This window comes from Salmonella sp. FC25216 (assembly GCF_057751355.1).
Genome location: NZ_JBDGON010000005.1, coordinates 230,687 through 288,357, shown reverse-complemented (window position 1 = coordinate 288,357; position 57,671 = coordinate 230,687). Strand labels below are relative to the sequence as shown.

The following is a 57,671-nucleotide window of genomic DNA, read 5'->3' as shown; positions in this document are numbered from 1 at the left end:
ATGAGTTCCCGGAGATGAACTCTCTGCCTCAGGAGGTACGTGACGTCACCGCTCGCCTGAGTGCCGACTACTTAATTCATGATTTGCAGACCGGCCACTTCGTGACGGTTCTGCGCTTTGTTTCGCCGCTGATGGCTCGCCTTGGCGTACCGGAGAGGCGTTTTTATCAACTGCTGGCAGCAGTGTTGAGTGATTACATGCAGGAACATCCACAAATGTCAGCGCGCTTTGCGCTTTTCTCACTCTTCAAGCCACAAATCATCCGCGTGGTGCTGAACCCGGTAAAACTGACCTGGCCTGACCAGGATGGCGGCAGCCGCATGTTGCCGAATTACCTTGAGGATCTGCAAAACCCGCTGTGGCTGGCAACCAGGGACTGAATCATGACAAACACTGTAGATTTTATTGGCGTAGGTATCGGCCCGTTCAACCTGAGCATCGCGGCACTGTCTCATCAGGCCGAAGGATTCAGTAGCCGCTTCCTTGACAGCCGCCCGAATTTTGCCTGGCATCCCGGCATGCTGGTGCCGGACTGCCATATGCAGACTATGTTTCTGAAAGATCTGGTTAGCGCGGTGGCACCCACCAGCCCGTACAGCTTTGTTAACTATCTGGTGCAGCGCAAAAAATTCTACCGCTTCCTGACCACCGAGCTGCGTACCGTATCCCGCGATGAGTTTTCCGACTACCTCCGCTGGGCCGCCGAGGGTATGAACAATCTGCATTTCAATCATACCGTTGAAAGTATTGATTTCGACGAGACACGCCAACTGTTTGTAGTGCAGAGCAGTCAGGGTGAAAGCTATGCCCGCAACATCTGTCTGGGCATTGGTAAGCAACCGCACCTGCCGCCTTGCGTAAAAGCGGCGACGCAAACCTGCTTCCACGCCAGTGAAATGATCCTGCGCCAGCCAGACCTCGGTGGCAAGCGGGTCACCGTGGTTGGCGGCGGGCAAAGCGGCGCCGACCTGTTCCTCAATGCGCTGCGCGGAGAATGGGGCGACGTTGCAGAGATCAATTGGGTTTCGCGCCGCAATAACTTTAACGCGCTGGATGAGGCGGCATTCGCCAACGAATACTTTACGCCTGAGTACGTTTCAGGCTTCGTCGGTCTGAATGAAAGCGTGCGCCAGAAGATGCTCGACGAGCAGAAAATGACTTCCGATGGCATCACGGCTGACTCGCTACTAACCATCTATCGCGAGTTGTATCACCGCTTCGAGGTGCTGGGGCAATCGCGTAACGCCCATCTGCTGCCAAGCCGTTCGGTCACCGAGCTGAAAAGTCGCGACCAGAGCTGGCAACTGCTGCTAGAGCATCATCTGGATAACGGCTATGACACCCTGGTAAGCGACGTGGTGATTTTCGCGACCGGTTACCGTCCCGCGCTGCCGCAGATACTTTCACCGCTGATGCCGCGAATCGCCATGCGCGATGAGTGCAATTTCAAAGTACGCGACGACTTCACTCTGGAGTGGAACGGCCCGAAAGAGAACAACATCTTCGCAGTCAACGCCAGTATGCAAACCCACGGCATTGCCGAACCACAGCTCAGCCTGATGGCCTGGCGCTCCGCCCGTATTCTTAATCGCGCGCTGGGGCGTGATTTATTCGATCTCAGTACGCCGCCCGCTCTGATTCAGTGGCGCAGCGGCAGCCGGGAAAAACCGCAGCCGGAAGCGGCTTCTTTAACTCGCTACACAGCATCTTTGGGCTGATATTTTTCGCCCGTATGAAGGAATAATGATGATAAGCAAAAAATATACGCTTTGGGCTCTTAACCCGCTGCTTCTCGCCATGATGGCGCCAGCAGTCGCCCAACAAACCGATGATGATACGCTCGTGGTATCTACCAACCGCAGCAATCGCACCGTAGCGGAGATGGCGCAAACCACCTGGGTTATCGAAAACGCCGAACTGGAGCAACAGATCCAGGGCGGTAAAGAGTTGAAAGACGCGCTGGCTCAGCTGATCCCAGGCCTTGATGTCAGCAGCCAGAGCCGAACCAACTACGGTATGAACGTGCGGGGCCGTCCACTGGTTGTACTGGTTGACGGCGTGCGTCTCAACTCCTCACGTACCGACAGCCGACAACTGGACTCTATCGATCCTTTCAATATTGACCATATTGAAGTGATCTCCGGCGCGACGGCCCTGTATGGTGGCGGTAGTACCGGTGGTCTGATCAACATCGTGACCAAAAAAGGTCAGCCAGAAACCCAGATGGAGTTTGAGGCTGGCACCAAAAGCGGCTTTAACAGCAGTAAAGATCACGATGAGCGCATTGCCAGCGCTATCTCCGGTGGCAACGACCATATCTCCGGGCGCGTTTCAGTAGCGTACCAGAAGTTTGGCGGCTGGTTTGACGGTAACGGCGATGCCACCCTGCTCGATAACACCCAGACCGGCCTACAGTACTCCGATCGCCTGGACATCATGGGCACTGGTACACTGAACATTGATGATACCCAGCAGCTTCAACTGATCACACAGTACTATAAAAGCCAGGGCGACGACGATTACGGGCTGAATCTTGGGAAAGATTTCTCAGCTATTAGCGGGGCCAGCACGCCATACGTCAATAAGGGGCTGAATTCCGACCGTATTCCCGGCACCGAGCGTCATCTGATCAGCCTGCAATACTCTAACAGCGATTTCTTGGGCCAGGAGCTGGTCGGCCAGGTTTACTACCGCGATGAGTCGCTGCTGTTCTACCCTTTCCCAACCGTAAATGCTAATAAACAGGTGACGGCTTTCTCTTCGTCACAACAGAACACCGACCAGTACGGCATGAAACTGACTCTGAACAGCAAACCGCTGGACGGCTGGCAAATCACCTACGGGCTGGATGCCGACCACGAGCGCTTTACCTCCAACCAAATGTTCTTCGATCTGGCCCAGGCAAGCGCTTCCGGGGGCCTGAATAACCAAAAGATATACACCACCGGACGCTATCCATCGTATGACATTACCAACCTGGCGGCCTTCCTGCAATCGAGCTATGACATCAATGATATTTTTACCCTCAGCGGCGGCGTACGCTATCAATACACTGAGAACAAGGTTGATGATTTCATCGGCTATGCGCAGCAACAGCAGATTGCCGCCGGGAAGGTAACATCCGCCGACGCCATTCCGGGCGGCTCGGTCGATTACGACAACGTCCTGTTCAACGCTGGTCTGCTGATGCACATCACTGAACGCCAGCAGGCATGGCTTAACTTCTCCCAGGGCGTAGAGCTGCCGGACCCTGGTAAATACTATGGTCGCGGCACCTATGGCGCAGCGGTGAACGGCCATCTGCCCCTGACCAACAGCGTGAACGTTGATGACAGCAAGCTGGAAGGCGTGAAGGTCGATTCTTATGAGCTGGGCTGGCGCTTTACCGGCGACAACCTGCGCACCCAAATCGCAGCCTACTACTCGATTTCCGATAAGAGCGTGGTGGCGAATAAAGATCTGACCATCAGTGTGGTAGATGACAAACGCCGCATTTACGGCGTGGAAGGCGCGGTGGATTATCTGATTCCAGATACCAACTGGAGTACCGGTGCGAACTTCAACGTGCTGAAAACCGAGTCGAAAGTGAACGGTAGCTGGCAGAAATATGACGTGAAGGTGGCAAGCCCATCGAAAGCGACAGCCTACATTGGCTGGGCGCCGGATCCGTGGAGCCTGCGCGTACAGAGCACCACTTCATTCGATGTGAGCGATGCAAAAGGCTACAGCATTGATGGCTATACCACCGTCGATTTGCTCGGCAGCTATCAGCTTCCGGTGGGTAAACTCAGCTTCAGCGTTGAGAACCTCTTCGACCGTGACTACACCACCGTCTGGGGGCAGCGCGCGCCGATGTACTACAGCCCGGGTTACGGCCCCGCTTCCTTGTATGACTATAAAGGCCGCGGCCGCACCTTCGGTCTGAATTACTCAGTTCTGTTTTAAACCACTCTCCTTGTCCGGCACATGCCGGACAAGGAGAAGAAATATTTGGAGAATCAGATAGGCGGCAGATATTTGAATTCCCGTAAGTGCGTCAGGTTGGGCTCTAATAATTGTTCATGCTGTCAGCATCAATGCGACAGAGTCTATTTAATTATTCGGAAATTTTTCTATACACTCAACGGGGCGACTTGTCATGGTAACATCTGCGCCTATTCTTTCTAAAGGAATACGACAAGCAGTTATAATAAACTCTCGTAACGGATCGTAGGGCATGGAGTCAACTTCAGCAGTAAATCCTTGTTTTTGAATGCGTTGCACCAGTAATTTTGTTTCATCTATATTTTTGGGGTTAGGATCAACTTCAATTGAATAAAGTTTTTTATATCCTTTACTCTTTATATCCTTCAAGGCATTATCAAGAGATGATTGAGAATTAACCCTGGTGGTAAAATAAACTGATTTTTGATGATCGTTTAGCCAGTTAGCGTCATTTTGGCTACCGGATTCTATCAATGTACGCTGAGCAAGATCTAATTTATTAATATTATCAATTAACTTCTCATTTGGTGTTGTTTTTGTGTTAAACATAAAACAGAATTCTTTATTTTTATCCATAGCAACATAGTCATCTATTCTGTAAACACCAAGTGTTGGATCTTTTTTCCTGTATTCATTAAGTTGCTCAGAGTTTATTTTACTCAATAAGAAGAATGTACCATTTGATCTTTGACTATCATTATGCGCCACAACCCAAGTGTGGTCTGATAATGTACGCACTGACATTTTCAAAAACCTTATCGTCTTTTCTTTATCACTTTTAACAATAGTATTGTACTTACTGATTGCAGTTACCTGTCCAGGACAAGTATTAAAAGCACTATTCGTAGGCTTACAAACTTCAAATGCTCTAAAGTTGAATGCTTTTCCATCGAATACGCCTTTATCAGTGGCCCCCATTTCATGGGCAATAATCCTACCGCATTGCGCTAACGGGAGTTTATATTGAGTTTTATGACTACAGCCAGATAACAAAGACCATATTATGCAGAAAAGTACAAACATAATATATTTTTTTCTTAATGGTATTTTTTTTATCATCATTAACCCCTTCTTGATTGTGGTGAGAATTGATCTTGCCCACCCTCTCCTGTCAGCTTTTGTCTCTAAGTTAACATTACCCGCTGGCTCCTGAATTCCCCTGGTGACAGGTATCCCAGGGTATTGTGCAGGTGGTTTTCATTGTAGTGGGATGAGGGACAATAGAACGAAAACGTACACTAAGGAGATAATTTATTGTTTAATTAAAATTTAGTGTGCCCAACTCTCCCTTCGAGCATCCTCCAGCAGTATGAACGTAGGGTATGCCAATTTATTGATATGCTTGTACATTAGTGGAGACAATCGGATGATATCCTCATCCATGGTTTATTCCCCCCATTACTGAGCATCAAGCTCAATCCATTATTTTCGCGCAATACTATGCCCGTCAGCATAGAGAAACACTGTATCTCCCTGTCGCTGAATCAGTGAAATATCAAAGACAGCATAAATTAAATATATGTTTAACCACTATAAAAATACCCCATCAGAACATTAACATTGTTTAATAAAGTGAATTGAGCGGATTCGCGTTTGAACTCTGCGCTAAAATTTCTTCTTTTCATAGGGGCATCTGTGTTGTTATGAGGTGAGCATATCACCTCTGTTCAGGTGGCCAAATTCAGAGTACCGCTACATTTAGATGTCCTACCACATGTGATATCGATAATTTTGGCGGGATTTTTACTAAAAGATGCACATAATCCAACTGAACATTTAGCTCTACTATTTCTATACCGAGCTACTCACCTGAAATCCTGAACTGTTTGCAGACTTCCTTGCCAACATTGTTCCGCAGGATGCGAAATTGGCATTTGGGTGTCCAGACAATATAATATTGACAACACCAAAGCACATGAGATGCTTTCTTTAACCATTAGTAGCATTTTGGCAGAGCCAACCTCTTGCTGACCACCTCCGCAGGAGGTGGCATTCAGATAGGAGTTAAAAGAGATCGCAAGAAAAACCTTTTAAAATTTATTGCCCTACCCCTATGTGTTGCCAGAAAGCTCGGCCAACTCTTTCCCTCTTGTTTCTGACATTTTTGCAACACATTCATTGAATGATCGTTTGATATGCCGAGCTTTTATTATCAATCTGGAATGAATATAACTTACAATTAGAATCGCTAAATTTAATCCAATCCCTTTGGGAACTCTTAATGTTGTTGACGAACGCCTGTTTTAGAGATTAATCATTCACATATGCTGAATTAACTTTAGATAGCAGCATCGAATATTACTTGGTCAACTTTTTATCAGATGAATCCTTTTCGCTTTCTGGGCACGAAGCAACTTGATCAGATGTTGTTATTTACTCTAACAACAAACTATGACTTACATCACAAAAACTCCTCCAGAGATAACGCCATACTAACTTTGTGTACATTTTGTTGACATATATAATGGTATCAATAGGTTACATATTAATATAAAGGACTTGGCTATGTACTCAATTGATTATAATAGCTATCGCTCGGTAAAAGGTTTCAATCGTCGTGTTCGTTTCCTTGTGATGCATTACACTGCTATTGATTTTAAGGCGTCAATTACCGCTTTGACCGGGCCTTCGGTGAGCGCTCACTATCTCGTTCCTGACCCTTCAGAAAAAACGTATATTGATGCTGGTTTTAAGGATATGCGTATATTCAACCTGGTTGATGAAAATGAGCGGGCCTGGCATGCTGGCGTAAGTTCATGGGCCGGACGCAGCCAACTGAATGATACCGCCATCGGGATTGAGACGGTTAACCTGGCCAGTGATAACAACGGCGTGTTTGTCTTTCCTCCCTATAATCCGGTCCAGATTGATGCAATCAAGGCGCTGGCCGCCAATATTCTGCAACGATATCCTGATATTACGCCGGTGAACGTTGTCGGACACAGCGATATTGCCCCGGGGAGAAAAAGTGATCCTGGAGCTGCTTTCCCGTGGAAAGAACTTTACGACGCAGGTATTGGTGCATGGTATGAGGAATCGACCATGCAGCACTATCTGACGCAATTCAGCAAGTCTGTACCATCTAAAGCAGATATTGTTGCTAAGTTAAAAGTATACGGATATGACATCTCAGATGCTGGAACAGAAATCGGATACAAGAATTTACTCCGTACATTTCAGCTTCACTTCCGACAAAAGAATTATGATGGTGTCGCTGATGCTGAAACAACGGCAATTCTTTATGCGTTAGTGGATAAATATTTCCCGGCAAAATAATTATTAACCACTGGTTTAAATAATTAATGTGCCACAGGTTAGAAATCAGTGGCGCAGTTTCATTAAGCTGGCGGTTCCGGTCAGTCAGGTTTTGAAGAGCACATGAACTCACTCTCATATGAATTATTTTCCATGGAAAATATAAGCAAGCACTGAAAACAGCACAGACAGAATGTCCAAAACTGTCACCTGACGTGCTGGTTCTCTACAACAACGATCGTGGTCAGTTCATCCGCAAGACGTTCAATAATCGCTGGTTAAAAGCTGTACGCGCCGTACAAAGTGAACCGGGCCGACAACTGGATTACACGTTCCACGATATCGAGGCAAAAGCTATTTCAGATTTTGAGGGTAGTAGCAGGGATAAGCAGATTTTCAGCGGTCACAAAACAGAAAGCCAGGTGCTTATCTACGACAGGAAGGTACAAATCAGCCCGACACTGTATCATCCGGTTATTGGGGAAAAGTGAATTTTTATTCAAATGGAAAGATACGATATTCTCTGAGAATATTCTTTTTTATTCTTCGCCTCAAAAACAAAGGGGCTACCTTTCGGTAACCCCTTGTTTAATCTGGCGGAAGCGCAGAGATTCGAACTCTGGAACCCTTTCGGGTCGCCGGTTTTCAAGACCGGTGCCTTCAACCGCTCGGCCACACTTCCGGAATGAGGCGCACTATAAACATCCCGGTGCGTCATGTAAAGACCGAATGTGTTCGTTTGCGTGAAAAACAGGCAAAATTTCTTTAATCGCCTGAAATGACAGCATATTGACCATTTCTTCAACACAAATGCTGGCTTAATGCGTGTTTATCGTCCCTTCTGTTTTACCGCTGTGATTATCGATTTTTTTGTCGCTAGCGCTTTGGTGGCGCTGCCACCTGTTTCATGGCTAGCGCTAGTGTGGGAAGACCTTTTTAACGGCGGTAATTGCCTGAAATCTCTTAAGGAAACTAAACGTAAACGGATGCGTAAAGATGGGTAAAACCACTGGGTGATAGTGACCGTTTTTATTATTCTTCTTTATTAATTACATCTGTCATAAGAGAGTGACTATGGATCGTATCATTACATCATCGCGTGATCGTAGCTCGCTACTGAGCACGCACAAAGTACTGCGCAATACCTATTTTCTGCTGAGCCTGACGCTGGCTTTCTCCGCAATTACCGCGACAGCCAGTACGGTATTGATGCTGCCCTCTCCCGGCCTGATCCTGACGCTGGTCGGTATGTATGGGTTGATGTTTCTGACCTATAAAACCGCCAATAAGCCGACCGGTATCCTGTCTGCTTTTGCGTTTACCGGCTTCCTCGGGTATATCCTGGGTCCGATTCTTAACGCCTATCTGTCAGCAGGCATGGGCGATGTCATTGGCATGGCGCTGGGTGGTACTGCGTTAGTGTTTTTCTGCTGCTCCGCTTACGTCCTGACCACCCGTAAGGATATGTCTTTCCTGGGCGGTATGCTGATGGCCGGGATCGTCGTCGTGCTGATTGGTATGGTGGCGAATATTTTCCTGCAACTGCCTGCATTGCACCTGGCGATTAGCGCGGTGTTTATCCTGATTTCCTCGGGCGCTATCCTGTATGAAACCAGTAACATCATTCACGGCGGTGAAACCAACTATATTCGTGCGACCGTCAGTCTGTACGTTTCGCTGTACAACATCTTTGTCAGCCTGCTCAGCATTCTGGGCTTCGCCAGCCGCGATTAATCGACATTCACCTTTTCCAGCCCTGCTTATGCGGGGCTTTATTTTTTGCTACACTGCCGTCCGTGTTGATTATGCAGTGAAACGTTATGTTGATCTTTGAAGGTAAAGAAATCAGTACTGATAGCGAAGGTTATCTGAAAGAGACGACGCAGTGGAGTGAACCGCTGGCAGTCGCTATCGCCGCGAATGAAGGCATTGAGCTCTCTGCGGAACACTGGGAAGTCGTGCGCTTCGTGCGCGAATTCTACCTGGAGTTTAATACCTCTCCCGCCATCCGAATGCTGGTAAAAGCGATGGCGAATAAGTTCGGCGAAGAAAAAGGCAACAGCCGCTATCTGTATCGTCTGTTCCCGAAAGGCCCGGCAAAGCAAGCGACCAAAATCGCTGGCCTGCCCAAGCCGGTAAAATGTATTTAATACCGAATACTGAAGCCTGTTAACGTCTCACGAGGGCTGTGCGGTTCAGTGAGGATGTTGTCCACACGAGCAGAGCGCGGCCCGCCTTCTTTCAGCCACTTGATGAGCTTTTCCACCTGCGCCGCGTCGCCACAGGCCACCACTTCTACGCTTCCGTCATCCATATTCTTCGCATAGCCGGTTAACCCCAGTCGCAGCGCCTCATGCTGCGTAGTATAGCGAAATCCGACTCCCTGAACGCGACCATAAACCCAGGCGATAATGCAGACGTTCGACATGATGGTTCTCCTTTCATAATCAGTGGTGGAGGCTCATACAGGACATACTTAACGTACCTGACTGGGCAGACACCCATAATGTTGGCGGAATCTGGCCGTAAATCGCGACCCCGACAGGTAGCCGCACCGTAGCGCTATTTCGCCGATCGGCAGCGTCGTCGATTGCAGTTGAGAAAGCGCGCAGGACATGCGCACCTCTTCAATAATTTGCCGATAACTCTGTGATTCGCGCTGCAAACGCCGACGCAGAGTCGATGTACCCATAGCAAGACGGCGGGCTATCTCCTGGGCTGTCCATAGCTTAGCAGGCGAGAGCATTATCAGTTGCCGCACCTGCTCCGTGAGGGTGTAACGCCGTTCAATAAGCAGCGGTCCCGCCGCGCCATCATGCAAAAGCGCTAACAGTAACCCCATTGCCTGATGTTCCTGTAATCCGACGGGTAAGCCCTGGCGCACAGCATCCAACACGTTCGCCCACATAAATGTCAGGCTACAGCTCATCGGCGTACACAGCGATGTCAGTTTTGCCGGTGGATAATCCTGAACGTACATCATTTTAAAGCGAGCAATAATCTCCGGTGAAAGTAACAACAGGTCGGAGCGAAAACCGCTCTGCGCAGGCTGATTAATAATCTCCAGCGGCGTGTTCGCCGGGATAATAATCAACTCGCCAGGCCCGGCGACAAGGCGGTTATCATCCTGAATGATGACTTTACTGCCCTGCGTAATATGGCAGATAGCGGCGGAAAAAAGCGTAACACGATGCAAACGGTGCAGATGACTGGAGCGCACCTCTGCCGTCGTAAGATCCTGATGTCGAATATGCATCTCCTGCACCGTGCCGTCCTCTGTTTTATCTTCCGTATGTGGCCGTGAATTTCGCTTTCGCAATCACATGCGCGTTAAGCATAAACCCTACCAACGCGCCGCTTGCCTCACTGTCGAGCGGCAGTGTTGCCGTATTCAGCGCCCACACGGTAAACTGATAGCGATGAGGCTTATCGCCCGGCGGCGGACAAGCGCCGCCAAAGCCAGCATAACCGAAATCATTACGTCCCTGCACCACTCCCGAGGGTAAGGTGTTTTTATCAGCCCCCGTTGGCAGGTCGTGAATCTGCGCAGGAATATTCACCATCGTCCAGTGCCACCAGCCGCTTCCGGTAGGCGCATCGGGATCGAAGACGGTAATAGCGTAGCTTTTGGTTCCGGCAGGCGGATTGCGCCAGCTCAGTTGCGGCGAAATATTTTCTCCGCTACAACCAAATCCTTTAAAGACGTGTTGTTGCGTTAAACGAAAATCCGCCGGAATATCCGCGCTACTGAGGCTAAACGCCGACGCGGCAGATACGCTGCCACTCAATGCCATCATTGCGGCTGCGGTCAAAGAGAAGACTGTTTTCATTGTATTTCCTTCTTCATGTAACGAAATAGCAATATAAAAAGCGCCCGCTGAAGAAACTGTGCCTTTACGATTCTATTTTGTGCAGAAACGCTCACCACCATACGCTGATGATTGCCCCTCTCATCTGTGCTACCCTACGCGCCATTTCGTTTTCACGGTCCCAGGCTGGAACTATCATCCGGCTCGCGTCACTGTTTGTGAGAGGTTACTCCGCATGACTGAATCTACATTTCCGCAATATCCCCGTTTAGTCCTCAGCAAAGGGCGAGAAAAATCTTTACTCCGCCGCCACCCATGGGTCTTTTCCGGCGCCGTCTCGCGTCTGGAAGGCAAAGCCAACCTCGGTGAAACTATCGATATCGTCGATCATCAGGGAAAGTGGTTAGCACGCGGCGCCTGGTCGCCAGCGTCTCAGATCCGCGCGCGCGTCTGGACATTTGATAAAGCAGAATCCATTGATATTGCGTTTTTCACCCGTCGCCTGCGCCAGGCGCAGCAGTGGCGCGACTGGCTGGCAAAAAAAGACGGTCTGGATAGCTATCGTCTGATCGCCGGTGAATCCGATGGCCTTCCTGGCGTCACTATTGATCGTTTTGGTCATTTTTTGGTGCTGCAACTGCTCAGCGCCGGGGCCGAATATCAACGCGCCGTATTAATTAGCGCTCTGCAAACATGCTATCCGGATTGCGCTATTTACGATCGCAGCGACGTCGCCGTGCGGAAAAAAGAAGGAATGGCGCTGACGCAAGGCCCGGTCACCGGCGAACTGCCGCCTGCGCTTCTGCCAATTGAAGAACACGGTATGAAATTACTGGTCAATATCCAGGGCGGCCACAAAACCGGTTATTATCTTGATCAGCGCGACAGTCGTCTGGCGACGCGCCGCTATGTGGAAAATCAACGGGTACTGAACTGCTTCTCTTATACCGGCGGTTTTGCCGTGTCGGCGTTAATGGGCGGTTGTCGCCAGGTTGTCAGCGTGGATACCTCGCAGGATGCGCTGGATATCGCCAGACAAAACGTTGAACTGAACCAACTGGATTTGAGCAAAGCCGAATTCGTGCGCGATGACGTGTTTAAGTTGCTGCGCGCTTACCGTGAACACGGCGAAAAATTCGACGTTATCATTATGGACCCACCCAAATTCGTCGAAAATAAAAGCCAGTTAATGGGCGCCTGCCGGGGCTATAAAGACATTAACATGTTGGCGATTCAACTGCTCAATCCGGGCGGCATACTGCTGACATTCTCTTGCTCCGGCCTGATGACCAGCGATTTATTTCAGAAAATCATTGCCGATGCAGCAATAGATGCCGGTCGTGATGTACAATTTATAGAGCAGTTCCGTCAGGCCGCCGATCATCCTGTGATCGCCACCTACCCGGAAGGGCTGTATCTGAAAGGGTTTGCCTGTCGCGTCATGTAACTTGAAAAGTGGAATAGTATCCTCATATAAAGGATATCTATTTCCCGGGAGGTGACTATGATAGCCAGCAAATTCGGTATCGGCCAGCAGGTCCGCCATTCCCTGTTAGGTTACCTCGGAGTGGTCGTCGATATCGACCCGGAATATTCGCTTGATGAGCCGTCGCCTGATGAACTGGCGGTTAACGACGAACTTCGCGCCGCTCCGTGGTACCACGTGGTAATGGAAGATGATGATGGTCAGCCAGTCCATACTTATCTGGCCGAGGCCCAGTTGCGAAGCGAAATGCGGGATGAGCATCCAGAACAGCCATCGATGGATGAACTGGCGCGTACCATTCGCAAGCAGCTTCAGGCGCCGCGACTACGTAACTGATTGTATTTAACAGGCCGGATGGCGACATGCTGCTTTATCCGGCCATTTTAACTTTTATTTCGCCAGCCCCAGACGGGGGATCTCAATCGCCGGGCAGCGATCCATCACCACGGTCATGCCTGCATCCCGCGCCAACACCGCCGCCTGTTCGTTGATCACGCCAAGCTGTAGCCACAGCGTTTTTGCGCCGATGGCGATAGCTTCCTGCGCGACGCCCCACGCAGCTTCAGAGTTGCGAAAAACATCCACCATATCGACTTTTTCGGGAATGTCAGCCAGCGTGGCATACCCCTGTTGCCCCAGCAATGTCTTACCAGCGACTTTTGGCGCAACCGGAATCACATGGTAGCCCTGTTCAAGCAAGTATTTCATTACCCGATAGCTTGGGCGATCGGGTTTATCGCTCGCGCCTACCAGCGCGATAGTGCGAGTGGACGTCAAAACGTCAGCAATATCGGTCTCTTTCATCATCTTTCTCCTGGCTGTTTTGCAAAGTGTACGACAAACCTGACATGGCAACCATTCATCCCATACCGATGTATGAGAGCAAAACGCCAAAATATGTCTATATGTTAGTAAACATGATCTAAGAAAAATTTCGATACATTATTAGCCAGACGGCCTTTGGACAGGAGAACCTTATGAAAACCGGCGCGCTAACCACCTTCCTTGCTCTCTGTTTGCCGGTTACTGTTTTTGCCACAACACTCCGTCTGTCGAATGAGGTCGATCTTCTGGTGCTGGACGGCAAAAAGGTGTCCAGCTCGTTATTACGCGGCGCAGAGAGCATCGAACTGGAAAACGGGCCGCACCAACTCGTTTTCCGTGTGGAAAAAACCATCCGCCTGCCCGGTAATGAAGAGCGGCTTTATATTTCTCCACCGCTGGTAATAAGTTTCGATACTCAACTGATAAATCAGGTCAATTTCCAGCTCCCGCGGCTGGAAAACGAGCGCGAAGCCTCGCATTTTAACGCAGCGCCACGCTTGACGCTTTTGGATGGCAACGCCATGCCTATTCCGGTAAAACTCGATATTCTGGCAATTACTTCTACGGCTAAAGTGGTCGATTATGAAATAGAGACCGAGCGTTATAACAAATCGGCGAAACGCGCCTCGCTTCCTCAGTTCGCCACGATGATGGCAGACGACAGTACATTACTTTCCGACGTCTCAGAGCTTGACACCGTACCGCCGCAATCACAAACTCTGACAGAACAGCGGCTGAAATATTGGTTCCGTCTGGCCGACCCGCAGACACGCAATCATTTCCTGCAATGGGCGGAAAAACAGCCGCCCTCTTGATATGAGTTGTGCCAGCGCGCAATTTTTTTGTCTTTCTCTTGCAGCATCAAGCGCTTCCAGTAATCTGTAGACAGGTTAACTACGGAATCGAATTATGGAACTGACGACTCGCACCTTGCCAACGCGCAAACATATCGCGTTGGTTGCCCACGACCACTGCAAACAGATGTTAATGAACTGGGTGGAACGCCATCAGCCGTTGCTGGAAAAACATATTCTCTATGCAACCGGCACCACGGGGAATCTGATCCAGCGCGCAACGGGTATGGACGTTAATGCAATGCTGAGCGGCCCGATGGGCGGCGACCAGCAGGTTGGCGCGCTCATTTCAGAAGGGAAAATCGACGTGTTGATTTTCTTCTGGGACCCGCTTAACGCGGTACCACACGACCCGGATGTAAAAGCGCTACTGCGTCTGGCCACCGTATGGAATATCCCTGTCGCCACTAACGTCTCAACGGCGGACTTTATCATCCAGTCCCCGCATTTTAATGACGCTGTAGATATTCTTATTCCGGATTATGCGCGTTATCTGGCCGAGCGCCTGAAATAACCGCTGAGCGGGCGGCTGTACCGCCCGCGCTTTAGGGTTTTCTCGCCACCGGCACATCTAGTTGTTTAAGCGTCTCCACAAAGCGCGAGGGATTATCTTTATTGAAAAGCAGCCAGACCCGCGCGCGCGCGCGCGTCAACGCCACATATAACAAACGCCGCTCTTCAGCGTCCGGAAAATCCTCAACCTGAGGAAGAAGCGCATCTTCCATAACAGACTCTCGCGCCGGTGCGGGAAAACCGTCGTTACCCGCCTGTAACCCTACAAGAATAACGTAATCGGCCTGCTGGCCTTTGCTGGCATGGATAGTCATGAAATCTATCTGTAACTTCGGCCAGCGAGTCGCCGCTTTTTGTAGACTGGCGGGTTTCAGATGATGATAGCGCGCCAGCACCAGGATACGTTCATCCTCCTTTGCATAGCCGGATAATTTATCCAGTAATGCGTCCAACTGGCTTTCATCCAACAGCGTAACCGCTTTTTTATCGCCTACGGTAAGACTATTTAACGGTTTTTTAAGCTGATGCGGATTCTGCTGCACAAAGCGGTTGGCAATATCGCCAATCCGACTATTAAAACGGTACGTAGTGTCCAGGTGGCAATGCTCGCCCTCGCCGAACGACTGATGAAACGCCGTCGTTAAGGAGAGCTGCGCCCCGCTAAAACGGTAAATCGCCTGCCAGTCATCGCCAACGGCAAACAGCGTAGTCTGGCTATTTTGCTTGCGCAGCGCCTCTAACAGCGCCGCCCGTTGCGGGGAAATATCCTGAAATTCATCGACCAGAATATGCTTCCACGGGCTGATAAAACGCCCTTTTTCGAGGATCACCATTGCCTGATGAATCAGCCCGGAGAAATCAACGGCATTTTCCGCTTTCAACGCGCTTTTCCAGGCCTTCAGCAGCGGCGCCATCAGCTTAATGCGTTTGCCGAACCGCTCTCGGCACTCCTCTGGCGCGCCAGCGATCATTTCTGCCTGCGCGCCGCCGTGCATACGCATCAAACTGACCCAACGATCCAGGCGAGGGGCCAGACGCCGCTGCAATGTCTCATCGTCCCAGAAATTGCCTTTCGGCACCGTCCACTGTATCTCCTCTTCCAGCCACTGACGCCAGCCTTTGGCCTGCGCTTTCTTCTCGCTACACTGCTGACGCCAGGTGTGCAGAAATAGCTGATGCCGCGCTGCGGCGTCACTTTCCAGCTTACTGACAACCGGCGCTTTTTTACTGCCTTGCTGAATAATATACAGCGCCAGCGAATGGAACGTACGGGCAGTAATCTCTTCTGTATGTAACCGCTCGCGGATACGCTCATCCATCTCCTCTGCCGCCTTGCGACCAAACGCCAGTAAAAGAATTTGCCCCGCATCGGCTTGTCCACGCGCCAACAGCCAACCCGCGCGCGCCACCAACACCGAGGTCTTGCCGCTACCCGCTCCCGCCAGTACCAGTAACGATGATTCGCCATTAACCACCGCCCTGGCCTGGGAGAGATTAAGCGGAGAGGATTCTATCTGCGTAAAAAAGTCGGCATGCGCTTCCAGCATGGCAGCGGTATACACCTGATTATGTTGCTGCCGACTTCCCTCGCTATCCTGTAACCATGCCAGACACTTACGCCATATCTCGCGACAGTTATCAAACTCCTCCAGGCGTGAGATGGGTAGCGGCAAGGCGGCAAACGTCTGACGAATTTCGTGTTCCAGTCCCCGAACCCGCTCACGGGTAAGCCATTGGTTTTCGCCCGTTCGCTCACTGATACGCGCCCATTGATCTTGTAATGCCTGCGCGGCGACATCGCTCATCTCCTGGCTCCAGCGACGCCAGTGCGCGTCCAGGTGGCGATGGAATTGCTGGGTTTCCGACCACTCGGTACCGTGCAAACGCACGACTTTATCCTCCGGGAGGACAAACTCCAGCTCGCCCCACACCAGTCCACGCTTACAGTGAATCGCCAATAACTGATTGAATGGAATAAGATATTCATGCCTGTCGCCAGACACTTTCACTCCCGCGTTAAGAATCACAGCACGATCATAGGGATGTTGCGCCAGACGTTTTCCAAGAGAAGTTGCTTTCAGTTCCATGACTCAGCGAATCCAGACGTAAAGATGTGCTTATCAGTGTAACCGCCAGAGAAAACGTGCTCCAGTCTAAAAAAACGTTACAATTGCCCGCAGTGATAGAAAACCGGAATGAACTGAGGGTTTATGCGTACCGTTCTGAATATTTTAAACTTTGTACTGGGCGGCTTTGCCACTACGCTGGCCTGGCTGCTGGCGACGCTTGTCAGTATTGTGCTTATTTTTACCTTGCCGTTGACCCGCTCCTGCTGGGAGATAACCAAGCTGTCCCTGTTCCCTTACGGCAATGAGGCCATCCATGTTGACGAACTTAATCCGGCGGCGAAAAACCTATTAATGAATACTGGCGGTACCTTGCTGAATATTTTCTGGCTACTTTTTTTCGGCTGGTGGCTATGCCTGATGCACATTGCCTCCGGTATCGCGCAGTGTGTCACTATCATCGGGATACCTGTCGGCATTGCGAACTTTAAAATTGCCGCGATTGCGCTTTGGCCTGTCGGTCGCCGCGTCGTCTCTGTAGAAACCGCTCGCGCCGCGCGGGAAGCTAACGCGCGCCGCCGTTTTGAATGATCGGGACAAATAGCCTTTATGTTAAGTCCGCTGATTCGCCGTTATACCTGGAACAGTACCTGGCTGTATTACATCCGCATTTTTATCGCCCTGTGTGGCACCACCGCCCTGCCCTGGTGGCTGGGCGACGTCAAACTCACCATCCCGCTCACGCTCGGTATGGTTGCCGCGGCGCTAACCGATCTCGACGACCGCCTTGCCGGGCGTTTACGTAATTTAATCATTACGTTAATTTGCTTTTTTATCGCTTCTGCTTCTGTTGAGCTGCTCTTTCCCTGGCCGTGGCTATTTGCGTTGGGCTTAACTTTATCCACCAGTGGATTTATTCTGTTGGGAGGATTAGGGCAACGCTATGCCACCATCGCGTTCGGCGCATTACTCATTGCCATCTACACGATGCTGGGCGCCTCTTTATATGCGCACTGGTATCAGCAACCTCTACTCCTGCTGGCGGGCGCGGTATGGTATAATCTGCTGACCCTAACCGGGCACCTGCTATTTCCTATCCGCCCATTACAGGATAATCTGGCGCGCAGTTACGAACAGTTGGCGCACTATCTGGAACTGAAATCACGCCTGTTTGATCCTGATATTGAAGATGAGAGCCAGGCACCGCTCTATGATTTAGCATTAGCGAACGGGCAGTTAATGGCGACGCTGAACCAAACGAAAGTGTCGTTGTTGACTCGCCTGCGCGGCGATCGCGGTCAACGCGGCACGCGTCGCACCCTCCATTACTATTTTGTGGCGCAGGATATTCATGAACGCGCCAGCTCTTCGCATATTCAATACCAGACGCTGCGCGACCACTTTCGTCACAGCGACGTGATGTTTCGCTTTCAACGTCTGATGTCAATGCAGGCACAGGCCTGCACGCAGCTGGCGCGCTGTATCTTACTGCGCACGCCATATCAGCATGATCCGCGCTTTGAACGCGTCTTTACCCACATTGACGCCGCGCTTGAACGTATGCGCGCCAGCGGCGCTTCTTTGGAACTGTTGAATACGCTTGGGTTCTTATTAACCAACCTGCGCGCCATTGACGCGCAACTGGCGACGATCGAGTCGGAGCAGGCCCAGGCAATGCCGCGCAATGAGTCAGAAAACCAGTTGGCTGATGATAGCCTGCACGGGTTTAGCGACATCTGGCTGCGTCTGAGCCGTAATTTTACCCCAGAGTCCGCTCTCTTTCGCCATGCAGTACGCATGTCGCTGGTATTGTGCGTGGGTTATGCTCTCATTCAAATTACCGGGATGCGCCACGGGTACTGGATATTACTCACCAGCCTGTTCGTTTGTCAGCCTAACTATAACGCGACCCGCCATCGCCTTGCGCTCAGGATTATCGGTACGTTGGTAGGCGTTGCTATCGGCCTGCCGATTTTATGGTTTGTTCCTTCGCTTGAAGGACAGTTAGTTCTGCTGGTGATTACCGGCGTGCTTTTCTTTGCATTCCGTAATGTACAGTATGCCCATGCGACGATGTTCATCACTCTGCTGGTATTACTCTGCTTTAACCTCTTGGGCGAAGGCTTTGAGGTAGCGTTACCGCGCGTCATCGACACGTTGATTGGCTGCGCTATCGCCTGGGCTGCGGTCAGCTTTATTTGGCCGGACTGGCGCTTTCGCAATCTTCCCCGGGTACTCCAGCGCGCCACCGATGCGAATTGCCGCTACCTTGATGCGATCCTTGAGCAATATCACCAGGGCCGGGACAACCGCCTGACCTATCGCATTGCCAGGCGCGACGCGCACAACCGCGATGCGGAACTGGCATCCGTGGTTTCTAATATGTCAAGCGAACCCGACGTCAAGGCCGAAACCCGGGAAGCGGCGTTCAGGCTGCTTTGCCTCAATCATACTTTTACCAGCTATATTTCCGCCCTCGGCGCGCACCGCGAAAAGCTCAGTAATCCGGATGTGCTGGGGCTTCTGGATGACGCGGTCTGCTACGTTGATGATGCGCTTCATCATCAACCTGAAGACGAACAGCGAGTACACCAGGCGCTGGAGGATTTAAAGCAGCGAGTTCAGTCGCTGGAAACACGTCCGGACAGCAAAGAACCTCTGGTTGTTCAACAAATTGGTTTGCTCATTGCCTTACTACCCGAAATCGGGCGCTTACAACGGCAAATTTCACCGCCGTCTTCTACATCCATTACCCAGCCGTAAGCGAATGAGCCCAATCGGCAAGCTCCTGGCGACGACTCGCCGGGAGCGCCGCTTCATGTACGCCAACAATTGCGCCTTCTAACGCATACAGAACTTTTACCGTCAGCAAAGGATTACTTTGTCGCAACCTTAGCCAGCACATTTTTGCACCCAGTACGCGTAACATATTCTCGTCCTTTATCCCTGACTCATTGAGCAATGTTTCCAGATGGAAGGTCATATTGGGGAGATCTTTGAGCCTGTGCTGTAAAATACGGCTGTGTTTTTCCTTCATTGCCGCGTCAAGAGAATACTTCGATAAACGTACCAGTTGCTGCTGATCGCGCCACAGGCTTTCATCCACCCGATAATAGTTGAGCATAACAGGGCGTCCACACTTCATAAATGTGAGCCAGACGGGAGGATGCTTCACACAATAGGGTACGCTTTGCTCACAGGCGCGGAGATAAAGCTCGCCGTTAGCCACCATCGCAAAGACGGTATCTTCCACGGTCAGACTATAGCTGCCGAATAAGGATCGATACTGGATCGTCCCCAGAGAGGCCAAATATTCTTGCGATTTATAGATCCTGTCATAAGAGAGTGCTCTCATAAAATTCCTTTTAAATCATAAAGTAAAAGAATGATTTGTAATAACAGATCCGTTAATGACGAAAATAGGCAACTTATACTCCGCGAGCAAGATGATTTTTATTTTTGACGTCACTAAGAATAAAAATTGCGAGACAGTTTCCGAAAATAGAGTTGATCTTTCATCGCTACAGGGGTACTGTATGGATATACAGTAACTCACAGGGCTGGATTGATTATGTACACTTCAGGTTATGCAAATCGTTCTTCGTCATTTTCTACCACTCCCCACAACACTGCGCGTGCCGCTACGGAAAATGCCGCCGCAGGGCTGGTCAGTGAAGTTGTCTACCACGAAGACCAGCCCATGATGGCGCAACTCCTGCTTTTGCCTTTACTCCGGCAGTTAGGCCAACAATCACGTTGGCAGCTCTGGCTCACGCCGCAGCAAAAACTCAGCCGTGAATGGGTACAGTCTGCAGGTTTGCCATTAACGAAAGTGATGCAAATTAGTCAGCTTGCGCCTCGTCATACGCTGGAGGCAATGATTCGCGCTCTGCGTACAGGAAATTACAGTGTAGTGATTGGCTGGCTGGCGGAAGAACTTACGGAAGAAGAGCATGCCAGCCTGGTTGAAGCAGCAAATGTAGGCAATGCGGTAGGGTTTATCATGCGCCCTGTACGTGCGCACGCTTTACCCAGGAGACAGCATTCCGGGCTAAAAATTCACTCTAATTTGTATCATTAAGTAAAATTAGGATTTATCCTGGAATTTTTTTTACGCGATTGCATCTCCTTTGAGTGCTAACGTTTTTTTTACGAGAAAGCTTGTCAGAAGCGGTTTCCGCGATTTTTGCTGTACGATTTATCATCTAAAAGTGTTAAATGATGTGTATGTTCGTCATGTTTTTTTCACATGTCTGACGGAGTTCACACTTGTAAGTTTCCAACTACGTTGTAGACTTTACATCGCCAGGGGTGCTCGGCATAAGCCGTAGATATCGGTAGAGTAACTATTGAGCAGGTCCCCCGGTGAAGGATTTAACCGTGTTATCTCGTTGGAGATATTCATGGCGTATTTTGGATGATAACGAGGCGCAAAAAATGAAAAAGACAGCTATCGCGATTGCAGTGGCACTGGCTGGTTTCGCTACCGTAGCGCAGGCCGCTCCGAAAGATAACACCTGGTACACTGGTGCTAAACTGGGCTGGTCTCAGTACCATGACACTGGCTTCATTCCTAACAATGGCCCGACCCATGAAAACCAACTGGGCGCAGGTGCTTTTGGTGGTTACCAGGTTAATCCGTACGTTGGCTTTGAAATGGGCTACGACTGGTTAGGCCGTATGCCGTACAAAGGCGACAACATCAATGGCGCTTACAAAGCTCAGGGCGTTCAGTTGACCGCTAAACTGGGTTACCCAATCACTGACGATCTGGACGTTTATACCCGTCTGGGTGGTATGGTATGGCGTGCAGACACTAAGTCTAACACCCCTGGCGGTGAGTCTACTAAAAACCACGACACCGGCGTTTCCCCGGTATTCGCGGGCGGTATCGAGTATGCCATCACCCCTGAAATCGCAACCCGTCTGGAATACCAGTGGACTAACAACATCGGTGATGCCAACACCATCGGCACCCGTCCGGATAACGGCCTGCTGAGCGTAGGTGTTTCCTACCGTTTCGGCCAGCAAGAAGCTGCTCCGGTAGTGGCTCCAGCCCCGGCTCCGGCTCCGGAAGTACAGACCAAGCACTTCACTCTGAAGTCTGACGTACTGTTCAACTTCAACAAATCTACCCTGAAGCCGGAAGGTCAGCAGGCGCTGGATCAACTGTACAACCAGCTGAGCAACCTGGACCCGAAAGACGGTTCCGTAGTCGTTCTGGGCTTCACTGACCGCATCGGTTCTGACGCTTACAACCAGGGTCTGTCCGAGAAACGTGCTCAGTCTGTTGTTGATTACCTGATCTCCAAAGGTATCCCGTCTGACAAAATCTCCGCACGTGGTATGGGCGAATCTAACCCGGTTACCGGCAACACCTGTGACAACGTGAAACCTCGCGCTGCCCTGATTGACTGCCTGGCACCGGATCGTCGCGTAGAGATCGAAGTTAAAGGCATTAAAGACGTGGTAACTCAGCCGCAGGCTTAAGTTTCCGTCTGATAAAAAACCCCGCGTCGCGGGGTTTTTTGCTCTGGTCTGGGTGACAACGCCTTTCAGCGTTACTTCTTGCCTAATAACGCCTGTAAATCCTGCTTTAACGTGGTCATTTGCGTGGCATATTTCTCTTTATGCTCCGCGTCTTCTATGAGTTGCACAATCGTTTCGGATAATGTTTTACCGCGTCGCTGCGCAAGGCCCGCCAGACGCTGCCAGACCATAAACTCTAAATCAATAGATTTTTTGCGCGTATGCTGATGTTCCGCATTGAAGTGTCGTTTGCGTCTTGCCCGAATGGTTTGTTTCATCCGATTAAGCAAGGCAGGATTCATATGCCTGTCTATCCAGACATTTACCCGCACCGGTTCATTTTCGAGGGCCAACAACAAATTGACGGCTTCCTGGGCAGCACTGGCTTCCACGTAGCGGGTGATCAACTCCCCTTCGCGGTGCTTTTTCACCAGATATTTCCATTTCCAACCGCTTTCAAGATTTTCAAGTTGTTGATATTTCATTGTGATCCCAATGTTACCGTGTAACTGTTATCAGAATATCAGTTTTTTAGCCATCTGAAGAAAAGAATCTCGAACCTGTGAATGGTTACACGTCTTCACATTACTTTGCATTCGCTTTCCGCGTGTGCAGCGTGACGGGTTAGGCTATAATCCCCCCTTTTACAACAGACTAAAAAACCTCAACTTTGACCATTACGAAACTTGCATGGCGTGATCTGGTTCCGGATAGCGAAAGCTATCAGGAGATATTTGCACAGCCACACGCGACTGACGAAAACGACACCTTACTCAGTGATACTCAGCCACGACTGCAATTTGCGCTTGAGCAACTTATTCAGCCGTGGACATCATCCTCTTTTATGCTGACTAAAGCGCCTGAAGAGCAAGAGTATCTTACTTTACTTTCAGATGCCGTCCGCGCTCTGCAAACCGACGCCGGACAATTAACCGGCGGGCATTATGACGTTTCCGGGCATACTATTCATTACCGCGCCGCGCAGAATGCGCAAGACAACTTTGCCACCGTCACACAAGTCGTCAGCGCGGACTGGGTCGAAGCCGAACAGCTTTTTGGTTGCCTGCGGCAGTATAATGGCGACATTTCCCTGCAGCCGGGTCTGGTTCATCAGGCGAACGGCGGCGTACTTATTATTTCCTTACGAACCCTTCTGGCGCAGCCGTTACTATGGATGCGTCTGAAAGCGATCGTTAGCCGCGAGCGTTTTGACTGGGTGGCGTTTGACGAGTCGCGTCCATTGCCGGTCTCCGTGCCATCAATGCCGCTCAAACTGAAGGTGATTCTGGTTGGCGAACGTGAATCACTGGCCGATTTTCAGGAGATGGAACCGGAGCTCGCGGAACAAGCTATCTACAGTGAATTTGAAGACAATTTACAGATAGCGGACGCAGAAGCTATGACCCTGTGGTGTCAATGGGTGACGCGTATCGCTTCACGCGATAATTTGCCTGCCCCGGCACCGGACGCCTGGCCCGTCCTGATACGCGAGGCTGTGCGTTATACCGGCGAACAGGACACTCTGCCCCTTTGCCCACTGTGGATAGCCCGCCAGTTTAAGGAGGCGGCGCCCTTATGCGAAGGCGATACATGCGGCGCAGAAGCGCTCAGCCTGATGCTTGCCCGACGCGAATGGCGAGAAGGCTTTCTGGCGGAACGGATGCAGGACGAGATTCTGCAAGAGCAGATCCTGATTGAAACCGAAGGCGAACGCGTTGGACAAATCAATGCGCTTTCCGTCATTGAGTTTCCCGGGCATCCGCGCGCCTTTGGCGAACCGTCGCGAATTAGCTGTGTTGTGCATATCGGCGATGGCGAATTTAACGATATTGAGCGGAAGGCCGAACTTGGCGGAAATATTCACGCGAAGGGAATGATGATTATGCAAGCCTTCCTGATGTCGGAGTTGCAGCTTGAGCAACAAATTCCCTTCTCTGCCTCGTTAACCTTTGAGCAGTCCTACAGCGAAGTGGATGGCGATAGCGCCTCAATGGCTGAATTATGTGCGCTCATCAGCGCGCTGGCCAATGTGCCTGTGAATCAAAACATTGCGATTACCGGCTCGGTTGATCAGTTTGGTCGCGCGCAACCGGTGGGTGGGCTAAACGAAAAAATTGAAGGTTTCTTCGCCATCTGCGAGCAGCGGGAATTAAACGGTAAACAGGGCGTCATTATCCCTGCCGCCAATGTCCGGCATCTCAGTCTTAAATCTGAACTGCTGCAAGCGGTTAAAGAAGAGAAGTTCACTATCTGGGCGGTAGACGACGTGACCGACGCCTTACCGCTACTGTTAAATCTGGTGTGGGATGGCGAAGGACAAACGACGTTGATGCAGACTATCCAGGAGCGTATCGCGCAGGCGACGCAACAGGAAGGCCGTCATCGTTTCCCGTGGCCATTACGTTGGCTGAACGCTTTTATTCCGAACTGATCGGACTTGTTCAGCGTACACGTGTTAGCTATCCTGCGTGCTTCAATAAAATAAGGTTTACATAAAACATGGTAGATAAACGCGAATCCTATACAAAAGAAGACCTTCTTGCCTCTGGTCGTGGTGAACTGTTTGGCGCTAAAGGGCCGCAACTCCCTGCGCCGAACATGCTGATGATGGACCGCGTCGTTAAAATGACCGAAACGGGCGGCAATTTCGACAAAGGTTATGTCGAAGCCGAGCTGGATATCAATCCTGATCTATGGTTCTTCGGATGCCACTTTATCGGCGATCCGGTGATGCCCGGCTGTCTGGGTCTGGATGCTATGTGGCAATTGGTGGGATTCTACCTGGGCTGGTTGGGCGGCGAAGGCAAAGGCCGCGCGCTAGGCGTGGGCGAAGTGAAATTTACCGGTCAGGTTCTGCCGACGGCAAAGAAAGTCACCTATCGCATTCATTTCAAACGTATCGTAAACCGTCGCCTGATCATGGGACTGGCGGACGGTGAGGTTCTGGTGGATGGTCGTCTGATCTATACCGCACACGATTTGAAAGTCGGTTTGTTCCAGGATACTTCCGCGTTCTAAGTGTTGAATTGATATTCCGCGCTATCGGTATCATGCTTGCAAAGCCAATAAAGGCGAAACCTCCGCAGTGCGGAGGTTTCTTTTTCTAAAGAGACAGAATCAGGCCATTACCACCCTGTCCTCCATGGCTTGTCGCCAACCTCCCAACCAGTATGACCGTTGATTCAGCGTCTGATAGGGACACATTTCTTTTGATCGTCCGGCGATGCCGGCCTGATATCCACGTTGATGTGCCCGTTCCAGGCGATCTCGTTTTTGTCTCTTCATGCCTCGTTTCCCTCATATTTGTATCTGGTGGAAAAGAAAACAGTGATTACAAAATGTGCAATCACACTACACGAATACCTCTAAATGGATCGCCCGTCAATGCGCAAAATTCACACCAATGTCATATTTGTGAGCTATACGGAAAATCATTTGTACAAAAAATGTGAGCCAGAACAACTATTTTTCCGGCGTTAAACGTAAAAAAACCGCCTCAGGCGCATGACCTGAAGCGGTTAAATTTACATTACTTTTATCTCAGGGAAGCCGTTTTATCTCATCAGCGATAACGGCCGCTTCCTGGCTCCATGCGCTCGCCAGTACTTTGACCATTTCATCATAGCCATCTTTCTGCTGGCTGGCTTCAATATGGAAAGGCCGCTTAATCAGTTGTCCGTTGTGGTTTAATAGCCACTCCCCGCTCACGATAACCTTACCATCGTAACGTCCATGGAACCCGGTTACAGTCACGTTTAACGTATCCTGGGTTGTTCCCAATGGCTGAGAAGCGACGACCCAGCCAGGAAGCCGGGCGCTAAGATTTGCCACCAGAGTGTTACGCAATTGCTGATCCAGCGGGCTGGCCCATAGATTGTTATTGGCAATCACATACTGGACATCACTGGTTTGATACACCACGCCGTTACCTGCCAGATAGTCAGGTACGGAAACCTGCTCTACCCATAAGAGGCGGTTGCCCTGGCTCGTAGTGCTTTGCACACCACTTTGCGCTATCGGGAGCTGATAATAGCTTTTATTCTCTCCGCCGGAGCTACATGACGCCAGCCAGAACGCCATTATCACGACTAGCCATTTTTTCATTGTTTCGCCCTCTTAGGCTCGGGATCTTTTTTATCCTTCGCTTCAAATACCAGCGCGTTGCTTTTCTCGTTCAAAGTCTTCAACACCGGTTGTAACTCACGAAGCACCTGATCGAGACGCTGCATATCCGCCACCATTTTGTTATACGCTGCCGATCCAGGCTGGAAGCCTTGCATACTGCGATTAAGTTCGCGTAACGTCGTTTGCATATCCGCCGGAAGCTGCTGCATCGACTGACTGGAGGTAATCTTGTTCATATTATCCAGCGTGGTTTGCAGCCGACGCATAGTGCGCTGGCTTTCAGACAGCGTATTGGTCACTTGTTCAATCATCGGATTCAGCGGCAGGTTGTTAATCTTATCCAACGTTTCCACCAGCCGCTGTTGAATTTGCGCCAGGCCGCTGCTGACGGTAGGAATAATTTCATAGCCATCAAATTCGCGTAGCCCGGTAATCGGCGGCTCCTTGGGATAAAAGTCCAGATCGACATACAGCGCCCCGGTAACCAGGTTACCTGTTTTAAGCGAAGCGCGTAAACCGCGCTTAAGCAGTTCCGTCAAATGCGCGCCAACATCTGCATTTTCTCCCAGTTGCGCTTTCAGACGCTCCGGTTCAATGCGCACCAGCACAGGAATACGGTAATCATCGTTAAACACCTGACGCATATCAGACGCAAAGAAAGGCACTTTGCTTACCGTCCCCAGACGAATACCGCGGAACTCCAGCGGCGCGCCAGGTTGCAATCCGCGCACCGAATCTTTAAAGAACATCAGGTAATCGATATGATCGGTGTACAGCGAATCCTGAATACTTTTTTGATCGTCGTAGAGATTAAACGCCGTTTTTTCGGCGACGGGTTGTCCCTGCTCAAGTCCTTCCGGCACGTCAAAACTCACCCCGCCGCCAAACAGCGTCGTCAACGATCCCATTTCCACGCGCATTCCCGCAGATGTCAGATCCACAGCGATACCGCTATCTTTCCAGAATCGTACATTACTGGTGACCAGCCGATCGTTTGGCGCCTTAATGAACAACTGATAGCTCATTGTCCGTTTTTGCGGATCGAAAGAGCTGGTTTCAACGGACCCCACCCGATAGCCTCGGAACAGAACGGGATCACCAGGACTGAGCTGGCCAGCCTTTTTGCTGTCCAGAATCACACGAATACCTTTGGCATCGGGCGGCGCCAACGGCGGTGAATCAAGAAGCTGATAGCTTTCCGGCTGACTGCCCTTGCTCCCTGGTTGTAGTTCAATATACGCGCCTGATAACAACGTCCCAAGCCCACTGATGCCTTCACGCCCCACCTGCGGTTTTACGACCCAAAATACCGAGTCTTTATGCAGCAACTTTTCCATACCGGAATGAAGCCGCGCTTTGATTTGTACATGGGTCAGATCGTCAGTCAGCGTCGCGCTTTCAACCACGCCGACATCCACGCTGCGACTTTTAATCGTCGTTTTTCCGCCTTCAATACCTTCCGCATTGGTGGTGATTAAGGTAACTTCTGGTCCCTGGTGGCTGTAGTGATAAAACAGAATCCAGGCTCCGATAAGCGCAGTAACAATCGGGAATATCCAGACAGGCGACCAATTTTTCACCTTTTGTACTTTGGCTTCCCCTTTTTTAGGTTCCATGCTATCAGGACTCCTCATGGCCTGGTTCGTATTCACGATCCCACGACAGACGCGGATCAAAGGTCATCGCAGAAAACATTGTCATTATGACGACTAAAGCAAACATCAACGCACCCATCGCAGGATAAATATTCATTAACCCTCCCATACGCACCAGCGCAGAGAGTACGGCAATGACAAAGACATCAATCATTGACCAGCGCCCCACAAACTCCACTACTTCATAAATAAAATGCATCCGCTCACTGTCGCGTTTACCGTGGCCTTTCGCATCCCAACAAAGCCAGGCAATGGCGATCATTTTTAGCGTCGGCACCATAATACTGGCGAGAAAGATAACCGCCGCAACCGGATAAGACCCCTCACTCCACAGCAAAATCACGCCAGCCAGAATGGTCGACGGCATTTTCGAGCCCAATAAATCGGTAATCATAATCGGCAAAATATTGGCGGGTAGATAAAGCATGATCGAGGTAAATAGTAACGCCAGCGTCCATTGCAAACTGTTCTTACGCCGGACATAGCCTTTCGTATGGCAACGCGGACAAACGAGACTCTTCGCAGGCAGGATCGCCGTGCAGCAGGCGCAGGAGCGCAAAGATTGCCGGATACCGGTAATCCCCGGCGTTAACGGCTGCGCCAACGCCGGCTGAGGGGCGATATCATCCCACAACCAACGGCGATCAACACACTGGAATGCCCGCAGTTGAACGAGACAAAATAAGCACCAGGGAATAAAACTGTTGCCGATGCCGATATCGCCGTAGGCCATCAGCTTAACAAAGCTGACCAGCACCCCGGCGAGAAATATCTCCGCCATTCCCCACGATTTCAGGAGGAAAAAGATCCGCGCCAGCGTTTTTTTTACCGACAACGGCAGATTGGCTCGGTTGACGAGCAATAAAATGGTCACCAGGCAAAATGCCGGCACCAGTTGGACAAATAATAAAAAGAACGTGCCGAGGCTGGCGTAATCTTCAGAAAACATGACCCCGGGGATTTCCAGAAGCGTGACTTCGCTGGTGACACCCGCGACATTCATATTCACGAAGGGAAACAGGTTAGAAAGCAGCAACATAAATAGTGCCGCTAACGCATAGGCGGTAGGACGCTGCCGGGGCGCGTCCCACTCGGTCGTTAACGTTGCGCCGCATCGTGGACATGCTGCTTTTTGTCCATGCGAGAGGCGGGGTAAAGCCACCAGCATGTCACATTGCGGGCACAATATGTGCTTCGCAGCATGGTGATGTTCACACATAGGCGCTCCTTTAATTATGCCCCGTTTTTCAGGCCTTCAAGATACTCCCAACGTTCGAAGGCTTGCTCAAGTTCTTGCTCCACCTGACTTAAATCGGCCAGAACTTTTTGCGTTTGCTCATGGGGCTGGCTAAAAAAGGCCGCATCCGCAACCTGCGCCTGTAGCGCTTCCAGCTTCGCTTCCAGGTCTTCAAGCTGACCGGGTAATTGCTCCAGCTCGCGCTGCAGTTTATAGCTTAGTTTGCTACTGCCCCGTTTTACAATTTCTGCTTTAGGGGCAATAACTTCCTCATTTTTTTTCACCATCGGCTGTTTCGTCGCCAGATGCTGCGCTTGCTGCGCACGCGCATCATGGTAGCCGCCGATATAACGTCCGATTTTGCCGCCGCCTTCGAAAATCCAGCATTCCGTCACGGTATTATCGACAAATTGGCGATCGTGGCTGACCAGTAGCACCGTGCCCTGATAGCCATCAATTAATTCTTCTAATAGTTCCAGCGTTTCGACGTCAAGATCGTTCGTTGGTTCATCGAGAATTAAAAGATTGCTCGGCTTGAGGAAGAGTCGCGCCAGCAGCAGACGGTTACGTTCGCCGCCGGAAAGCGCGCGAACTGGCGTCATCGCCCGTTTGGGGTGAAACAGGAAGTCCTGCAAATAGCCCAGTACATGGCGCGGTTTACCGTTTACCATTACCTCTTGCTTGCCTTCCGCAAGGTTATCCATCACGGTTTTTTCCGGGTCCAGTTCGGCGCGATGCTGATCGAAGTAGGCGACTTCCAGCTTCGTTCCCACATGGATACGCCCGCTGTCAGCCTGAAGCTGTCCCAGCATCAGTTTCAGTAACGTGGTTTTACCGCAGCCGTTCGGGCCAATTAACGCAATCTTGTCGCCGCGCTGTACCTGAGCTGAGAAATCTTTTACCAGTTGTTTTCCTTCTACCTGGTAATCGACATTTTCCATCTCAAAAACGATTTTACCGGAGCGCGTCGCCTCTTCGACCTGCATCTTCGCCGTGCCCATCACTTCACGACGCTCGCTGCGTTCACGGCGCATCGCTTTTAACGCCCGCACACGCCCTTCATTACGGGTGCGGCGCGCCTTGATACCCTGGCGAATCCAGACTTCTTCCTGCGCCAGTTTGCGATCAAACTCCGCGTTTTGTAGCTCTTCTACGCGCAGCGCTTCTTCTTTCTCTAGCAGGTATTGATCGTAATTTCCCGGATAGGTGACCAGTTTGCCACGATCGAGATCGACAATGCGGGTCGCCATATTGCGAATAAACGAACGATCGTGAGAGATAAAAATAATCGTTCCGTTAAAGGTTTTCAGAAACCCTTCCAGCCAGTCGATGGTTTCGATATCCAGATGGTTAGTCGGTTCATCCAGTAACAATACGCGCGGATTGCTGACCAGCGCCCGACCCAGCGCGGCTTTACGCAGCCAGCCGCCGGAGAGCGACGACAGCGCGGCGTTAGGATCGAGTCCAAGCTGCGCCAGCACTTCATTAATACGGTTTTCCAACTGCCACAGATTATGATGATCGAGCTGCTCCTGTACGCGCGCCATTTCATTGAGGTTTTTCTCGCTGGGATCGCTCATCACCAGACGGGAAATCTCATGATAGCGTTTGAGGTATTCCGCTTGTTCTTCGATACCTTCGGCGACAAAGTCATAGACGCTGCCCGCAATATTACGCGGCGGGTCCTGTTGCAGACGCGCGACGATCAGATCCTGCTCATAAATAATACGCCCATCGTCCAGACCCTGTTCGCGGTTGAGGATCTTCATCAAGGTGGATTTCCCGGCGCCGTTACGCCCCACCAGACAGACGCGTTCGTTATCTTCGATATGCAACTCTGCGTTATCGAGAAGCGGCGCGTCGCTGAACGACAGCCATGCGCCATGCATACTGATTAATGACATTTACTTTTCCTTTCAGGCAGCGCGGATCAGCCAGCAATTATGGATCTGACGGTTACGGGCAAAATCCGGGGAGAGCGTTTTTTGCGTAATTTCTTGTGCTGTAAGCCCCAGTTCGGCCAGACCTTCCAGATCCATACGGAATCCGCGCTTATTATTTGAGAACATGATGGTGCCGCCTTTACGCAGCAGGCGTTTTAAATCTTTCATTAACGCGACATGATCGCGCTGAACATCAAACGACTCTTCCATACGTTTTGAGTTAGAGAACGTCGGCGGATCGATAAAGATCAAATCGAACTGTTCATTCGCCTCGCGCAGCCAGCCCAGGCAGTCGGCCTGAATCAGGCGATGCGCGCGACCGCTCAGTCCGTTCAGACGCAAATTACGTTCGGCCCACTCCAGATAGGTGCGGGACATATCCACCGTTGTGGTGCTGCGCGCACCGCCCAGACCCGCATGTACGCTGGCGCTGCCGGTATAAGAAAAGAGATTCAGGAAATCTTTGCCTTGACTCATCTCTCCCAGCATCCTGCGGGCAATACGGTGATCGAGGAACAGACCGGTGTCGAGATAATCCGTCAGATTTACCCATAAGCGCGCATTATATTCGCTGACCTCAAGGAACTCGCCCTTCTCGCTCATTTTCTGATACTGGTTTTTTCCTTTTTGCCGTTCGCGGGTTTTTAACACCAGTTTATTCGGCGCAATACCGAGCACTGACAAGGTTGCCGCAATAATATCGAACAAACGCTGCCGCGCTTTTTGCGCATCCACTGTTTTCGGCGGCGCATATTCCTGAATCACCGCCCAGTCGCCGTAACGGTCTACCGCCACGTTATATTCCGGCAGGTCGGCATCATACAAGCGATAACATTCAATGCCTTCCTGGCACGCCCATTTTTCCAGCTTTTTAAGATTCTTACGCAGGCGATTAGCGTAATCTTCCGCCACCGTCGCCGGTTTACTGTCTGCGGTGGTTTCCGCAATATGATAGTTTTTCTGCACGCAGTCCAGCGGGCCATTCTTGGCTTTAAACTGTTTGTCGGCACGCAGTTGCAGGCTGCCCAGCAGATCGGGCGAGGCGCTGAACAGCGACAGGTTCCAGCCGCCAAACTGATTTTTCATGATACGGCCCAGCAGACTGTGCAGCGCAATCAGCGCCGGTTCGCTGTCCAGACGTTCGCCGTAAGGCGGGTTACTGATAACCGTACCATACGGGCCTTTCGGCAACGGATTGCTCAGTTGCGCCACATCTTTCACTTCAAAGGTGATTAGCTCGCCGATACCAGCGCGACGGGCGTTGCTGCGCGCCCGCTCAATGACGCGCGCATCGCTGTCGGAACCGTAGAAATGAGAGGAATACTCCGCCAGTCCCTTACGCGCCCGGGTCTGCGCTTCGGCTTTCACTTCCTGCCAGATAGTCTCGTCATGCTGCGCCCAGCCGCTAAATCCCCAGTGGCCACGGTGCAGTCCCGGTGCGCGATCGGTCGCCCACATCGCGGCCTCAATCAATAATGTCCCGGAACCACACATAGGGTCGAGCAGCGGCGTACCCGGCTGCCAGCCGGAACGCATAACAATCGCCGCCGCCAGCGTCTCTTTGATTGGCGCCAGACCGGCGCGATCGCGATAACCGCGCAGGTGCAGGCCATCACCGCTGAGATCCAGCGCAATGCTGGCAGTTTCTTTATTCAGCCAGACGTTAATACGGAGGTCCGGCGATTCGCGGTCCACATTTGGACGCGGAAGATTTTTCCGCGTAAATGCATCGACAATCGCGTCCTTAACTTTCATCGCGCCATACTGACTATTACGGATGGTGTCGTTCAGGCCGCTGAAATGCACCGCAAACGTCGCACCAGGATTAAAAATCTCTGTCCAGTTTATCGCCTGAACGCCGAGATAAAGATCGAGATCGCTGTAGACCTTGCACTCGCCCATCGGCAGGATAATACGCGAGGCCAGGCGGCTCCACATCAGGCTCTGGTAAATAAGCCGCGTGTCGCCCTGAAAATGGACCCCACCCTGAACAACCTGACACTCTACGGCGCCCAGTTTTTCCAGTTCAGTTTTTAACAGCTCTTCCAGCCCGCGGGCCGTACTGGCAAACAGAGAATTCATATTGTCACTTTTACGCTAAGAAAATTGTTGCGCATTATAGCTAATCTCACGCCCATGTCATAAAGTTGAAGGCTTATTTTCATTTGAGGGACTGTACGGTGGCGACGTTATCACGGCTCTTTATTCATCCGGTCAAATCCATGCGCGGCATTGGTCTGACTCATGCGCTGGCAGATATCAGCGGTCTGGCTTTTGATCGCATCTTCATGATTACCGAGCCTGACGGTACATTTATTACCGCCCGCCAGTTTCCACAAATGGTACGTTTTACCCCCTCTCCCTTACATGACGGCCTCCATTTGACCGCGCCAGACGGCAGTAGCTCACTGGTTCGCTTTACGGATTTCACCCCGCAGGATGCGCCGACCGAAGTCTGGGGAAACCATTTTACCGCTCGCGTCGCTCCGACGGTGATTAATCAATGGTTGAGCGGCTTTTTCTCCCGCGATGTCCAGTTGCGCTGGGTTGGGCCGCAGTTGACGCGCCGGGTTAAACGGCATAACGCGGTGCCGCTGGGATTTGCCGATGGCTACCCGTATTTATTGACTAACGAAGCCTCGCTGCGCGATCTGCAACAGCGTTGTCCGGCTGGCGTACAAATGGAACAGTTTCGCCCAAACTTAGTGGTTTCCGGCGTAGCGGCCTGGGAAGAAGATAACTGGAAAGTTCTTCGCATTGGCGAGGTGATTTTTGACGTTGTGAAACCTTGTAGCCGCTGTATTTTTACGACCGTCAGCCCCGAAAAGGGGCAAAAACATCCCTCCGGCGAACCGCTGGCGACGCTGCAAGCTTTTCGTACCGCCCTGGACAATGGCGATGTGGATTTTGGTCAGAACCTGATCGCCCGCAATAGCGGCGTCATTCGCGTCGGCGATGAGGTGGAGATTCTGGCAACAGCCCCGGCAAAAGCCTATGGCGCCACAGCGGTCGACGACAGCATTACGCCAGATAAACACCCGGATGCGAGCGTGACCATCGACTGGCAAGGACAAACCTTCTGCGGGAATAATCAACAGGTGCTACTGGAACAGTTGGAGAATCAGGGAATTCGTATTCCGTATTCTTGCCGGGCGGGTATCTGTGGTTGCTGCCGGATACGTTTACTGGAAGGCGAAGTAAGCCCGCTGAAAAAATCGGCCATTGGCGACGATGGTACGATTCTGAGCTGTAGCTGCGTGCCTAAAACCGCGTTACGACTGGAAAATTAAACCGCTTGTTCAAGGCTGAAACTGTGACAGTGAACCTGCGGTTTCAGCCTGTCGTTCATAATTTTAATCGCATCGCCAAGCTGCATAGTTCGGCCTGCTATCACCACGCCCGGCTGGGCCAGAAGGCACAACGCGGCATTTTCTCCCGGCTCAACGACCAGCAAATTAACCTGCTCCGCCGTATCGCTTAACCAGACGCTTGCGGCATCACCCGTTCCCGGAGTCCACATTTCGCCATGCGCCACAAAATGCCAGCTTTTTGGCATCTGCGGTTTGAGATAACGAATCGCCACCAGCGCATTCAACACCAGCTCCGCGCGTTGCTCTTTGGTTAATTCGAAATCCCGGCATTTTTCTTCAAAGGAAAAATAGAGCGCGGCATCATCCACACAAAAACCGGTCGGGCAAAACGCGTCCGGCGTAAGCATCTTACGAGAGAAGCGCGAGCGAAAAAGCATACCATTGGCGAGATCGAGCATCATACGATCGTGCTCTTCATCATAATACCAGCGCCAGTTATCGTCAGGTTTAATTCGCATTGGCCTCTCTCCCGCTTTTAAGCAATTCGTAACAGCATTGTCCTTTTGCCGCTTCGTTTATTACCCCAATAATAAAAGCCCAAAATGTCTAAATAAGCAACAGTGGAGAAATATAAAACAACCAGCGCCGGAAATAAAGCCCTGGTTGTCTGATAAAGGGTAAAGTTTAGATATGCGTTACGATTTCTTTAATCAATGGCGGGCCTTTAAAAATAAAGCCGGAATAAATTTGTACCAGAGTTGCTCCTGCCGCTATCTTCTCGCGCGCGGCGATAACTGAGTCAATGCCGCCGACGCCGATAATAGGTAATTGTCCATTTAACTCCTGGGATAAACGGCGAATAATTTCTGTGCTTTTTAATTGTAATGGCCGGCCACTTAATCCCCCCGTTTGCTGGCAATTTTTCATTCCTTGTACCAGAGAACGATCGAGGGTGGTATTTGTCGCAATCACGCCATCAATATTATGTCGAAGCAGGCTATCGGCAACCTGGATCAATTCTTCTTCACAAAGATCCGGCGCGATCTTTACCGCCACCGGCACATATTTATGATGGATCGCCTGAAGATCGTTTTGCTTATTTTTAATGGCGCTCAATAGATCATCCAGCGCATCGCCATACTGGAGCGTGCGTAACCCTGGCGTATTCGGCGAAGAAATATTAATGGCGATATAACCCGCATAAGCATAGACTTTTTCCATACAAATCAGGTAGTCATCTTTGCCATTTTCGACAGGGGTATCTTTATTTTTACCGATGTTAATTCCCAGAATACCATCAAAATGGGCCTTTTTAACATTCTCGACAAGGTTATCGACGCCCAGATTATTAAATCCCATCCGATTGATCAGACCTTCAGCATCCACCAGACGAAAAAGACGCGGCTTATCGTTACCCGGCTGTGGGCGCGGCGTCACGGTGCCGATTTCCAGGGAACCAAACCCCATCGCGCCTAGCGCGTCGATGCACTCCCCGTCTTTATCCAGACCGGCAGCCAGCCCCAGTGGATTCTTAAAGGTAAGTCCCATGCAGGTGACCGGCTTTGTTGGTACTTTCTGGCGCACCAGTGCTTCCAGCGGCGTACCTGTAATGCGGCGTAATTGTTGAAATGTAAATTCATGAGCGCGCTCTGGATCGAGCTGGAAAAGGGCTTTACGAACGAAGGGGTAGTACATGAACTCTCCTGGATTCCCGGTGTGCAAACCGGGGGCGTATTATGGGCGATAACCGTGCAAAAGGGAATTGACCTACGGCAATAAATAGCAATCGTTTTCCTTCAGCCCCACTTCACGCTTCGCCAGGGCGCGTCATCATCCGGCAAAAAAATGCCCGGCAGCGCTAACGCTTACCGGGTATGTCTTACATTTTTATAGCGGATATGATCAGGTTAACGCTTTAGTTATCTTCTCGTACAGATCGCCGGAAAGATTCTCCAGTCCTTTTAACTGCTCCAGCGCCGCACGCATTTTCTCCTGTCGCTTACCATCATAACGTTTCAGACGAATCAGCGGTTCAATGAGGCGAGATGCAACCTGCGGGTTACGACTATTCAGATCGGTCAGCATCTCGACCAGAAACTGGTATCCGCTACCGTCTTGCGCATGGAACGCCGCCGGGTTACTGCCGGCAAACGCGCCAATCAATGAACGGATGCGGTTCGGATTGCTCATGCTGAAAGAACGGTGTTTGAGCAGGCCGCGTACAGTTTCCAGTACATTTTCCGCCGGGCTTGTGGATTGCAGGATAAACCATTTATCCATCACCAGGCCGTCCTGATGCCACTTATCGTCATATTCCTGCATCAGCGTATCGCGGCACGGCAACTGCGCCGCCACCGCAGCAGACAGGGCCGCCAGCGCATCGGTCATGTTATTGGCGTCGCGATACTGTTTGCTGACCAGCGTATTAGCCAGCTCCGTCTCGCCGAACGCCAGGAAGCGCAGGCAAGCATTGCGCAGCGTGCGCTTACCAATATCGCCGTGATCAACACGATACTCATCCAGATGATTGGCGTTATAGATAGCAAGGAACTCATCCGCCAGTTCTGCCGCCAGCGTACGCGTTAGCGCTTCACGAACTTGCGCAATGGCGATCGGGTCGATGACCTCAAACAGCTCCGCAATTTCATTGGCCGAAGGCAACGTTAAAATTTCTGCGGCCAACGCCGGATCGATTTTCTCATCCAACAGCACCGCGCGGAACGCATCAGCGACATGCACCGGAACCGATAACGGCTGCCCCTGCTGATGACGCGCCACATTCAGTTTAATGTAAGTGGCCAGCAGGCTTTGCGCCGCATCCCAACGGGAGAAATCGTTGCGCGCATGGCGCATCAGGAACGTCAGTTGCTGATCGCTCCATTTATATTCCAGTTTCACCGGCGCTGAAAACTCGCACAGCAAGGCCGGAACAGGCTGGAAGTAGACATTATCAAAGGTAAATGTCTGCTCCGCCTGCGTGACGTTCAGCACAGCATTGACAGGATGACCGCCTTTTTGCAACGGAATAACGTTGCCTTCGTTATCGTACAGTTCAATGGCGAATGGAATATGCAGCGGCTGCTTCTCTGCCTGATCCGCCGTCGCCGGAGTGCGCTGGCTGATGGTCAACGTGTACTGCTCGGTTTCCGGATTATAATCATCTTTTACCGTTACAATCGGCGTACCGGACTGACTGTACCAGCGGCGGAAATGGGACAGATCGACATTAGAAGCATCTTCCATCGCCTGTACAAAGTCATCACACGTCGCGGCGCTGCCGTCATGGCGCTCAAAATAGAGCTGCATCCCCTTCTGGAAATTTTCCTCACCCAGCAACGTGTGGATCATGCGAATGACTTCCGCGCCCTTTTCATAAACGGTGAGGGTGTAGAAGTTATTCATTTCGATAACTTTATCCGGGCGGATAGGATGCGCCATCGGGCTGGCGTCTTCCGCAAATTGTAAACCGCGCATGGTACGCACGTTACTGATGCGGTTCACCGCACGTGACCCCAAATCAGAGCTAAATTCCTGATCGCGGAAAACGGTTAACCCCTCTTTCAGGCTCAACTGGAACCAGTCGCGGCAGGTGACGCGGTTGCCGGTCCAGTTGTGGAAATACTCATGGCCTATCACGCGCTCAATATCGAGATAATCTTTATCCGTCGCGGTATCGGTACGCGCCAACACATATTTGGAGTTAAAGATATTGAGACCTTTATTCTCCATCGCGCCCATATTAAAGAAATCCACCGCGACAATCATATAGATGTCGAGGTCATATTCGAGTCCAAAACGCGTTTCATCCCATTTCATGGAATTCTTCAGCGAGGTCATCGCCCACGGCGCGCGATCCAGATTGCCGCGGTCAACGTACAGTTCTAATGCGACTTCACGCCCGGAGCGGGTGGTAAAGGTATCGCGCAGCACGTCAAAATCACCGGCCACCAGCGCAAACAGATAACACGGTTTCGGGAACGGATCTTGCCACTGAACCCAGTGACGGCCATTCTCCAGTTCGCCCTGCGCAACACGGTTGCCATTGGAAAGCAGGAACGGATATTTGATTTTATCGGCAATAATTTTGGTGGTAAATCGCGCCAGTACATCCGGGCGGTCAAGATACCAGGTAATATGGCGGAAGCCCTCCGCTTCACACTGGGTACAGAGCGCATCGCCGGACTGGTACAATCCTTCCAGCGCCGTATTCGCCGCCGGACCTACCTCGTTGACAATGCGTAACGTAAAACGCTCTGGCAGGTCGCTGATGATAAGCGCGCCCTCTTCTTCTTTATATGCTGTCCACGGCGCATCGTTGACGTGGAGGGATACCAGCGTTAAATCTTCCCCATCAAGACGAAGAGGCGCATCAGGCGCGCCATGACGAACAGCCTGGCTTATTGCGGTGACCACGGTTTTTTCGGCATCGAGGTCAAAGGTCAAGTCAATATCAGTAATCTGGTAATCCGGCTCGCGATAGTCGTGGCGGTATTTGGCTTGTGGCTGTTGTGTCATAAAAAACCTTTCGCATCTTTTGTAGAGTGTCGACTCCAGTCTATTCCTGTTGCGCAAATCGCGCTACGCAGAATGTTCATCTTTTCAGGCACAAACAGCCTCTTTGCTACATTTTTATAACATGGGGCACGAAATGCGCTCGACCCTAAAGACAGCTTATGGTGTGATCGGGGTTCAATAAATCGCTAAACAAGGTATACTCCAGCGGTTTTCTTAGTTGTTTATTGTACTAAACGCTCCCGTGAGAGGACGCTACAGCGCACCTATGACACAATTCGCTTCTCCTGTTCTGCACTCGTTGCTGGATACAGATGCTTATAAGTTGCATATGCAGCAAGCCGTTTTTCACCACTACTATGATGTGCAGGTAGCGGCTGAGTTTCGTTGCCGTGGCGACGACCTGCTGGGTATTTATGCCGATGCTATTCGCGAGCAGGTGGACGCGATGCAGCACCTGCGCCTCCAGAAGGACGAGTTCCAGTGGCTCTCTGGCCTGCCCTTTTTTAAACCGGATTATCTGAACTGGTTACGCGAATTTCGCTATAACCCCGCTCAAGTCTGTGTCACCAACGATAACGGCAAGCTGAATATTCGCTTAACCGGCCCGTGGCGTGAAGTGATTATGTGGGAAGTGCCGCTGCTGGCCGTGATCAGTGAACTGGTTCACCACTACCGCTCGCCAAACGCGGGCGTTGCTCAGGCGCTCGACGCGCTGGAAAGTAAGCTGGTTGATTTCACTGCGTTAACCGCCGATCTCGATATGTCCCGCTTCCACCTGATGGACTTCGGTACCCGCCGTCGTTTCTCTCGTGAAGTGCAGCAGGCGATAGTTAAACGTCTCCAGCAGGAGTCATGGTTTGTCGGCACCAGCAACTATGATCTCGCGCGTCGCCTGGCTTTGACGCCGATGGGCACTCAGGCGCACGAATGGTTTCAGGCGCATCAACAAATCAGTCCGGATCTGGCGACCAGTCAGCGTGCCGCGCTGGCCGCCTGGCTCAACGAATATCCGGACCAGCTTGGTATCGCATTGACAGATTGCATTACAATGGATGCGTTTTTACGCGATTTCGGCGTTGAATTCGCCAGCCGTTATCAGGGGTTACGCCACGACTCAGGAGACCCTGTCGAATGGGGTGAAAAGGCGATTGCCCATTATGAAAAGCTGGGGATTGATCCGCTGACAAAAACGCTGGTCTTTTCAGATAACCTTGATCTGCAAAAGGCGGTCGAGCTCTATCGCCATTTCGCGTCTCGCGTGCAGTTAAGCTTCGGCATAGGTACCCGCCTGACCTGCGATATCCCCCAGGTAACACCGCTCAATATCGTTATTAAGCTTGTGGAATGTAACGGAAAGCCGGTGGCTAAACTTTCCGACAGCCCCGGTAAAACGATCTGCCATGATAAAGCGTTTGTGCGTGCGCTGCGTAAAGCTTTTGATCTCCCGCAGGTCCGCAAAGCCAGTTAATTCTTCCCAGGGAGCCTGCCAGGGCTCCTTTTTCAGGTTTATTTCCGAAATCTTTCACTTCAGCTACGATTTCTGCTTGTCTGATTGCAGATGCCAGGTAACATAGGAATCCCCCCATTTCGGGTGGACAAGTGTTTATTTTTTCCGACTATTAACAGAGAGAATATTATGAGCGTTGTGCCTGTAGCCGACGTACTCCAGGGCCGCGTAGCCGTTGACCAAGAAGTCACCGTGCGCGGATGGGTGCGTACCCGCCGAGATTCAAAAGCTGGCATCTCCTTCCTCGCCGTTTATGACGGCTCCTGCTTTGATCCTGTACAGGCTGTAATTAATAATTCTCTGCCCAATTATAATGAAGAAGTATTACACCTGACGACAGGCTGCTCCGTGGTGGTAACGGGTAAGGTTGTCGCGTCGCCGGGACAAGGGCAAAGTTTCGAAATCCAGGCCACGAAAGTAGAGGTCGCAGGTTGGGTGGAAGATCCGGATACCTACCCGATGGCGGCAAAACGCCATAGCATTGAGTATCTGCGTGAGGTCGCGCATCTGCGCCCGCGCACCAACCTGATTGGCGCGGTAGCGCGCGTCCGCCATACTCTGGCACAGGCGCTGCATCGCTTCTTCGATGAGCAGGGCTTCTTTTGGGTCTCCACCCCGCTGATTACCGCTTCCGATACCGAAGGCGCTGGCGAAATGTTCCGCGTCTCAACGTTGGATCTGGAAAACCTGCCGCGTAACGACCAGGGCAAGGTAGATTTTGACAAAGACTTTTTCGGCAAAGAATCATTCCTGACCGTCTCCGGCCAGCTAAACGGCGAAACGTATGCCTGCGCGCTGTCCAAAATCTATACTTTTGGGCCGACCTTCCGCGCGGAAAACTCCAACACCAGCCGTCACCTGGCGGAGTTCTGGATGCTGGAGCCGGAAGTGGCGTTCGCCGATCTGGAAGACAACGCCCGTCTGGCGGAAGCCATGCTGAAATATGTCTTCAACGCGGTTCTGGAAGAGCGTGCGGATGACATGAAGTTCTTTGCCGAACGCGTGGATAAAGACGCTATCGCTCGTCTGGAGCGTTTTGTCTCTACCGACTTCGCTCAGGTGGATTACACCGATGCGGTCGCCATTCTGGAACGCTGTGGTAAGAAATTTGAAAACCCGGTGTTCTGGGGCGTCGACCTCTCTTCCGAACACGAACGCTATCTGGCGGAAGAACATTTCAAAGCACCTGTGGTGGTGAAAAACTATCCGAAAGAAATTAAAGCGTTTTACATGCGCCTTAACGAAGACGGCAAAACCGTAGCGGCAATGGATGTACTGGCGCCGGGAATCGGCGAAATCATCGGCGGTTCCCAGCGTGAAGAGCGTCTGGATGTGCTGGATGCCCGTATGGCCGAAATGGGGCTGAATAAAGAGGATTACTGGTGGTATCGCGACTTACGTCGCTACGGTACTGTACCGCATTCCGGCTTTGGCCTGGGCTTTGAACGCCTGATCGCTTACGTCACGGGTGTGCAAAACGTGCGCGATGTTATTCCGTTCCCACGGACGCCACGCAACGCCAGCTTCTAATTTTTACGTCACACTCAAGGCCAGCTATGCTGGCCTTTTTTTCACCTGAATGTCAGTTTTATTCTCAATAAGTAAATAAATTTAATTACAACCCTCTGAATTACCACATCTTGTTACTGTATATTTCACAAAAATATTTACACATAAAAATCTAATCCTTAATTTTATTAAGGATTAGATTTTTATGCTCTAATAGCACAATTTTTCCCCATCATTTCAGACATCAGGACATCTAAATGGCTATTTTTATAAAATGGCTCATCTGCTGCTTTTTCAGGCACAATGGTGTCGCATGCCAATAAATATAATAAAATCATATGAATAAAATTAAAAAGAACAAATTAAGACGAAAAATCAGGGGAAGTTTGACGTTGTTCACAAAGTTCCGCAAAAATAATATTTTCTTACATATTTTTTCCTTTTGATACTAAATCTTTATATTTGTAGCATTTTCACGGTAGCGAAACGTTAGTTTGAATGGAAAGATGCCTGTCAGACACATAAAGACACCAAACTCTCATCAATATTTCTGTAAAGTTTTATTGACGGAATTTATTGGCGGCAGTGGCAGGTGTCATATAAAAAAACCAATGAGGGTAATAAATAATGATGAAGCGCAAAATCCTGGCAGCGGTGATCCCTGCCCTGCTGGCTGCTGCAACCGCAAACGCAGCAGAAATTTATAATAAAGATGGTAATAAGCTGGATCTGTACGGTAAAGCCGTGGGTCGTCACGTATGGACAACGACCGGCGATAGCAAAAATGCCGACCAGACTTATGCCCAGATTGGTTTTAAAGGGGAAACGCAAATTAACACCGATCTGACCGGTTTCGGTCAGTGGGAATACCGTACCAAAGCAGATCGCGCTGAAGGCGAACAGCAGAACTCGAATCTGGTCCGTCTGGCCTTCGCAGGTTTGAAATACGCAGAAGTGGGTTCAATCGATTATGGTCGTAACTACGGTATCGTTTACGATGTTGAATCATATACCGATATGGCACCCTACTTCTCCGGCGAAACCTGGGGCGGCGCCTATACTGATAACTACATGACCAGCCGTGCTGGCGGTTTGTTGACCTACCGTAACTCTGACTTCTTCGGTCTGGTGGACGGTCTCTCTTTCGGTATCCAGTATCAGGGTAAAAATCAGGACAACCACAGCATCAACTCTCAGAATGGCGATGGCGTAGGTTACACCATGGCATATGAGTTCGACGGCTTTGGCGTCACCGCAGCGTACAGCAACAGCAAGCGTACTAACGATCAGCAGGATCGCGATGGTAATGGCGATCGCGCAGAATCGTGGGCCGTTGGCGCGAAATATGATGCGAACAACGTCTACCTGGCTGCCGTATATGCCGAAACCCGCAATATGAGCATTGTTGAAAATACGGTTACCAATACCGTGGAAATGGCAAACAAAACGCAGAACCTTGAAGTGGTCGCTCAGTACCAGTTTGACTTCGGCCTGCGTCCGGCAATCTCGTATGTGCAGAGTAAAGGTAAGCAGTTGAACGGCGCCGACAGCACAGCCGACCTGGCGAAATACATTCAGGCGGGCGCGACTTACTACTTCAACAAAAACATGAACGTATGGGTTGACTACCGTTTCAACCTGCTGGACAAAAACGACTACAGCTCCAGCTACGTTGGCACCGACGATCAGGCGGCAGTCGGTATTACTTACCAGTTCTGACCAGCAGACCCCTTTGTTTTATGCCTCAAAAACAGGACTTCGGTCCTGTTTTTTTATGTCTCTTAGAGAAAACGTGCGTCTTTCAAAAACAGTCGGGCTTTTTAGCGCTAACGGTTGGCATTTTGTAAATCTGCCGTTAACCTGATAGCGGATTTCCCTTCTGTAACTATAATGGAACCTCGTCATGTTTGAGAACATAACCGCCGCTCCTGCCGACCCGATTTTGGGCCTGGCCGATCTGTTTCGCGCCGATGACCGTCCAGGGAAAATTAACCTTGGCATTGGCGTATATAAGGATGAAACCGGCAAAACACCGGTGCTCACCAGCGTTAAAAAAGCCGAGCAGTATTTACTGGAAAATGAAACGACGAAAAACTATCTCGGCATTGACGGGATTCCGGAATTTGCTCGCTGCACCCAGGAATTATTGTTTGGCAAAGGCAGCGCGCTGATTAACGACAAGCGCGCACGCACGGCGCAAACGCCGGGCGGTACCGGGGCGCTACGCGTTGCCGCCGACTTCCTGGCAAAAAATACCCCGGTAAAACGGGTGTGGGTGAGCAACCCTAGTTGGCCGAACCACAAAAGCGTGTTTAACGCCGCCGGACTGGAAGTCCGGGAGTACGCTTACTACGATGCGGAGAATCACACGCTGGATTTTGACGCGCTACAAGCCAGTCTGAGCGAAGCACAGGCCGGCGATGTGGTTCTGTTCCATGGTTGCTGTCACAACCCAACCGGCATTGACCCTACTCTGGAACAGTGGAAAGCTCTGGCTGAGCTTTCTGTTGAAAAAGGTTGGCTACCGCTATTTGATTTCGCTTACCAGGGCTTTGCCCGCGGCCTGGAAGAAGATGCGGAAGGTCTGCGCGCCTTTGCCGCGCTGCATAAGGAGCTGATTGTCGCCAGCTCCTACTCCAAAAACTTCGGTTTATATAATGAACGCGTCGGTGCCTGCACACTCGTTGCCGCCGACGCGGAAACCGTGGATCGCGCTTTTAGCCAGATGAAATCAGCCATTCGCGCTAACTACTCTAACCCGCCGGCGCACGGCGCGTCCATCGTCGCCACTATCCTGAGTAATGACGCACTGCGCGCCATCTGGGAACAGGAGCTGACGGACATGCGCCAGCGTATCCAGCGTATGCGTCAACTGTTCGTGAATACCTTGCAGGAGAAAGGCGCAAACCGCGACTTCAGCTTTATTATCAAGCAGAACGGGATGTTCTCATTCAGTGGTCTGACCAAAGAGCAGGTGCTACGTCTGCGTGAAGAGTTTGGCGTTTATGCCGTAGCTTCTGGTCGCGTGAACGTGGCAGGTATGACGCCGGATAATATGGCACCGCTGTGCGAAGCCATCGTCGCGGTACTGTAAAAACCTGTCGGCTGGCGTGACCGACAAAAAAGCCTGCACATTGCAGGCTTTTTTCATTCTGCTTACCAGACCGGCATCTCGTCTTGCAGGAAGGGGTTATGCAGACGCTCGTAACCGAGCGTGGAGAGCGGGCCGTGGCCAGGGATAAAGGTCACATCATCGCCAAGCGGCAGTAGTTTACGCTTAATGGCGTCAATCAACTGATTGTGATCGCCGCGAGGAAAATCGCTGCGCCCGACGCCGCCTTTGAAAATCACATCGCCGGAGATCAGCAGTTGCGACTGTTCATCAAAGAAAACCACGTGTCCCGGCGTGTGTCCCGGACAATGTAACACCTGTAACGTCACATTCCCTACACTGACGCGATCGCCTTCGTTCAGCCAGCGGTCAGGCGTCAGCGGCTGGCACTCATCCAGACCAAACATGCGGCTTTGCGCCGGCAGTCCTTGCAGCCAGAACTCATCTTCTTTTTCCGGACCGATAACAGGAACGCCGTAATGCTGCGCCAGTTCACTCGCTGCGCCGACATGATCGAGATGGCCATGCGTGAGTAAAATTTGCATCAACGTCACACCGCTGGCGTCCACTTCCTGTTTAATTTTTTCAGCGTCGCCGCCCGGATCGACCAGCGCCGCCAGCCGGGTTTGTTCGCACCAGATTAATGAACAGTTCTGGGAGAACGCGGTGACCGGAATAATACGATAGTTCATACTGCTCCTTTGATTAAGCCTCGCTGATTACCAGTGCCGCGCCGGCCCGGTATCAATATGCACAAAGTTACTACGTGGGTAATATCCTACACCACCTGCGCCCATAGATAACGCCGCTTTGCGAATATTGCTCAGCGCCACGCCCTCAATATGAAAATCCATCGCCTGCCCTTTCGTATGGTAGCTTTTTTTCGCTACGCCGCTGCTACGGGCGCGTAATTCATTATTGGTATCAAGAGAGCGGTAGCCCGAGATGAGCTGCACAGGTTTACGCGTCCCTAACAGCCCCTGAAGTCGGTAAAGTTGGTCAAACAGGCGGGGATCGATTGATCGGACTTTATTCGCGCGATAGTCACGGAAAAAATGGTTTAACTTTGCTAATTCATCCTGAATGTAGGCTCTTCCATCGAAAAACTCCGCCTTGATTGACTCTCCGGTATGGAGATTGTTTAACGTCAAAATACGCGGGCGTGGGGTCGAGAGTGTGGCAAACGCTGGCACGGGCAGGATGGCGGCGCCGAGGGCGACACCACCAAGCGCCAGCAGCTTGCGGCGATTAGCGTCAAATTTGTCCATGATAATCAGGTCTACAGGTCAATGTTATCGTTAATACACTTCTACCTTTAAGCAGGCATAATACCGACAGGCACAGGCTTCTGAACGGCCCGGTCGACTCAAAGGTTGTTGTATATGCACTTCTGGCGCACGAAAGGCACCTTAACTGGCGATAAAGCCTGCGTCAAGATGGCCCTCCCCCAGCAACGACGGGGTCTACAGCGAAACGACCCCGTTGAAGCTAAACATTAGGACAACATATTTACCAGAACTTCTTCATTTACCTGATTAATTGTTCAACCTTTGGCACAATTTGTGCGCTGGATCGCGCTGTGAGATCGTAATTGTAAATATCTGTACGATACTGCATACGACCATCTGCGCCGACAAACGCGGTCAGATAGTAAAGATTAACCGGAATGTTCTGCCGGATATTGACATACCGCGTGTCGCCTTGCTTCAGAGCGCCAGAGATCCGCGCATCGTTCCAGCCCGCATCTTGCAAGAGCATATTAGCCAGTTCAGAGGCCTTATTGACACGCACGCAACCGGAACTTAACGCCCTGGCGTCACGCTGAAAGAGATTATGGTTGGGCGTATCGTGCAAATATATCGCATCTGAACTCGGCATATTAAATTTATAACGCCCCAGCGAATTGTGCGCGCCTGGCGCCTGCTGGAAACGGAACGGAAGATTCGATGGCGTAATGGTGGCCCAGTCAACCTGCCACGGATCGATCGCTTCTTTGCTGTTCCAGCCGCGCATCACGGTGTAGCCATGGCGCTCCAGATAGCCTGGGTCATTCCACACCTTCGGTAAAATGTCTTTACGCGCAAGCGTGGGCGGAACGTTCCACGGCGGGTTCACCACCACATTATTCAGCGCGCTGCTCATCATCGGCGTTTTACGATCGGGACGCCCGACGATCACCCTCGAAGCCAGCACCTGGTTGCCATTCTGATAGTAGACCAGCGAATAAGCGGGAATGTTCACCATAATACCGGTAGATAATTCCGCCGGCAGCAGGCGTAAACGTTGGATATTCAATGCCAGTACGCCTGCGCGTTGCGCGGGGGTCATATTGAGCCAGTTACGCGTTGCCGGGCCAATTACGCCATCCGCCCCCAGACCTTGCCATGCCTGGAAACGCTTTACCGCCTCGACCAGTTCACGATCGTAGGCGGCGCGTACCGCCGGAGCCGGCTTGCTACGGCGGGCCGTTTGTTCGGCGACCGGCTGCGCCGCCGGTGTTTCGACGCCCACGGCGGAGGGGCTGACAACGGCGCTATCAGCAGTATTATCGCCGGGTAAGGCAATCTTTGGACCGCCATCCAGCATCCCCGTACGCTGTAATATTTCGCGCAGCGCAGGCACATCGTTACTCCATTGCCCCGGGCGCAGCGTCACGGTATTGGTCAACTGTGGCCACGGGCGAGAGTCCGCCACCAACTTCAGCAACGCGTCATGCATGAGTGCATACTGTGGATGTTGCGGCGCCAGGCTGGCGACAAACGTCGGCAACTGCCCCTCTTCCAGCGCGATTTGCCACTGGTTAATCACCGAAACTGGCGGCGTCGCCAATGCATAAGGTTTGTTGCTATATAACCAGCGATTGCCTTTGACGGGGATATTCGCAATGAAATGGAGATAGCCCATCATGGCGTCTGACAACACGACATCGCGCGCCATACCGTTTACGGCGGGATCGGTCAACAATGCCACCCAGGCGGTAAACTGCGGCTGGAATCCGGCAATCGCCACCTCCGCCAGTTGTTGCTGGAAGGCTTTCACCGCATCGCGATTATCCCACATGGGCTTCATGTCGCGCGCGGCGTAAAGCAATGCCAACTGGCTCATATAAACCGGCGTATAGCCGGAAGGGAGCTGCGACTGTAGATCAGCCCGAATTTTCCCGGCTGAAGCGCCCTCCGGCAGCGGCTGAATCCCGGCCAGAATCGCCGTCGCGGCTGATTGCTTCTGCGGCCCAGCCAGACCAGTCGCGGCAACGGCGCTATCGCCAGGTATCATTTCAGGCTCATCGGCCTGCGCATTGAACAGTGGAGCGAATGTTACGGCCAGGCATAAACTGATTGCCGACAGACGACGACCACACATCTTGTTAAGCAACATCCCTTGCCCCCTGTTTTCGTTATCATACTCCGCATGACGGTGCAGCCCGCGGCGCGGGTCAACCTCACCAATGCTTTTGTTTAGTATGACGAGTCAGCCTGCTCACTCGTCAGGCTTAACTCCAGTATATAAAGTTCGATACGTTTTTGCCTAACCTAATGTAAAGAAGTTTAAAGAAAATACACTACCCGGAGAGATTTTTCAGATAAAGAAAAAGGCGGCTTTCGCCGCCCCAGTCTAATGATAAAGCAGAACTTATTTTGCCGGATGACGCGTAAACGCTTTATCCGGCCTCTGTTCGCGATAATTTCAATACGTCAGGAAATCATCCAGGTCTGATAAGCGAAACAAACGCCATCAGGCATGCCACCGTTTCTGCTGTGTTTAACTCGCTTCTGAAGGTGTATCTTCCGTCTGCGTGCCGGGAAGCGTTTCCGGAAGTTGCGGCGCAAAGCCACGCAGTCCGACAACATGAACGTGCTCAGTATTCTGAAACACTTTACGCACCAGTTTATACGTCGTGCCCTTCTCCGGACTGATGTTTTCCGGCGCCGCGATGATGAGCTGCATCTGTAAACGTTCGCACAGTTCAAACAGCGTGGCGATAGAGCGCGCATCCAGACGCGCCGCTTCATCGAGGAACAGCAGGCGACATGGCGAAATATCTTTCCCGCGCAATCTGCGTGCTTCGTCTTCCCAGCTTTGTACCACCATCACCAGAATCGACATCCCGGTCCCGATAGCTTCCCCGGTAGACAGCGCGCCGGATTCCGCACGCAGCCAACCGTCTGATCCACGGTTAACTTCGACTTCCATCTCCAGATAGTTACGGTAGTCCAGCAACTCCTCGCCGATAGTCTGCGGCGTGCGTTGCCCCATATCGATCTGCGGATTCAGGCGCTGGTACAGTTTCGCCAGCGCTTCGGAGAAGGTCAGACGATTGCTATTAAACAGATCCTGGTGCTGCTCATGCTGTTCTGAAAGCACATCCAGCAGGGTGGCATGCGTTTCACGCACGTTGACGTTTAACCGCACGCTATTCACCTGTCCAAACGAGACGCTTTGCAAACCCTGGTTCAGCATTCGGATACGGTTCTGTTCGCGCTGGATAGTCTTGCGGATAATGTTCGCCACGCTGCGGGAACTGATCGCTAGCTTTTGCTCACGCGACGTCAGCTCTTCCGTCAGACGGCTCAGTTCAATCTCCATCTGTTCAATGGCTTCAACAGGATCGTCGGTACGAATAATATCCTGACGAATACGTTCGCGCAGATGCTGATAAACGGCCACAAAGAACTGGATTTTACGTTCCGGGCGTTTTGGATCTTCCGACAGGCGCAACACGTCGCGCAGATGTTCGTTATCCGCGACCGCCAGGCGCAGCGCGCCCAACGCCTTATCCGACATGGAGCGCAGTTCATCCGCCGACAGATAAGCCAGCTCACGACGGTGCAGACGACGTTCCACGCCATTGTCTTTAACCATCCGCATGACTGCGCACCAACCGGCTTTCGCGGTCACGACCTGCTCGCGCATTTCATGATAATCGCGCTCCAGCTTGCGCAGCTTGCGGGTCAGGTTATCCATCTCCGCTTCGCAGAAGGTGAGCGCTTTCTCAAGCTGATTGCGACGCGAACGGTTATTGCTCAACTGGGCGTGCAGTTCATCCCGACGCTGGCGGGCGCGCTCTTCCGCCCCGCTGTCGGCGCGAACGCCAATATCCTGTAATTCGCGCTGCAAATCGTTAAGCAGCTCTTTTTTCGTGTCGTAAGAACTTTTTAGCGAGGCCAGAACCTGACTGTACTGACTTAGCTGCGCAGCATGGCTGCGCAGCGCTTCGCGGGCGCGGGTACGCTCGGCTTCCGCCTGCTCCAGCCGCTGGCGCAGCTTTTCATTGAGATCGCTGTTGCCGCTCAGCATTTCCGCCGAGTCGGAATAGCTGAAATGCGCCCGACGTTCGACAACTTCAGCCAGCGCAAAAGCCTGCTGGCGCGCGTCGCGCTGCATTTGCTGCGACCATGCATAGTCTTCTTTTAACTGCTCAAACTGTTCCGGATCGCTTTGCAGAACGGAAACCACTGGCTCCAGTCTGGCTAACTGGTTGCCATATTGCTGCACAAATCGCGCCGCTTCTTGCGCCTCATCCAACCGCTCCTGAATTTCATCGACCCGATCGGCCAGCGTTTCATCGGCCAATAAATTCAGCCGCGGCAGCAAACGGTTAAGCGCGGAAACGCCCTCTTTCGCCTGCTCAAACTGAATGCGCTGCTGCTGGTTGTCGTTTTCATGCGTCGCCAGCGCGCGCTCCAGCTCGACGCGACGCCCGTTCAGTCGGCGAATTTCCGCTTCCGGATCGTCCTCAAAGGCGACGGAAAGGTGACTGCCGATAAAACGGCTGAACGCCTGGTGCAAACGCTGGGTTTTCTGAACGTCAAACGAGAGCGTGGCAAAGCGCTCGGAAAGCACTTCCCGTTCCGCATGGAGACTTTCAATACGGTTCTCGCGCGCCGCACGGCCAAAAATAGGCAGCGACGGGAAGCGCGAATAACGCCACTGACGATCGGCAATTTTCACTACCACCGCCTTTTCCAGCTCGTCAACGCTGAATACGCTGTCATCAAAAGACTGCGGATCGCCTTCGATCAGGTACAGATCTTCCGGGCAATCGGTCAGACCTTCAAGCTGTTCGGCTATTTGTGATAAATCCGGCACGACGATCGCATGGCGCGACGGGCCATACAGTGCGGAAAAGTACGGCGCATCTTCAAGGCTGACATCATCGTAGATTTCCGACAGTAATACCCCGCCAAAACGCTCCGCCAGCGCATTCAAACGCTGATCTTCCGCGCCGCCCGGCTGACTTAAACGTTCGATCTCTTCATCAACCGCATTTTTACGCGCGCCCACTTCGTCGCGTTCGACAATGGCTTCGCGCTCACGCTCCAGTAACTGTTGCAGGTATTCTGTCACTTCCTGGCTGGACGTAAACTCCTCGCCGCACTGTTCGCTAAGCTGGTTAAGGCTGTTTTGCGCCGCCAGCCAGACGGGCGCACGCTGCATCAGATGTTGAATACGCGACTGAAGCTGCTCCTGCTCCTGACGCAAGGTCATACGCTGTTCGCTGGCGTTAGCCACGTTGTCAGACAGCGCCGCGATGCGCGCTTCAAGCTCCTGATGCAGCGCTTCCAGTTCGTCAATATCAAAATTTTTGCCCTGTCGCTTACAGAACTCCGCCAGCAGATGTTCCGCCTCTTGCTGCTCGCGCAGCCGCTGTTCCAGTTCGCTCAGGCGCATCCGCAGCGGCTGTACCTGCTCCGCCAGATGACGCTGGTTCACGCCGTCCCGTAACAGCTCGCGCGCCACGTCCCAGGCTTCGCTACGCGCCAGCGGGCCGTTGATCGCCGCAACCAACTGGTAAGCCTGCTCAAACTGGCTGTGCGCGGTTTGCGCCACGCTCATTTTTTGTTCCAGCGACAGCAGTTTTTCCGTAGCTTCCTGCTCTTTTGCCTGGAAAGTATTCAGCCATTCGGCGGCGCTTTCAGGCGTTAGATCCGGCAGATGGCAAATTTCTTTGGCGCGGGCGAGCGCGGATATCGCCTGGTTATACTGAATCGCGCGCGTTTGCTGTACATCCAGCGCCTGCTGGTAATCCGCAAGCTGACTTTTGAGTTCATCGACTTCCAGCTCGGCGGCTTCGGCACGCGCTTCATTTTCGTCCTGCATTTCGGCAGCTTCCGCCACCACTTCGTTTTGCTCTTCAAGTCGAATCTGCAGTTCTTCAAGATCCGCTTCGTAGCGTTCAATTTTTTCCTGCTGGCGCAGCGCGGTTTGCACCAGGTTCAGGTGATCGCTCGCCGCCTGGTAATCCGCTTCAAGAGAACCTTCGGCACCGTTATGCTCACCCAGCTCGCGAGCCATATCGACATGCTTATACTGCTCCGCCGCCAGTTGCTTGCGCGATGTGTACAGTTCGCGTCGAAACGCCAGCGCCTGATCAAGGTGAACCCGACGCTCATTGGCGTGGCGCATATAATCCGCAGCCACATAATCGGTGGCTTCGCTGATCAAATGCTTAAACAGATCGCGATCGGATTGGGTAACGCGGATCGCTTCCAGCGTGAGCCGGTTCTCGCGCAACGCCGCTTCCATATCCTGGAACGCCTTGCGCACGCCGCTGTTTTCCGGCAATAAATAATCGCGTAGCGATCGGGTAATAGCACTGGAGATCCCGCCGTACAGCGAGGCCTCGATCAAACGATAGAATTTACTGCGATCCGACGCTGAGCGCAGACGACGAGCGATAATCCCTAAGTCAAACATCAGCGAATGATAATCGGTGATGGAGTTAAACTGCTTAAACTGCACGCCTTCCATCTCGTCAAGCTTGTCTTTCAGCTCAGCAAGCGACAGTACACGCGCCTGACGTTCGTTTAATGTCTCTGTCACCAGTTGCGTCGGCTGTACCGACATCGGCAGTCCCTGAATAGCGAACGGTTTAATGTCCACTTTGCGATCGCGCCCGGCGACCTGCTGCAGACGCACGCCGACCACCACCCGCTGATGGCGGGAATTAATGGTGTCGAGCATGGAGTAACAAACGCCCGCCTTCAGCTTACCGTGCAAACCTTTATCGCGCGAACCGCTGGTGGCGCCGGCTTCCGTGGTGTTACGAAAGTGCAGTAATGTGAGATCCGGAATCAGCGCCGTGACGAACGCCGCCATCGTCGTGGATTTCCCGGCGCCGTTACCCCCGGATAACGTCGTGACCAGTTCATCAAGGTCAAAGGTACGGGCAAAAAAACCGTTCCAGTTAATCAGCGTTAGCGAGCGAAATTTACCGCGTTCAATCATTCTTCTTCCTCTCCACTGTCCGGCTGATTCTCTTCGGTCTCATCATTAAGTTGCAGATGGTTTTCAATTGGCATCGCTTCTCCGTCGCGGATAAGACGACGCTGCGCCTCGCGAGGATCGTCGCCGGCGCGTACATCCGCGCCAAAACGGAAGACCGATTCTGTAATGCGGAATTTGCTGCTGTCGTGGCCCATAAACCACACCATGCCCAAACGACGCAGGCGGTTCAAAGAAGAACGTACCTTTTCCTGCAGTTTCTGGCGATCGACGTCAGATCCCGTCGAGCGGTTATTCACCAGCTTTAGCAGTTTGGCTTCGTCCGCCAGGGTAAGCAGCTCGTCGTACAGCTCCTGCTGGGTAAAAATCCCTTCGTTCGCCAGACGCTCCGGGCTGAGATAGAGGTAGCAGAGAATTTTACCGACCATCATATCCAGTTCGGATAACACCGAGCGCGGGATAAGCGTGGTGGAACGCGGACGCAGGTAGAAAAACCCCTCCGGCGCACGAATCAGCTCCACGTTATAACGCGCGTAAAACTCTTCCAGGTATTCCTGAAAATCCATCAGAAAGGCATGATTATCCAGTTCGTCCAGCCCGATGTGGCGGCCCGAACGCAATGCGCTATCCAGCGCCGGAAATAACGGATTCGCCAGCGCCTGCGCCAGCTTAACCGGCATCACTTGTTCAATATTTGTCAATGACATGCGCCTGTACCTTGGCTCCGTAATCATTAATCGGCTGCCATTTGGCTGGCAGTCCGGTGAAATCTGCTTGCGCTACGCCAAGACGTACCGCTTGATCGATAACAATACGCGCCACGTCGAAATGACGCGCGCGCGGGTATTGCGCCAGATACTCACGCACCACCAGTCCAAGATCTAGTGGCTTTTGTCTGGTTTTGTAGATAGCCAACTGTTCTTCGATAATGGCCGCCAGTTGCTCACGGATCTCGTTAAACTCTTCATATTCCAGATCCGGCGGCAACTCCCCGGTGACTTCATCGTCACGCAACGCCATCTCTTCATCGCGCATATCCAGCAAACGATCGGCATTCGCGTAGGTTAGCGCCCACGGTTCATCGAAATACGTTTGCACAGACTGACGCAAACGCTGGGCGAAGACACGGTTTTTATCCATATCGATCGCGGTACGGATAAATTTATGCACGTGACGGTCGTAGCCGATCCATAAATCGATAGACTGCTGTCCCCAACTGATAATACGGTCAAGTTTGCTTTGCAGGTCAAAGACCAGCTTGTCGACAAAATGCAGATCGTCGTGGGACATCGTGGCATCCTGAATACGCAGCAGGTTAGCCTGCAGCTTATCGCCCGCCGCTTCCAGCGTATCCTGCAATTCACGCAGCGTACCGGACGTTTCGGAAAGCAGCAGTTCACAACTCGAAATCGCCGCGCGCCAGTCTTTATTCAGCAGTTGTGCGATATCATCTTTTACCTGCTGCTGCTGCTCATCCATGATGCGCTGAGTCAGATCGATACTGTCGAAAATTTCCGCCACCGAATATTTCAGCGGCGCGTAGACATTACGGTGCCAGTGGAACTCGTCGCCGCCCTCTTGTGCCGCATCCGCCGCGCTTTTCAATTCGCCTGCCACAATTGATAGCTGCATGGAGAGACGTAATGTAGAGAACTCCCGCTGGCGAATATAATAATCGGTGATGCCAATTCCCAGCGGCGTTAATCGGTAAATCGCATTGCCTTCCGCCTGCTCGCTGGTAAAGCGGTTCAGCAGACGTTGACGCACCATATCGTTAATCGCGTTATTAGCGCGCACGCCGATGGTTTCGCTGGTTTGCTCAAACGCATCACTCACATGGCGGAATGCATCCACCAGCTCGCCTTCACTCATCTCGCCGTCAAGGCGTTCGCCGTTCAACGTGGCGACCGCCAGCAGGAAGGAAAGCCTGTCTACCGGCAGCGAGATGGAAAAGTCGTTTTTTCTGGCCCAGGCAACCAGTTCGGGGACTGTCTGGGAAAATTCACTCATAGGTTATCCTTGCATCTGCGGCTAGCGCCGGGCTTTTAATCGCGGTGACATGAATGTAGCGCCCAAGGCTAATATACGGCTCCTGGCGGCAATAACGCGTTTCCAGTTCGACCAATGTCTCATAACAGTCACGCTGTTGGTGCTTTTCACGCAGATAATCATGAAACACACGCACGCCGGTTTTACCGGTAATCTGCCAGCCAATCGCCTCCAGCCACTGGTACACCTGCGCGGGGTCGCGCGGGTAGTCAGGCGACAACGTGCGCTTCTTGCGTTTAGGCATCCCCGCCTGCACGTAGTCAAAATTACCCGCCACCATATTGTGCATCAGCAAACCGTTAGCGTTATAGAACATTAACGACAGTGCGCCGCCAGGGCGCAATACTGACCAGAGCGTTTCTAATACGCCGACAGGATCGGCTACCCACTCCAGCACAGCATGAAACAATATCAGATCAACCGGGCTTTCCAAATGCGCAGCGACGTCCTGAGCCGGGCATTGTATAAAATGCATGTCTTTGCTCACACCTTTTGCCTCGGCCGCCTGCCGCGCGCGGGCGATCATTTCACCAGACAGATCGCATAACGTCACCTGATGACCGCGCTCCGCCATCTTAATCGCCGTTTGCCCTTCGCCACCGCCAGCATCCAGCACCTGCAATTTTCGCCCGCCGAACGCCTCCAGCACGCGATCCAGGTCTTGCCACAGAATGGCTTGCCGCAGTTGCCCTTTGGTTGTGCCGTAAATGTTACGGGAAAACTTTTCAGCAATGTCATCAAAATTGCGATCCTGCATCGGACTCTCCACAGGCTGGCTCAGGCGTTATCTGATAAAACCGCTATTTTGTCACAGCCACGGCGAGAATGAACCTGTCTGGTGTAATATCACCGTTAATCCTCCGCTATATGGTTAAAAAAGGAACCAAAAAGGATGCTTTTTACGCTAAAGAAAGTGATTGGCGGTATGTTGTTGCCGCTCCCGCTGATGTTGCTGATGATTGGCGTCGGCCTGGTGCTGGTCTGGTTTAGCCGCTTTCAGAAGACCGGAAAAGTATTTATCAGCGTAGGTTGGCTGGCGCTATTGCTATTAAGCCTGCAACCCGTCGCTGACCATCTGCTGCGTCCGATAGAAAACCGCTACCCCACCTGGCAGGGTCCGCAAAAGGTGGAGTATATTGTGGTTCTCGGCGGCGGTTATACCTGGAACCCGCAGTGGGCGCCGAGCTCTAATTTAATTAACAACAGTTTGCCGCGGCTTGCGGAGGGCATTCGACTATGGCGAGCGAATCCGGGAGCAAAGCTGATTTTTACCGGCAGTGTAGCAAAAACCAATACGGTAAGCACGGCGGAAGTCGGCGCGCGAGTGGCGCAGTCGCTGGGCGTACCGCGTAGCGATATTATTACGCTGGATAAGCCAAAAGATACGCAAGAAGAAGCCGCCGCCGTTAAGCAGGCCATCGGCGACGCACCTTTCCTGCTGGTGACATCCGCCTCGCATTTGCCACGCGCGATGATCTTTTTTCAGCATGTCGGGTTGAACCCGCTTCCTGCGCCAGCGAATCAGTTGGCGATCGATTCGCCACTCAATCCCTGGGAGCGGGCAATTCCGTCCCCGGTCTGGCTAATGCATAGCGATCGCGCTGGGTATGAAACATTAGGACGACTCTGGCAATGGCTGAAAGGGGCATCAGGCAAGCCAGGGGAGCAATGATTTCGCCGCCAGATCAAAATTGGTACGGTTAAAACGCCCGGTATTCACCAACTGCGCAACCTCGTCCCACAGCACATAGAGCCAACGCCGCCAGATGAATGACTCCGCCACTGGCGCGCGTTGCAGATAATGCCAAAGCAATCCCTCCGCCAAGGGATTATCCATCAGGCGAAACAGTTCGAACTCTCTCGGCGCCCACAGCATCAGCCCGGGGCCGACCATCGCCAGGAGCTGATCGCTACGGGCGTCTTTAAGCATACTGCGCAGGCAGAAGTTACCATGCACCAGTACGCAGTTGTCATTAAACCCCTCAAATAACGAAGGAAGACACTCTCTGGTGCGAAACAGAATGCGTTTGTCCTGCATCGTTAAGCCGGTATTGCTGAACTGGTTTAGCGTCGTCCACAGCACCTCCACCCGCTGGCGATACCAGGAAGGCCAGATATTTTCCTGAGTATGGTCTACGGCGCCAACGCAACCGCGGCTATC

Annotated in this window: 47 protein-coding genes, 1 tRNA gene and 3 pseudogenes (2 of these 51 running past the window's edge); 23 read left to right on the top strand and 28 right to left on the bottom strand. The window is 51.8% G+C overall.

Annotation, left to right across the window (positions count from 1 at the left end; translation table 11 throughout):
* The 3 genes in view from iucC to iutA are tightly spaced (at most 25 nt apart) and all read left to right on the top strand, a layout consistent with a single transcriptional unit that may run on beyond the window.
* Nucleotides 1-380, top strand: partial view of an aerobactin synthase IucC gene (iucC, locus tag AC3G3F_RS12635; protein WP_023247017.1) — the 3' portion only. The gene continues 1,354 nt to the left of window position 1, outside the view; 380 of the gene's 1,734 nt are visible here — the last part of the coding sequence; its start codon lies off the left edge, out of view; the stop codon is at nucleotides 378-380.
* A 3-nt stretch (nucleotides 381-383) separates the two neighbouring features.
* Nucleotides 384-1,718: an NADPH-dependent L-lysine N(6)-monooxygenase gene (gene iucD / locus AC3G3F_RS12630; protein WP_023247018.1), complete on the top strand. Its 1,335-nt coding sequence runs from the start codon at nucleotides 384-386 to the stop codon at nucleotides 1,716-1,718.
* A 25-nt stretch (nucleotides 1,719-1,743) separates the two neighbouring features.
* On the top strand, nucleotides 1,744-3,945 hold the full coding sequence (gene iutA, locus AC3G3F_RS12625; RefSeq protein ID WP_488395087.1) for a ferric aerobactin receptor IutA: 2,202 nt from the start codon (nucleotides 1,744-1,746) through the stop codon (nucleotides 3,943-3,945).
* A gap of 147 nt (nucleotides 3,946-4,092) precedes the next feature.
* On the opposite strand, the gene AC3G3F_RS12620 is transcribed toward iutA, so the two are convergent.
* From AC3G3F_RS12620 to AC3G3F_RS12610, 3 genes and pseudogenes are all read right to left on the bottom strand, one after another.
* Nucleotides 4,093-5,046, bottom strand: a complete 954-nt coding sequence (locus tag AC3G3F_RS12620; RefSeq protein WP_226296218.1) for a hypothetical protein — start codon at nucleotides 5,044-5,046, stop codon at nucleotides 4,093-4,095.
* 637 nt (nucleotides 5,047-5,683) lie between these two features.
* A pseudogene (gene tnpA, locus AC3G3F_RS12615) lies at nucleotides 5,684-5,899 on the bottom strand (IS200/IS605 family transposase); the annotation flags it as partial.
* 200 nt (nucleotides 5,900-6,099) lie between these two features.
* A pseudogene (locus AC3G3F_RS12610) lies at nucleotides 6,100-6,216 on the bottom strand (lysozyme inhibitor LprI family protein); the annotation flags it as partial.
* Nucleotides 6,217-6,489: 273 nt separating this feature from the next.
* Between AC3G3F_RS12610 and AC3G3F_RS12605 the strand changes: the two are divergent.
* Together AC3G3F_RS12605 and AC3G3F_RS12600 are read left to right on the top strand one after the other, a co-directional pair.
* Complete coding sequence (locus AC3G3F_RS12605) at nucleotides 6,490-7,260, top strand: N-acetylmuramoyl-L-alanine amidase (protein WP_023247021.1); 771 nt, start codon at nucleotides 6,490-6,492, stop codon at nucleotides 7,258-7,260.
* A gap of 137 nt (nucleotides 7,261-7,397) precedes the next feature.
* Nucleotides 7,398-7,730: pseudogene (locus tag AC3G3F_RS12600) on the top strand (site-specific integrase); the annotation flags it as partial.
* A gap of 103 nt (nucleotides 7,731-7,833) precedes the next feature.
* On the opposite strand, the gene AC3G3F_RS12595 reads toward AC3G3F_RS12600, so the two are convergent.
* Nucleotides 7,834-7,921, bottom strand: a tRNA-Ser gene (locus tag AC3G3F_RS12595).
* Between the two features lie 392 nt (nucleotides 7,922-8,313).
* Between AC3G3F_RS12595 and yccA the strand changes: the two genes are divergently transcribed.
* A complete protein-coding gene (gene yccA / locus AC3G3F_RS12590; protein ID WP_023247024.1) occupies nucleotides 8,314-8,973 on the top strand; it encodes an FtsH protease modulator YccA in 660 nt (219 codons plus the stop codon).
* 86 nt (nucleotides 8,974-9,059) lie between these two features.
* Nucleotides 9,060-9,389 carry a sulfurtransferase TusE gene (gene tusE, locus AC3G3F_RS12585; protein WP_000904448.1) on the top strand — a complete coding sequence of 110 codons (330 nt, stop codon included), beginning with the start codon at nucleotides 9,060-9,062 and terminating at the stop codon, nucleotides 9,387-9,389.
* Here tusE and yccX read toward each other — a convergent pair.
* Genes yccX through AC3G3F_RS12570 form a run of 3 tightly spaced genes read right to left on the bottom strand, consistent with a single transcriptional unit; the run spans nucleotide 9,386 to nucleotide 11,069 of the window.
* Nucleotides 9,386-9,667 (bottom strand): acylphosphatase, encoded by a 282-nt coding sequence (gene yccX / locus AC3G3F_RS12580; protein ID WP_023247025.1) that lies wholly within the window; start codon nucleotides 9,665-9,667, stop codon nucleotides 9,386-9,388. The two genes, tusE and yccX, sit on opposite strands and share 4 nt — an antisense overlap.
* Before the next feature lie 48 nt (nucleotides 9,668-9,715).
* Nucleotides 9,716-10,495 (bottom strand): AraC family transcriptional regulator, encoded by a 780-nt coding sequence (locus tag AC3G3F_RS12575; RefSeq protein ID WP_023247026.1) that lies wholly within the window; start codon nucleotides 10,493-10,495, stop codon nucleotides 9,716-9,718.
* 25 nt (nucleotides 10,496-10,520) lie between these two features.
* Nucleotides 10,521-11,069 (bottom strand): YbhB/YbcL family Raf kinase inhibitor-like protein, encoded by a 549-nt coding sequence (locus tag AC3G3F_RS12570; RefSeq protein ID WP_023247027.1) that lies wholly within the window; start codon nucleotides 11,067-11,069, stop codon nucleotides 10,521-10,523.
* A 214-nt stretch (nucleotides 11,070-11,283) separates the two neighbouring features.
* Between AC3G3F_RS12570 and rlmI the strand changes: the two genes are divergently transcribed.
* Both rlmI and hspQ read left to right on the top strand, forming a co-directional pair.
* The gene (gene rlmI, locus AC3G3F_RS12565) at nucleotides 11,284-12,495 is read left to right on the top strand and encodes a 23S rRNA (cytosine(1962)-C(5))-methyltransferase RlmI (RefSeq protein ID WP_023247029.1); all 1,212 of its coding nucleotides are present in this window, start codon (nucleotides 11,284-11,286) and stop codon (nucleotides 12,493-12,495) included.
* A 57-nt stretch (nucleotides 12,496-12,552) separates the two neighbouring features.
* Nucleotides 12,553-12,870 (top strand): heat shock protein HspQ, encoded by a 318-nt coding sequence (gene hspQ / locus AC3G3F_RS12560; protein WP_000561983.1) that lies wholly within the window; start codon nucleotides 12,553-12,555, stop codon nucleotides 12,868-12,870.
* A gap of 54 nt (nucleotides 12,871-12,924) precedes the next feature.
* On the opposite strand, the gene AC3G3F_RS12555 is transcribed toward hspQ, so the two are convergent.
* Nucleotides 12,925-13,338: a CoA-binding protein gene (locus AC3G3F_RS12555; RefSeq protein WP_001537782.1), complete on the bottom strand. Its 414-nt coding sequence runs from the start codon at nucleotides 13,336-13,338 to the stop codon at nucleotides 12,925-12,927.
* Between the two features lie 173 nt (nucleotides 13,339-13,511).
* Here AC3G3F_RS12555 and AC3G3F_RS12550 point away from each other — a divergent pair, with 173 nt between their 5' ends.
* The gene (locus AC3G3F_RS12550) at nucleotides 13,512-14,174 is read left to right on the top strand and encodes a DUF2057 family protein (protein ID WP_023247030.1); all 663 of its coding nucleotides are present in this window, start codon (nucleotides 13,512-13,514) and stop codon (nucleotides 14,172-14,174) included.
* A gap of 94 nt (nucleotides 14,175-14,268) precedes the next feature.
* The gene (gene mgsA / locus AC3G3F_RS12545) at nucleotides 14,269-14,727 is read left to right on the top strand and encodes a methylglyoxal synthase (RefSeq protein ID WP_023247031.1); all 459 of its coding nucleotides are present in this window, start codon (nucleotides 14,269-14,271) and stop codon (nucleotides 14,725-14,727) included.
* A 31-nt stretch (nucleotides 14,728-14,758) separates the two neighbouring features.
* Here the strand turns inward: mgsA and helD are convergent, their stop codons facing one another.
* Complete coding sequence (gene helD / locus AC3G3F_RS12540) at nucleotides 14,759-16,813, bottom strand: DNA helicase IV (protein ID WP_079836516.1); 2,055 nt, start codon at nucleotides 16,811-16,813, stop codon at nucleotides 14,759-14,761.
* Nucleotides 16,814-16,936: 123 nt separating this feature from the next.
* Between helD and AC3G3F_RS12535 the strand changes: the two genes are divergently transcribed.
* Together AC3G3F_RS12535 and yccS are read left to right on the top strand one after the other, a co-directional pair.
* Nucleotides 16,937-17,383 (top strand): YccF domain-containing protein, encoded by a 447-nt coding sequence (locus tag AC3G3F_RS12535; protein ID WP_001261216.1) that lies wholly within the window; start codon nucleotides 16,937-16,939, stop codon nucleotides 17,381-17,383.
* 18 nt (nucleotides 17,384-17,401) lie between these two features.
* Complete coding sequence (yccS, locus tag AC3G3F_RS12530; RefSeq protein ID WP_023247033.1) at nucleotides 17,402-19,555, top strand: YccS family putative transporter; 2,154 nt, start codon at nucleotides 17,402-17,404, stop codon at nucleotides 19,553-19,555.
* Here the strand turns inward: yccS and AC3G3F_RS12525 are convergent.
* Nucleotides 19,542-20,147: a TfoX/Sxy family DNA transformation protein gene (locus AC3G3F_RS12525; protein ID WP_023247034.1), complete on the bottom strand. Its 606-nt coding sequence runs from the start codon at nucleotides 20,145-20,147 to the stop codon at nucleotides 19,542-19,544. The two genes, yccS and AC3G3F_RS12525, sit on opposite strands and share 14 nt — an antisense overlap.
* A gap of 216 nt (nucleotides 20,148-20,363) precedes the next feature.
* Here AC3G3F_RS12525 and sulA point away from each other — a divergent pair, with 216 nt between their 5' ends.
* Nucleotides 20,364-20,873: an SOS-induced cell division inhibitor SulA gene (sulA, locus tag AC3G3F_RS12520; protein ID WP_023247035.1), complete on the top strand. Its 510-nt coding sequence runs from the start codon at nucleotides 20,364-20,366 to the stop codon at nucleotides 20,871-20,873.
* Nucleotides 20,874-21,229: 356 nt separating this feature from the next.
* On the top strand, nucleotides 21,230-22,282 hold the full coding sequence (gene ompA, locus AC3G3F_RS12515) for a porin OmpA (protein WP_053530176.1): 1,053 nt from the start codon (nucleotides 21,230-21,232) through the stop codon (nucleotides 22,280-22,282).
* Nucleotides 22,283-22,353: 71 nt separating this feature from the next.
* Here the strand turns inward: ompA and matP are convergent, their stop codons facing one another.
* Nucleotides 22,354-22,806 carry a macrodomain Ter protein MatP gene (gene matP / locus AC3G3F_RS12510; RefSeq protein WP_000877172.1) on the bottom strand — a complete coding sequence of 151 codons (453 nt, stop codon included), beginning with the start codon at nucleotides 22,804-22,806 and terminating at the stop codon, nucleotides 22,354-22,356.
* Nucleotides 22,807-22,991: 185 nt separating this feature from the next.
* Here matP and AC3G3F_RS12505 point away from each other — a divergent pair, with 185 nt between their 5' ends.
* A complete protein-coding gene (locus AC3G3F_RS12505) occupies nucleotides 22,992-24,752 on the top strand; it encodes an AAA family ATPase (protein WP_053509640.1) in 1,761 nt (586 codons plus the stop codon).
* Nucleotides 24,753-24,820: 68 nt separating this feature from the next.
* Entirely contained in the window at nucleotides 24,821-25,339 is a 519-nt protein-coding gene (fabA, locus tag AC3G3F_RS12500) for a bifunctional 3-hydroxydecanoyl-ACP dehydratase/trans-2-decenoyl-ACP isomerase (RefSeq protein WP_000227925.1), read from the top strand.
* Between the two features lie 99 nt (nucleotides 25,340-25,438).
* On the opposite strand, the gene rmf is transcribed toward fabA, so the two are convergent.
* From rmf to rlmKL, 6 genes are all read right to left on the bottom strand, one after another.
* Nucleotides 25,439-25,606 carry a ribosome modulation factor gene (gene rmf, locus AC3G3F_RS12495; RefSeq protein WP_023177830.1) on the bottom strand — a complete coding sequence of 56 codons (168 nt, stop codon included), beginning with the start codon at nucleotides 25,604-25,606 and terminating at the stop codon, nucleotides 25,439-25,441.
* Nucleotides 25,607-25,861: 255 nt separating this feature from the next.
* Nucleotides 25,862-26,425 (bottom strand): membrane integrity-associated transporter subunit PqiC, encoded by a 564-nt coding sequence (gene pqiC, locus AC3G3F_RS12490; RefSeq protein WP_023247038.1) that lies wholly within the window; start codon nucleotides 26,423-26,425, stop codon nucleotides 25,862-25,864.
* A complete protein-coding gene (pqiB, locus tag AC3G3F_RS12485) occupies nucleotides 26,422-28,062 on the bottom strand; it encodes an intermembrane transport protein PqiB (RefSeq protein WP_023247039.1) in 1,641 nt (546 codons plus the stop codon). The genes pqiC and pqiB overlap by 4 nt, the downstream gene beginning before the upstream one ends.
* 4 nt (nucleotides 28,063-28,066) lie before the next feature.
* Complete coding sequence (gene pqiA, locus AC3G3F_RS12480; protein ID WP_053530141.1) at nucleotides 28,067-29,320, bottom strand: membrane integrity-associated transporter subunit PqiA; 1,254 nt, start codon at nucleotides 29,318-29,320, stop codon at nucleotides 28,067-28,069.
* Between the two features lie 14 nt (nucleotides 29,321-29,334).
* Nucleotides 29,335-31,242 carry an ABC transporter ATP-binding protein gene (locus tag AC3G3F_RS12475; protein ID WP_023247040.1) on the bottom strand — a complete coding sequence of 636 codons (1,908 nt, stop codon included), beginning with the start codon at nucleotides 31,240-31,242 and terminating at the stop codon, nucleotides 29,335-29,337.
* Between the two features lie 12 nt (nucleotides 31,243-31,254).
* Entirely contained in the window at nucleotides 31,255-33,363 is a 2,109-nt protein-coding gene (gene rlmKL, locus AC3G3F_RS12470; protein WP_488395078.1) for a bifunctional 23S rRNA (guanine(2069)-N(7))-methyltransferase RlmK/23S rRNA (guanine(2445)-N(2))-methyltransferase RlmL, read from the bottom strand.
* Between the two features lie 98 nt (nucleotides 33,364-33,461).
* Here rlmKL and AC3G3F_RS12465 point away from each other — a divergent pair, with 98 nt between their 5' ends.
* Nucleotides 33,462-34,571: a YcbX family protein gene (locus tag AC3G3F_RS12465; RefSeq protein WP_023247042.1), complete on the top strand. Its 1,110-nt coding sequence runs from the start codon at nucleotides 33,462-33,464 to the stop codon at nucleotides 34,569-34,571.
* Here the strand turns inward: AC3G3F_RS12465 and zapC are convergent.
* The 3 genes from zapC to pepN form a co-directional block, all read right to left on the bottom strand.
* On the bottom strand, nucleotides 34,568-35,110 hold the full coding sequence (gene zapC, locus AC3G3F_RS12460; protein WP_001220671.1) for a cell division protein ZapC: 543 nt from the start codon (nucleotides 35,108-35,110) through the stop codon (nucleotides 34,568-34,570). The genes AC3G3F_RS12465 and zapC overlap by 4 nt on opposite strands.
* Before the next feature lie 166 nt (nucleotides 35,111-35,276).
* Entirely contained in the window at nucleotides 35,277-36,287 is a 1,011-nt protein-coding gene (gene pyrD / locus AC3G3F_RS12455) for a quinone-dependent dihydroorotate dehydrogenase (RefSeq protein WP_070801963.1), read from the bottom strand.
* A gap of 207 nt (nucleotides 36,288-36,494) precedes the next feature.
* Nucleotides 36,495-39,107: an aminopeptidase N gene (pepN, locus tag AC3G3F_RS12450; protein ID WP_488395076.1), complete on the bottom strand. Its 2,613-nt coding sequence runs from the start codon at nucleotides 39,105-39,107 to the stop codon at nucleotides 36,495-36,497.
* Nucleotides 39,108-39,372: 265 nt separating this feature from the next.
* Here pepN and pncB point away from each other — a divergent pair, with 265 nt between their 5' ends.
* The 4 genes from pncB to aspC all read left to right on the top strand — a co-directional run bounded on the left by pncB (nucleotide 39,373) and on the right by aspC (nucleotide 45,217).
* Complete coding sequence (gene pncB, locus AC3G3F_RS12445) at nucleotides 39,373-40,575, top strand: nicotinate phosphoribosyltransferase (protein WP_053530139.1); 1,203 nt, start codon at nucleotides 39,373-39,375, stop codon at nucleotides 40,573-40,575.
* A 168-nt stretch (nucleotides 40,576-40,743) separates the two neighbouring features.
* The gene (gene asnS, locus AC3G3F_RS12440) at nucleotides 40,744-42,144 is read left to right on the top strand and encodes an asparagine--tRNA ligase (RefSeq protein ID WP_046093551.1); all 1,401 of its coding nucleotides are present in this window, start codon (nucleotides 40,744-40,746) and stop codon (nucleotides 42,142-42,144) included.
* 606 nt (nucleotides 42,145-42,750) lie between these two features.
* Nucleotides 42,751-43,842 (top strand): porin OmpF, encoded by a 1,092-nt coding sequence (gene ompF, locus AC3G3F_RS12435; protein WP_023247047.1) that lies wholly within the window; start codon nucleotides 42,751-42,753, stop codon nucleotides 43,840-43,842.
* 184 nt (nucleotides 43,843-44,026) lie between these two features.
* Nucleotides 44,027-45,217 carry an aspartate transaminase gene (gene aspC, locus AC3G3F_RS12430; RefSeq protein WP_053509627.1) on the top strand — a complete coding sequence of 397 codons (1,191 nt, stop codon included), beginning with the start codon at nucleotides 44,027-44,029 and terminating at the stop codon, nucleotides 45,215-45,217.
* A 62-nt stretch (nucleotides 45,218-45,279) separates the two neighbouring features.
* Here the strand turns inward: aspC and AC3G3F_RS12425 are convergent, their stop codons facing one another.
* The 7 genes from AC3G3F_RS12425 to cmoM form a co-directional block, all read right to left on the bottom strand.
* Nucleotides 45,280-45,927 carry an MBL fold metallo-hydrolase gene (locus tag AC3G3F_RS12425; RefSeq protein WP_001109473.1) on the bottom strand — a complete coding sequence of 216 codons (648 nt, stop codon included), beginning with the start codon at nucleotides 45,925-45,927 and terminating at the stop codon, nucleotides 45,280-45,282.
* Between the two features lie 27 nt (nucleotides 45,928-45,954).
* On the bottom strand, nucleotides 45,955-46,503 hold the full coding sequence (mepK, locus tag AC3G3F_RS12420; protein WP_023247049.1) for a peptidoglycan L,D-endopeptidase MepK: 549 nt from the start codon (nucleotides 46,501-46,503) through the stop codon (nucleotides 45,955-45,957).
* 259 nt (nucleotides 46,504-46,762) lie between these two features.
* The gene (gene ldtD, locus AC3G3F_RS12415) at nucleotides 46,763-48,613 is read right to left on the bottom strand and encodes a L,D-transpeptidase (RefSeq protein ID WP_023247050.1); all 1,851 of its coding nucleotides are present in this window, start codon (nucleotides 48,611-48,613) and stop codon (nucleotides 46,763-46,765) included.
* 384 nt (nucleotides 48,614-48,997) lie between these two features.
* Entirely contained in the window at nucleotides 48,998-53,464 is a 4,467-nt protein-coding gene (gene mukB / locus AC3G3F_RS12410) for a chromosome partition protein MukB (protein WP_488395072.1), read from the bottom strand.
* Nucleotides 53,461-54,168: a chromosome partition protein MukE gene (gene mukE / locus AC3G3F_RS12405; protein WP_023247052.1), complete on the bottom strand. Its 708-nt coding sequence runs from the start codon at nucleotides 54,166-54,168 to the stop codon at nucleotides 53,461-53,463. Before mukE ends, mukB begins: the two co-directional genes overlap by 4 nt.
* Nucleotides 54,149-55,471, bottom strand: a complete 1,323-nt coding sequence (mukF, locus tag AC3G3F_RS12400; RefSeq protein ID WP_023247053.1) for a chromosome partition protein MukF — start codon at nucleotides 55,469-55,471, stop codon at nucleotides 54,149-54,151. Before mukF ends, mukE begins: the two co-directional genes overlap by 20 nt.
* Nucleotides 55,464-56,267 (bottom strand): tRNA uridine 5-oxyacetic acid(34) methyltransferase CmoM, encoded by an 804-nt coding sequence (cmoM, locus tag AC3G3F_RS12395; protein WP_023247054.1) that lies wholly within the window; start codon nucleotides 56,265-56,267, stop codon nucleotides 55,464-55,466. The genes mukF and cmoM overlap by 8 nt, the downstream gene beginning before the upstream one ends.
* Nucleotides 56,268-56,402: 135 nt before the next feature.
* Here cmoM and elyC point away from each other — a divergent pair, with 135 nt between their 5' ends.
* The gene (gene elyC / locus AC3G3F_RS12390) at nucleotides 56,403-57,182 is read left to right on the top strand and encodes an envelope biogenesis factor ElyC (protein WP_023247055.1); all 780 of its coding nucleotides are present in this window, start codon (nucleotides 56,403-56,405) and stop codon (nucleotides 57,180-57,182) included.
* Here the strand turns inward: elyC and AC3G3F_RS12385 are convergent.
* Nucleotides 57,159-57,671 carry the 3' portion of a YcbJ family phosphotransferase gene (locus AC3G3F_RS12385; protein ID WP_053509624.1) on the bottom strand. 381 nt of this gene lie beyond the right edge of the window, so only the last 513 of its 894 coding nucleotides appear in the window; its start codon lies off the right edge, out of view — the gene reads right to left on this strand; it ends in the stop codon at nucleotides 57,159-57,161. The two genes, elyC and AC3G3F_RS12385, sit on opposite strands and share 24 nt — an antisense overlap.

Bases quoted from the DNA above. Each gene is read 5' to 3' on its own strand.
- matP (WP_000877172.1), bottom strand. From the start codon at position 22,806: ATGAAATATCAACAACTTGAAAATCTTGAAAGCGGTTGGAAATGGAAA.
- ompA (WP_053530176.1), top strand. From the start codon at position 21,230: ATGAAAAAGACAGCTATCGCGATTGCAGTGGCACTGGCTGGTTTCGCT.
- AC3G3F_RS12535 (WP_001261216.1), top strand. From the start codon at position 16,937: ATGCGTACCGTTCTGAATATTTTAAACTTTGTACTGGGCGGCTTTGCC.
- AC3G3F_RS12475 (WP_023247040.1), bottom strand. From the start codon at position 31,242: ATGTCATTAATCAGTATGCATGGCGCATGGCTGTCGTTCAGCGACGCG.
- ompF (WP_023247047.1), top strand. From the start codon at position 42,751: ATGATGAAGCGCAAAATCCTGGCAGCGGTGATCCCTGCCCTGCTGGCT.
- pqiB (WP_023247039.1), bottom strand. From the start codon at position 28,062: ATGGAACCTAAAAAAGGGGAAGCCAAAGTACAAAAGGTGAAAAATTGG.
- mgsA (WP_023247031.1), top strand. From the start codon at position 14,269: ATGGAACTGACGACTCGCACCTTGCCAACGCGCAAACATATCGCGTTG.
- hspQ (WP_000561983.1), top strand. From the start codon at position 12,553: ATGATAGCCAGCAAATTCGGTATCGGCCAGCAGGTCCGCCATTCCCTG.
- yccX (WP_023247025.1), bottom strand. From the start codon at position 9,667: ATGTCGAACGTCTGCATTATCGCCTGGGTTTATGGTCGCGTTCAGGGA.
- rlmKL (WP_488395078.1), bottom strand. From the start codon at position 33,363: ATGAATTCTCTGTTTGCCAGTACGGCCCGCGGGCTGGAAGAGCTGTTA.
- AC3G3F_RS12555 (WP_001537782.1), bottom strand. From the start codon at position 13,338: ATGAAAGAGACCGATATTGCTGACGTTTTGACGTCCACTCGCACTATC.
- aspC (WP_053509627.1), top strand. From the start codon at position 44,027: ATGTTTGAGAACATAACCGCCGCTCCTGCCGACCCGATTTTGGGCCTG.
- mukF (WP_023247053.1), bottom strand. From the start codon at position 55,471: ATGAGTGAATTTTCCCAGACAGTCCCCGAACTGGTTGCCTGGGCCAGA.
- mukB (WP_488395072.1), bottom strand. From the start codon at position 53,464: ATGATTGAACGCGGTAAATTTCGCTCGCTAACGCTGATTAACTGGAAC.
- rmf (WP_023177830.1), bottom strand. From the start codon at position 25,606: ATGAAGAGACAAAAACGAGATCGCCTGGAACGGGCACATCAACGTGGA.
- pncB (WP_053530139.1), top strand. From the start codon at position 39,373: ATGACACAATTCGCTTCTCCTGTTCTGCACTCGTTGCTGGATACAGAT.
- helD (WP_079836516.1), bottom strand. From the start codon at position 16,813: ATGGAACTGAAAGCAACTTCTCTTGGAAAACGTCTGGCGCAACATCCC.
- fabA (WP_000227925.1), top strand. From the start codon at position 24,821: ATGGTAGATAAACGCGAATCCTATACAAAAGAAGACCTTCTTGCCTCT.
- iutA (WP_488395087.1), top strand. From the start codon at position 1,744: ATGATGATAAGCAAAAAATATACGCTTTGGGCTCTTAACCCGCTGCTT.
- AC3G3F_RS12575 (WP_023247026.1), bottom strand. From the start codon at position 10,495: ATGCATATTCGACATCAGGATCTTACGACGGCAGAGGTGCGCTCCAGT.
- zapC (WP_001220671.1), bottom strand. From the start codon at position 35,110: ATGCGAATTAAACCTGACGATAACTGGCGCTGGTATTATGATGAAGAG.
- yccA (WP_023247024.1), top strand. From the start codon at position 8,314: ATGGATCGTATCATTACATCATCGCGTGATCGTAGCTCGCTACTGAGC.
- asnS (WP_046093551.1), top strand. From the start codon at position 40,744: ATGAGCGTTGTGCCTGTAGCCGACGTACTCCAGGGCCGCGTAGCCGTT.
- pqiC (WP_023247038.1), bottom strand. From the start codon at position 26,425: ATGAAAAAATGGCTAGTCGTGATAATGGCGTTCTGGCTGGCGTCATGT.
- pepN (WP_488395076.1), bottom strand. From the start codon at position 39,107: ATGACACAACAGCCACAAGCCAAATACCGCCACGACTATCGCGAGCCG.
- pqiA (WP_053530141.1), bottom strand. From the start codon at position 29,320: ATGTGTGAACATCACCATGCTGCGAAGCACATATTGTGCCCGCAATGT.
- sulA (WP_023247035.1), top strand. From the start codon at position 20,364: ATGTACACTTCAGGTTATGCAAATCGTTCTTCGTCATTTTCTACCACT.
- AC3G3F_RS12425 (WP_001109473.1), bottom strand. From the start codon at position 45,927: ATGAACTATCGTATTATTCCGGTCACCGCGTTCTCCCAGAACTGTTCA.
- ldtD (WP_023247050.1), bottom strand. From the start codon at position 48,613: ATGTTGCTTAACAAGATGTGTGGTCGTCGTCTGTCGGCAATCAGTTTA.
- AC3G3F_RS12605 (WP_023247021.1), top strand. From the start codon at position 6,490: ATGTACTCAATTGATTATAATAGCTATCGCTCGGTAAAAGGTTTCAAT.
- rlmI (WP_023247029.1), top strand. From the start codon at position 11,284: ATGACTGAATCTACATTTCCGCAATATCCCCGTTTAGTCCTCAGCAAA.
- yccS (WP_023247033.1), top strand. From the start codon at position 17,402: ATGTTAAGTCCGCTGATTCGCCGTTATACCTGGAACAGTACCTGGCTG.
- AC3G3F_RS12550 (WP_023247030.1), top strand. From the start codon at position 13,512: ATGAAAACCGGCGCGCTAACCACCTTCCTTGCTCTCTGTTTGCCGGTT.
- elyC (WP_023247055.1), top strand. From the start codon at position 56,403: ATGCTTTTTACGCTAAAGAAAGTGATTGGCGGTATGTTGTTGCCGCTC.
- AC3G3F_RS12525 (WP_023247034.1), bottom strand. From the start codon at position 20,147: ATGAGAGCACTCTCTTATGACAGGATCTATAAATCGCAAGAATATTTG.
- mepK (WP_023247049.1), bottom strand. From the start codon at position 46,503: ATGGACAAATTTGACGCTAATCGCCGCAAGCTGCTGGCGCTTGGTGGT.
- iucD (WP_023247018.1), top strand. From the start codon at position 384: ATGACAAACACTGTAGATTTTATTGGCGTAGGTATCGGCCCGTTCAAC.
- tusE (WP_000904448.1), top strand. From the start codon at position 9,060: ATGTTGATCTTTGAAGGTAAAGAAATCAGTACTGATAGCGAAGGTTAT.
- pyrD (WP_070801963.1), bottom strand. From the start codon at position 36,287: ATGTACTACCCCTTCGTTCGTAAAGCCCTTTTCCAGCTCGATCCAGAG.
- AC3G3F_RS12570 (WP_023247027.1), bottom strand. From the start codon at position 11,069: ATGAAAACAGTCTTCTCTTTGACCGCAGCCGCAATGATGGCATTGAGT.
- AC3G3F_RS12620 (WP_226296218.1), bottom strand. From the start codon at position 5,046: ATGATGATAAAAAAAATACCATTAAGAAAAAAATATATTATGTTTGTA.
- cmoM (WP_023247054.1), bottom strand. From the start codon at position 56,267: ATGCAGGATCGCAATTTTGATGACATTGCTGAAAAGTTTTCCCGTAAC.
- mukE (WP_023247052.1), bottom strand. From the start codon at position 54,168: ATGTCATTGACAAATATTGAACAAGTGATGCCGGTTAAGCTGGCGCAG.